The organism is Allobosea sp. (genome assembly GCF_051860145.1).
In the GTDB taxonomy this organism is placed as follows: Bacteria; Pseudomonadota; Alphaproteobacteria; order Rhizobiales; family Beijerinckiaceae; genus Allobosea.
Genome location: NZ_JBHYEM010000011.1, coordinates 1 through 53,747 on the forward strand (window position 1 = coordinate 1; position 53,747 = coordinate 53,747).

The 53,747-nt window shown below is 67.5% G+C and carries 58 protein-coding genes and 1 pseudogene (1 of these 59 running past the window's edge); 39 read left to right on the forward strand and 20 right to left on the reverse strand.

The window, feature by feature from the left end; translation table 11 throughout:
- The 4 genes from ACTIF2_RS17690 to urtE all read left to right on the forward strand — a co-directional run.
- Positions 1-362 (forward strand): ABC transporter permease subunit (locus tag ACTIF2_RS17690; RefSeq protein WP_439498419.1); only part of this gene is annotated, 362 nt, incomplete at its 5' end.
- Entirely contained in the window at positions 359-1,501 is a 1,143-nt protein-coding gene (gene urtC, locus ACTIF2_RS17695; protein ID WP_439498420.1) for an urea ABC transporter permease subunit UrtC, read from the forward strand. The genes ACTIF2_RS17690 and urtC, both read left to right, overlap by 4 nt.
- A gap of 5 nt (positions 1,502-1,506) precedes the next feature.
- Entirely contained in the window at positions 1,507-2,277 is a 771-nt protein-coding gene (gene urtD / locus ACTIF2_RS17700) for an urea ABC transporter ATP-binding protein UrtD (RefSeq protein WP_439498421.1), read from the forward strand.
- A 166-nt stretch (positions 2,278-2,443) separates the two neighbouring features.
- A complete protein-coding gene (urtE, locus tag ACTIF2_RS17705; RefSeq protein WP_439498422.1) occupies positions 2,444-3,139 on the forward strand; it encodes an urea ABC transporter ATP-binding subunit UrtE in 696 nt (231 codons plus the stop codon).
- A gap of 160 nt (positions 3,140-3,299) precedes the next feature.
- Here the strand turns inward: urtE and ACTIF2_RS17710 are convergent, their stop codons facing one another.
- Complete coding sequence (locus tag ACTIF2_RS17710) at positions 3,300-3,710, reverse strand: DUF2000 family protein (protein ID WP_439498423.1); 411 nt, start codon at positions 3,708-3,710, stop codon at positions 3,300-3,302.
- Between the two features lie 100 nt (positions 3,711-3,810).
- Between ACTIF2_RS17710 and ACTIF2_RS17715 the strand changes: the two genes are divergently transcribed.
- The 4 genes from ACTIF2_RS17715 to ACTIF2_RS17730 all read left to right on the forward strand — a co-directional run bounded on the left by ACTIF2_RS17715 (position 3,811) and on the right by ACTIF2_RS17730 (position 7,926).
- Positions 3,811-4,566, forward strand: a complete 756-nt coding sequence (locus ACTIF2_RS17715) for an AraC family transcriptional regulator (RefSeq protein ID WP_439498424.1) — start codon at positions 3,811-3,813, stop codon at positions 4,564-4,566.
- A 203-nt stretch (positions 4,567-4,769) separates the two neighbouring features.
- Positions 4,770-5,753, forward strand: coding sequence for a phosphogluconate dehydrogenase (NAD(+)-dependent, decarboxylating) (gene gnd, locus ACTIF2_RS17720; RefSeq protein ID WP_439498425.1), 984 nt, complete (start codon positions 4,770-4,772; stop codon positions 5,751-5,753).
- Positions 5,754-5,757: 4 nt separating this feature from the next.
- Positions 5,758-6,285, forward strand: a complete 528-nt coding sequence (locus ACTIF2_RS17725) for a gluconokinase (RefSeq protein WP_439498426.1) — start codon at positions 5,758-5,760, stop codon at positions 6,283-6,285.
- A gap of 111 nt (positions 6,286-6,396) precedes the next feature.
- Positions 6,397-7,926 carry a UxaA family hydrolase gene (locus ACTIF2_RS17730; RefSeq protein ID WP_439498427.1) on the forward strand — a complete coding sequence of 510 codons (1,530 nt, stop codon included), beginning with the start codon at positions 6,397-6,399 and terminating at the stop codon, positions 7,924-7,926.
- A 262-nt stretch (positions 7,927-8,188) separates the two neighbouring features.
- On the opposite strand, the pseudogene ACTIF2_RS17735 reads toward ACTIF2_RS17730, so the two are convergent.
- Positions 8,189-8,296 (reverse strand): annotated as a pseudogene (locus ACTIF2_RS17735) (ClpX C4-type zinc finger protein); the annotation flags it as partial.
- 291 nt (positions 8,297-8,587) lie between these two features.
- Between ACTIF2_RS17735 and ACTIF2_RS17740 the strand changes: the two are divergent.
- A complete protein-coding gene (locus tag ACTIF2_RS17740) occupies positions 8,588-8,980 on the forward strand; it encodes a hypothetical protein (protein WP_439498428.1) in 393 nt (130 codons plus the stop codon).
- Positions 8,981-8,992: 12 nt separating this feature from the next.
- On the opposite strand, the gene ACTIF2_RS17745 is transcribed toward ACTIF2_RS17740, so the two are convergent.
- Entirely contained in the window at positions 8,993-9,499 is a 507-nt protein-coding gene (locus ACTIF2_RS17745) for a MarR family winged helix-turn-helix transcriptional regulator (protein ID WP_439498429.1), read from the reverse strand.
- A 91-nt stretch (positions 9,500-9,590) separates the two neighbouring features.
- Between ACTIF2_RS17745 and ACTIF2_RS17750 the strand changes: the two genes are divergently transcribed.
- Entirely contained in the window at positions 9,591-10,523 is a 933-nt protein-coding gene (locus ACTIF2_RS17750) for an alpha/beta fold hydrolase (RefSeq protein ID WP_439498430.1), read from the forward strand.
- 50 nt (positions 10,524-10,573) lie between these two features.
- Positions 10,574-11,776 (forward strand): ABC transporter substrate-binding protein, encoded by a 1,203-nt coding sequence (locus tag ACTIF2_RS17755; protein ID WP_439498431.1) that lies wholly within the window; start codon positions 10,574-10,576, stop codon positions 11,774-11,776.
- An 18-nt stretch (positions 11,777-11,794) separates the two neighbouring features.
- On the opposite strand, the gene ACTIF2_RS17760 is transcribed toward ACTIF2_RS17755, so the two are convergent.
- Positions 11,795-12,229: a lysozyme inhibitor LprI family protein gene (locus ACTIF2_RS17760; protein ID WP_439498432.1), complete on the reverse strand. Its 435-nt coding sequence runs from the start codon at positions 12,227-12,229 to the stop codon at positions 11,795-11,797.
- A 13-nt stretch (positions 12,230-12,242) separates the two neighbouring features.
- Complete coding sequence (locus tag ACTIF2_RS17765; RefSeq protein WP_439498433.1) at positions 12,243-13,430, reverse strand: aminotransferase; 1,188 nt, start codon at positions 13,428-13,430, stop codon at positions 12,243-12,245.
- Positions 13,431-13,581: 151 nt separating this feature from the next.
- Between ACTIF2_RS17765 and ACTIF2_RS17770 the strand changes: the two genes are divergently transcribed.
- On the forward strand, positions 13,582-14,295 hold the full coding sequence (locus tag ACTIF2_RS17770; RefSeq protein ID WP_439498434.1) for an SIR2 family NAD-dependent protein deacylase: 714 nt from the start codon (positions 13,582-13,584) through the stop codon (positions 14,293-14,295).
- Positions 14,296-14,446: 151 nt separating this feature from the next.
- Complete coding sequence (locus ACTIF2_RS17775; protein ID WP_439498435.1) at positions 14,447-15,061, forward strand: cold-shock protein; 615 nt, start codon at positions 14,447-14,449, stop codon at positions 15,059-15,061.
- 133 nt (positions 15,062-15,194) lie between these two features.
- Here the strand turns inward: ACTIF2_RS17775 and ACTIF2_RS17780 are convergent, their stop codons facing one another.
- Both ACTIF2_RS17780 and ACTIF2_RS17785 read right to left on the reverse strand, forming a co-directional pair.
- The gene (locus ACTIF2_RS17780) at positions 15,195-15,785 is read right to left on the reverse strand and encodes a hypothetical protein (RefSeq protein WP_439498436.1); all 591 of its coding nucleotides are present in this window, start codon (positions 15,783-15,785) and stop codon (positions 15,195-15,197) included.
- Between the two features lie 152 nt (positions 15,786-15,937).
- Positions 15,938-16,288: a HesB/IscA family protein gene (locus ACTIF2_RS17785; protein WP_439498437.1), complete on the reverse strand. Its 351-nt coding sequence runs from the start codon at positions 16,286-16,288 to the stop codon at positions 15,938-15,940.
- 85 nt (positions 16,289-16,373) lie between these two features.
- On the opposite strand from ACTIF2_RS17785, the gene ACTIF2_RS17790 reads away from it, so the two are divergent.
- The 5 genes from ACTIF2_RS17790 to ACTIF2_RS17810 all read left to right on the forward strand — a co-directional run bounded on the left by ACTIF2_RS17790 (position 16,374) and on the right by ACTIF2_RS17810 (position 22,796).
- Positions 16,374-17,615, forward strand: coding sequence for a deoxyguanosinetriphosphate triphosphohydrolase (locus ACTIF2_RS17790; RefSeq protein WP_439498438.1), 1,242 nt, complete (start codon positions 16,374-16,376; stop codon positions 17,613-17,615).
- A 46-nt stretch (positions 17,616-17,661) separates the two neighbouring features.
- Positions 17,662-19,428: an arginine--tRNA ligase gene (gene argS / locus ACTIF2_RS17795; protein WP_439498439.1), complete on the forward strand. Its 1,767-nt coding sequence runs from the start codon at positions 17,662-17,664 to the stop codon at positions 19,426-19,428.
- 99 nt (positions 19,429-19,527) lie between these two features.
- A complete protein-coding gene (locus ACTIF2_RS17800; RefSeq protein ID WP_439498440.1) occupies positions 19,528-21,114 on the forward strand; it encodes an SPOR domain-containing protein in 1,587 nt (528 codons plus the stop codon).
- Positions 21,115-21,313: 199 nt separating this feature from the next.
- Positions 21,314-22,408 (forward strand): TRAP transporter substrate-binding protein, encoded by a 1,095-nt coding sequence (locus ACTIF2_RS17805; RefSeq protein WP_439498441.1) that lies wholly within the window; start codon positions 21,314-21,316, stop codon positions 22,406-22,408.
- An 85-nt stretch (positions 22,409-22,493) separates the two neighbouring features.
- A complete protein-coding gene (locus ACTIF2_RS17810) occupies positions 22,494-22,796 on the forward strand; it encodes a DUF6958 family protein (protein WP_439498442.1) in 303 nt (100 codons plus the stop codon).
- A gap of 30 nt (positions 22,797-22,826) precedes the next feature.
- Here ACTIF2_RS17810 and ACTIF2_RS17815 read toward each other — a convergent pair whose 3' ends face one another.
- Positions 22,827-23,516: an RraA family protein gene (locus ACTIF2_RS17815; protein WP_439498443.1), complete on the reverse strand. Its 690-nt coding sequence runs from the start codon at positions 23,514-23,516 to the stop codon at positions 22,827-22,829.
- 137 nt (positions 23,517-23,653) lie between these two features.
- On the opposite strand from ACTIF2_RS17815, the gene nagZ reads away from it, so the two are divergent.
- The 10 genes from nagZ to ACTIF2_RS17865 all read left to right on the forward strand — a co-directional run bounded on the left by nagZ (position 23,654) and on the right by ACTIF2_RS17865 (position 32,233).
- On the forward strand, positions 23,654-24,667 hold the full coding sequence (gene nagZ, locus ACTIF2_RS17820; protein ID WP_439498444.1) for a beta-N-acetylhexosaminidase: 1,014 nt from the start codon (positions 23,654-23,656) through the stop codon (positions 24,665-24,667).
- A gap of 48 nt (positions 24,668-24,715) precedes the next feature.
- Entirely contained in the window at positions 24,716-25,534 is an 819-nt protein-coding gene (locus ACTIF2_RS17825; protein ID WP_439498445.1) for a segregation and condensation protein A, read from the forward strand.
- Between the two features lie 12 nt (positions 25,535-25,546).
- On the forward strand, positions 25,547-26,248 hold the full coding sequence (gene scpB, locus ACTIF2_RS17830) for an SMC-Scp complex subunit ScpB (protein ID WP_439498446.1): 702 nt from the start codon (positions 25,547-25,549) through the stop codon (positions 26,246-26,248).
- Positions 26,249-26,471: 223 nt separating this feature from the next.
- Positions 26,472-27,512 (forward strand): ABC transporter ATP-binding protein, encoded by a 1,041-nt coding sequence (locus tag ACTIF2_RS17835; RefSeq protein ID WP_439498559.1) that lies wholly within the window; start codon positions 26,472-26,474, stop codon positions 27,510-27,512.
- A 65-nt stretch (positions 27,513-27,577) separates the two neighbouring features.
- A complete protein-coding gene (locus ACTIF2_RS17840) occupies positions 27,578-27,820 on the forward strand; it encodes a twin-arginine translocase TatA/TatE family subunit (protein WP_439498447.1) in 243 nt (80 codons plus the stop codon).
- A 50-nt stretch (positions 27,821-27,870) separates the two neighbouring features.
- The gene (gene tatB / locus ACTIF2_RS17845) at positions 27,871-28,533 is read left to right on the forward strand and encodes a Sec-independent protein translocase protein TatB (RefSeq protein ID WP_439498448.1); all 663 of its coding nucleotides are present in this window, start codon (positions 27,871-27,873) and stop codon (positions 28,531-28,533) included.
- On the forward strand, positions 28,530-29,345 hold the full coding sequence (gene tatC, locus ACTIF2_RS17850) for a twin-arginine translocase subunit TatC (RefSeq protein ID WP_439498449.1): 816 nt from the start codon (positions 28,530-28,532) through the stop codon (positions 29,343-29,345). The genes tatB and tatC overlap by 4 nt, the downstream gene beginning before the upstream one ends.
- Positions 29,346-29,397: 52 nt before the next feature.
- Positions 29,398-30,705: a serine--tRNA ligase gene (gene serS / locus ACTIF2_RS17855; RefSeq protein WP_439498450.1), complete on the forward strand. Its 1,308-nt coding sequence runs from the start codon at positions 29,398-29,400 to the stop codon at positions 30,703-30,705.
- Positions 30,706-30,709: 4 nt separating this feature from the next.
- Positions 30,710-31,471 carry a 5'/3'-nucleotidase SurE gene (gene surE / locus ACTIF2_RS17860; protein ID WP_439498451.1) on the forward strand — a complete coding sequence of 254 codons (762 nt, stop codon included), beginning with the start codon at positions 30,710-30,712 and terminating at the stop codon, positions 31,469-31,471.
- Positions 31,472-31,570: 99 nt separating this feature from the next.
- The gene (locus ACTIF2_RS17865; protein ID WP_439498452.1) at positions 31,571-32,233 is read left to right on the forward strand and encodes a protein-L-isoaspartate O-methyltransferase family protein; all 663 of its coding nucleotides are present in this window, start codon (positions 31,571-31,573) and stop codon (positions 32,231-32,233) included.
- A gap of 120 nt (positions 32,234-32,353) precedes the next feature.
- Here ACTIF2_RS17865 and ACTIF2_RS17870 read toward each other — a convergent pair whose 3' ends face one another.
- Positions 32,354-32,650, reverse strand: a complete 297-nt coding sequence (locus ACTIF2_RS17870) for a hypothetical protein (protein WP_439498453.1) — start codon at positions 32,648-32,650, stop codon at positions 32,354-32,356.
- On the opposite strand from ACTIF2_RS17870, the gene ACTIF2_RS17875 reads away from it, so the two are divergent.
- The gene (locus ACTIF2_RS17875) at positions 32,634-33,683 is read left to right on the forward strand and encodes a peptidoglycan DD-metalloendopeptidase family protein (RefSeq protein WP_439498454.1); all 1,050 of its coding nucleotides are present in this window, start codon (positions 32,634-32,636) and stop codon (positions 33,681-33,683) included. The two genes, ACTIF2_RS17870 and ACTIF2_RS17875, sit on opposite strands and share 17 nt — an antisense overlap.
- A gap of 258 nt (positions 33,684-33,941) precedes the next feature.
- On the opposite strand, the gene ACTIF2_RS17880 is transcribed toward ACTIF2_RS17875, so the two are convergent.
- A complete protein-coding gene (locus ACTIF2_RS17880) occupies positions 33,942-34,820 on the reverse strand; it encodes an ATP-binding protein (RefSeq protein ID WP_439498455.1) in 879 nt (292 codons plus the stop codon).
- 287 nt (positions 34,821-35,107) lie between these two features.
- On the opposite strand from ACTIF2_RS17880, the gene yajC reads away from it, so the two are divergent.
- The 5 genes from yajC to ACTIF2_RS17905 all read left to right on the forward strand — a co-directional run bounded on the left by yajC (position 35,108) and on the right by ACTIF2_RS17905 (position 39,426).
- Entirely contained in the window at positions 35,108-35,377 is a 270-nt protein-coding gene (gene yajC / locus ACTIF2_RS17885) for a preprotein translocase subunit YajC (protein WP_439498560.1), read from the forward strand.
- A gap of 53 nt (positions 35,378-35,430) precedes the next feature.
- A complete protein-coding gene (gene secD / locus ACTIF2_RS17890; RefSeq protein WP_439498456.1) occupies positions 35,431-37,041 on the forward strand; it encodes a protein translocase subunit SecD in 1,611 nt (536 codons plus the stop codon).
- A gap of 29 nt (positions 37,042-37,070) precedes the next feature.
- Entirely contained in the window at positions 37,071-38,024 is a 954-nt protein-coding gene (gene secF, locus ACTIF2_RS17895) for a protein translocase subunit SecF (protein ID WP_439498457.1), read from the forward strand.
- A 22-nt stretch (positions 38,025-38,046) separates the two neighbouring features.
- On the forward strand, positions 38,047-38,424 hold the full coding sequence (locus ACTIF2_RS17900) for an Mth938-like domain-containing protein (protein WP_439498458.1): 378 nt from the start codon (positions 38,047-38,049) through the stop codon (positions 38,422-38,424).
- 108 nt (positions 38,425-38,532) lie between these two features.
- Positions 38,533-39,426: a phytoene/squalene synthase family protein gene (locus ACTIF2_RS17905; RefSeq protein WP_439498459.1), complete on the forward strand. Its 894-nt coding sequence runs from the start codon at positions 38,533-38,535 to the stop codon at positions 39,424-39,426.
- 296 nt (positions 39,427-39,722) lie between these two features.
- On the opposite strand, the gene ACTIF2_RS17910 is transcribed toward ACTIF2_RS17905, so the two are convergent.
- The 5 genes from ACTIF2_RS17910 to ACTIF2_RS17930 all read right to left on the reverse strand — a co-directional run bounded on the left by ACTIF2_RS17910 (position 39,723) and on the right by ACTIF2_RS17930 (position 43,988).
- The gene (locus ACTIF2_RS17910) at positions 39,723-40,928 is read right to left on the reverse strand and encodes a glycosyltransferase (RefSeq protein ID WP_439498460.1); all 1,206 of its coding nucleotides are present in this window, start codon (positions 40,926-40,928) and stop codon (positions 39,723-39,725) included.
- An 86-nt stretch (positions 40,929-41,014) separates the two neighbouring features.
- Positions 41,015-41,794, reverse strand: a complete 780-nt coding sequence (locus tag ACTIF2_RS17915; protein WP_439498461.1) for a polysaccharide deacetylase family protein — start codon at positions 41,792-41,794, stop codon at positions 41,015-41,017.
- Positions 41,795-41,909: 115 nt separating this feature from the next.
- Positions 41,910-42,146 (reverse strand): hypothetical protein, encoded by a 237-nt coding sequence (locus tag ACTIF2_RS17920; protein WP_439498462.1) that lies wholly within the window; start codon positions 42,144-42,146, stop codon positions 41,910-41,912.
- Positions 42,147-42,263: 117 nt separating this feature from the next.
- On the reverse strand, positions 42,264-43,676 hold the full coding sequence (gene trmFO / locus ACTIF2_RS17925; RefSeq protein ID WP_439498463.1) for a methylenetetrahydrofolate--tRNA-(uracil(54)-C(5))-methyltransferase (FADH(2)-oxidizing) TrmFO: 1,413 nt from the start codon (positions 43,674-43,676) through the stop codon (positions 42,264-42,266).
- A 159-nt stretch (positions 43,677-43,835) separates the two neighbouring features.
- Positions 43,836-43,988, reverse strand: coding sequence for a DUF1127 domain-containing protein (locus tag ACTIF2_RS17930; protein ID WP_113515780.1), 153 nt, complete (start codon positions 43,986-43,988; stop codon positions 43,836-43,838).
- Positions 43,989-44,444: 456 nt separating this feature from the next.
- Between ACTIF2_RS17930 and ACTIF2_RS17935 the strand changes: the two genes are divergently transcribed.
- The 3 genes from ACTIF2_RS17935 (at position 44,445) to ACTIF2_RS17945 (ending at position 47,448) form a co-directional block, all read left to right on the forward strand.
- Positions 44,445-45,110 carry a ceramidase domain-containing protein gene (locus tag ACTIF2_RS17935; RefSeq protein WP_439498464.1) on the forward strand — a complete coding sequence of 222 codons (666 nt, stop codon included), beginning with the start codon at positions 44,445-44,447 and terminating at the stop codon, positions 45,108-45,110.
- 124 nt (positions 45,111-45,234) lie between these two features.
- The gene (locus tag ACTIF2_RS17940; protein ID WP_439498561.1) at positions 45,235-46,113 is read left to right on the forward strand and encodes a dienelactone hydrolase family protein; all 879 of its coding nucleotides are present in this window, start codon (positions 45,235-45,237) and stop codon (positions 46,111-46,113) included.
- 120 nt (positions 46,114-46,233) lie between these two features.
- Entirely contained in the window at positions 46,234-47,448 is a 1,215-nt protein-coding gene (locus tag ACTIF2_RS17945) for an amidohydrolase (RefSeq protein ID WP_439498465.1), read from the forward strand.
- 61 nt (positions 47,449-47,509) lie between these two features.
- On the opposite strand, the gene ACTIF2_RS17950 is transcribed toward ACTIF2_RS17945, so the two are convergent.
- Positions 47,510-48,415: an endonuclease/exonuclease/phosphatase family protein gene (locus ACTIF2_RS17950; protein WP_439498466.1), complete on the reverse strand. Its 906-nt coding sequence runs from the start codon at positions 48,413-48,415 to the stop codon at positions 47,510-47,512.
- A gap of 222 nt (positions 48,416-48,637) precedes the next feature.
- Here ACTIF2_RS17950 and ACTIF2_RS17955 point away from each other — a divergent pair, with 222 nt between their 5' ends.
- Positions 48,638-50,191 (forward strand): phospholipase D family protein, encoded by a 1,554-nt coding sequence (locus ACTIF2_RS17955; protein WP_439498562.1) that lies wholly within the window; start codon positions 48,638-48,640, stop codon positions 50,189-50,191.
- Between the two features lie 15 nt (positions 50,192-50,206).
- On the opposite strand, the gene ACTIF2_RS17960 is transcribed toward ACTIF2_RS17955, so the two are convergent.
- Positions 50,207-50,839: a pyridoxamine 5'-phosphate oxidase family protein gene (locus tag ACTIF2_RS17960; protein ID WP_439498467.1), complete on the reverse strand. Its 633-nt coding sequence runs from the start codon at positions 50,837-50,839 to the stop codon at positions 50,207-50,209.
- Positions 50,840-51,024: 185 nt separating this feature from the next.
- On the opposite strand from ACTIF2_RS17960, the gene ACTIF2_RS17965 reads away from it, so the two are divergent.
- The gene (locus ACTIF2_RS17965; RefSeq protein WP_439498468.1) at positions 51,025-51,510 is read left to right on the forward strand and encodes an anthrone oxygenase family protein; all 486 of its coding nucleotides are present in this window, start codon (positions 51,025-51,027) and stop codon (positions 51,508-51,510) included.
- Between the two features lie 10 nt (positions 51,511-51,520).
- Here the strand turns inward: ACTIF2_RS17965 and ACTIF2_RS17970 are convergent, their stop codons facing one another.
- The 3 genes from ACTIF2_RS17970 to ACTIF2_RS17980 form a co-directional block, all read right to left on the reverse strand.
- Entirely contained in the window at positions 51,521-52,441 is a 921-nt protein-coding gene (locus tag ACTIF2_RS17970) for a glycine/sarcosine/betaine reductase selenoprotein B family protein (protein ID WP_439498469.1), read from the reverse strand.
- Complete coding sequence (locus ACTIF2_RS17975) at positions 52,441-53,274, reverse strand: arylamine N-acetyltransferase family protein (protein ID WP_439498470.1); 834 nt, start codon at positions 53,272-53,274, stop codon at positions 52,441-52,443. Before ACTIF2_RS17975 ends, ACTIF2_RS17970 begins: the two co-directional genes overlap by 1 nt.
- A 292-nt stretch (positions 53,275-53,566) precedes the next feature.
- Positions 53,567-53,747, reverse strand: partial view of an invasion associated locus B family protein gene (locus ACTIF2_RS17980; RefSeq protein ID WP_439498471.1) — the final stretch only. Its footprint extends 320 nt past the window's final position; only the last 181 of its 501 coding nucleotides appear in the window; the start codon falls outside the window, past its right edge — the gene reads right to left on this strand; its stop codon occupies positions 53,567-53,569.

Here is a 53,747-nt window from a genome sequence, read left to right on the forward strand (position 1 = left end):
AGAACCGGCGCATGGCCTCGGCGATGGGCATCCGCACCGGGCGGATCGACGCGCTGACCTTCGGGCTGGGCTCCGGCGTTGCGGGGCTGGCCGGTGTCGCGCTCTCGCAGATCGACAATGTCAGCCCCAATCTCGGCCAGAGTTACATCATCGACTCGTTCATGGTCGTGGTCTTCGGCGGCGTCGGCAATCTCTGGGGGACGCTGATCAGCGCCATGACGCTCGGCGTCGCCAACAAGCTGCTCGAGCCCTATGCCGGTGCGGTGCTGGGCAAGATCGCGCTGCTCGTCTTCATCATCCTGTTCATCCAGAAGCGCCCGCGTGGCCTGTTCGCGCTCAAGGGCAGGGCGGTGGAGGCATGATCACCCGCTTCCTGATCTCCGGAATGGACAGGCGCGGCTTCGCCTTCCTGGCCATCGTCGCGGCCATCGCCGTGCTGGTGCCGCTCTCCAACCTGCTGCTGCCGGAGGCCTCGCCCTTCCATGTCCCGACCGCGACCATGTCGCTCTGGGGCAAATATCTCTGCTACGCGCTGCTGGCGATCTCGCTCGACCTGGTCTGGGGTTATTGCGGCATCCTTTCGCTCGGCCACGGCGCCTTCTTCGCGCTCGGCGGCTATGCGATGGGCATGTACCTGATGCGCCAGATCGGCTCGCGCGGCGTCTACGGCAATCCGGTGCTGCCCGATTTCATGGTCTTCCTGAACTGGAGCGAACTGCCCTGGTACTGGTACGGCTTTTCCTCCTTCCCCTTCGCCATGCTGATGGTACTGCTGGTCCCCGGCCTGCTCGCCTTCGTCTTCGGCTGGTTCGCCTTCCGCTCGCGCGTTACCGGCGTCTATCTCTCGATTATTACCCAGGCGCTGACCTATGCGCTGCTGCTCGCCTTCTTCCGCAACGACATGGGCTTTGGCGGCAATAACGGGCTGACCGATTTCAAGGACATCCTGGGCTTCAACGTGCAGGCGCAGGGCACACGGGCGGCGCTGTTCGCGATGACCTGCGTCATGCTGGTCGCCGGCTTCCTGATCGCGCGCGGCATCGTCTCGTCGAAGCTCGGCAAGGTGGTGGTCGCGATCCGGGACGCTGAATCGCGCACGCGCTTCCTCGGCTACCGGGTCGACCGCTTCAAGCTCTTCGTCTTCACCGTCTCGGCCTGCATGGCCGGCGTCGCCGGTGCGCTCTATGTGCCGCAGGTCGGCATCATCAATCCCAGCGAATTCGCCCCGGCCAACTCGATCGAGACGGTGATCTGGGTCGCGGTCGGCGGGCGCGGCACCCTTGTCGGCGCGGCGCTGGGCGCGGTCGTCGTCAACTGGGCCAAGACGGTCTTCACCTCCGGCTTCATGGCGCCGTACTGGCTCTTCGCGCTCGGCGCGCTCTTCGTCCTCGTCACGCTGTTCCTGCCGAAGGGGATTGTCGGCACGGCGCAGGACCTCTGGGCAAAGCGGAAGAAGTCCGAGCCGGCGATGCCGGTGGCCGAGCCGGCCGCGGCGGAGTGAGCGCGATGAGCCAGCCCGTGACCCAGAGCCCGGCCTTGACCTCCTCGCTGCTTTATCTCGACGGCGTCAGCGTCTCCTTCGACGGCTTCAAGGCCATTCGTGGCCTGTCGCTGACGATCGAGCCCGGCGAGATGCGCGCCATCATCGGCCCCAACGGCGCCGGCAAAACGACGATGATGGACATCATCACCGGCAAGACCCGCCCCGACGAGGGCACGGTGATGTTCGGCGGCTCCATCGACCTGACGAAACTCGACGAGGCGGCGATCGCCAATCTCGGCATCGGCCGAAAGTTCCAGAAGCCGACGGTTTTCGACTTCCACACGATCGAGGACAACATCCTGCTGGCGCTGAAAGCGCAGCGCACGGTCGCCAAGACGCTGTTCTGGAAGACGGCCGCCGCCAACCAGAAGCGCATCGACGAGATTTTGGGCATCATCAAGCTCGGCGATGCGCGCCACCGGCTCGCCGGCTCGCTCTCGCATGGCCAGAAGCAATGGCTCGAGATCGGCATGCTGCTGGCGCAGGATCCCAAGCTGCTCCTGGTCGACGAGCCCGCCGCCGGCATGACCGATGGCGAGACCGCCGAGACGGCGGTCCTGCTCAAGCAGATCGCCCGGGACCATTCCGTGATCGTCGTCGAGCACGACATGGGTTTCATCCGCGAGCTCGGGGTCAAGGTCACGGTGCTGCACGAGGGCTCGGTGCTGGCGGAAGGGCCGCTCGACCAGGTCAGCGCCAACGAGCGCGTCGTCGAAGTGTATCTGGGGCGGTGATGGTGATGATGACTTTCGACCGCTCCCCCGTCATTGCGAGCGCAGCGAAGCAATCCAGGGGGATTGGCTCGACCGCTTTCGCCTTGCGGCCCCTGGATTGCTTCGTCGCTTTCGCTCCTCGCAATGACGGGGCGGGTGGCGCGCCGATCGCTCGAAGGGTCTTCGCATGCTGAACGTCGACGCCATCGACCTGCATTACGGCGCCGCGCAGGCGCTGCGGCGCGTCTCGGTCACCGCCGAGATCGGCAAGGTGACCTGCGTCATGGGCCGCAATGGCGTCGGCAAGACCACGCTGATGCGCGCCATCGTCGGCCAGCAGCCGATCAGCGGCGGCCGGATCAGCTTCGAAGGGCAGGACATTTCGAGCCTGCGCACCGAGGACCGGGCGCGGGCCGGCATCGGCTTCGTGCCGCAGGGCCGCGAGGTGTTTCCGCTGCTCACCGTCAAGGAGAACCTGGAGACCGGCTTCGCACCGCTGCCGCGCAAGGAGCGCTACATCCAGGACGAGCTCTTCAACCTGTTCCCCGTGCTCAAGTCCATGCTGGGCCGGCGCGGCGGAGACCTCTCGGGGGGCCAGCAGCAGCAACTCGCGATCGCGCGGGCGCTGGTCACCCGACCCAGATTGCTGGTTCTCGACGAGCCGACCGAGGGCATCCAGCCCTCGATCATCAAGGATATCGGCCGCGCCATCGACTATCTGCGCCAGCGCGGTGACATGGCGATCGTCCTGGTCGAGCAATATTTCGACTTCGCCCGCGACCTCGCCGACACGATGTTCGTGATGGACCGCGGCGAGGTGGTGCTGGCCGGGCCGATGGCGGAGCTGGACGGGGCGGAGGTTCAGAGATTGATTCAGGTTTAGTCAGCAAGTCATTGCGCCAGAATCGATTCCGGCCCGGCTAGCCTTGCCGTCATGCTCGGGCTCGACCCGAGCATCTCAGAAGCCAGCGCCCGCAGGTCCTGAGATTCTCGGGTCTGCGCTGCGCTCCGCCCGAGAATGACGGCAGGTGCAAAGCGACGCCTCAGCCGTGAAGGGCCAGGCCCTTGACGATCTTGTCGATCTCCTTGCGCTCGGCATGGAGGCCGAGGCCGACGAGATCGAGCTCCGCGGTCGGCACAGCCGCCACTGCGGCGCGGTTGTCGATGTCGTTTCCGGTCGAAAACAGCTCGCTGGTATAGAGATGCGGGCGCACGCCGCGATCCTGCGCGCGCTTGAGCACCTGCCTGAGCTGCTCGCCGGTCGCCGCGAAGATCAGGACCGGCTGGCGGATCAGCGGGCCATAGAAGCGCCCCGAGCCGTCGCGATAGGGTTCGCCGGCGAGCTCGGGCGAGACGCCGACCAGGCCCCCCGCCAAAAAGCTCGCGACATTGAGTTTCTGCCAGGGAGCGAGATTCTCGCGCACCACGATGGCGATCTTGGTATCGTAACGCATGGCCATATCGCTAACCGAAGCCGGAAAGGCCCGTCTTGAACGATCGTGCGCGGGCACCGACTGGATTCGCCTGGGCACGGGTGCGGACGGGATCGAGCGCATGGAAGCGTTCTTCCGTGCCCACGCCTATGATCCGCACCGGCACGATACCTATGCCTTCGGCCTGACGCTTTCGGGCGTGCAGTGCTTCGACTACCGCGGCTCGCAGCGCGACAGCCTGAGCGGGCATGCGATCGTGCTGCATCCGGACGAGGTCCATGACGGCCGCTCCGGCATTCCCGAAGGCTTCAGCTACCGCATGCTCTATGTCGAGCCGCGGCTGATCCGCGCGGCGATGGGCGAGCGTGGCCGAGCCTTGCCTTTCGTCTCGGCCGCGGTGTCGCGGGATGCGCGGCTGGTCGGTGCAGTGGCGCATGCGCTGCGCGATCTCGACGCGCCGCTCGACGATCTCGCCGCCGAGGACATTCTGCTGCCGCTGGCCGATGCGCTGCTGGCGCTCGATCCGACTGCCGCGGGCCGGCAGAGTTCGCTGCTCGACCGCTCCGGCGCCGAACGGGCGCGGCAATATCTCGATGCGCATCGCGGCGAGGTCGTGTCCTCCGGCGAGCTCGAAGCCGTGGCCGGGCTCGACCGTTTCGCGCTCGCCCGGCATTTTCGCGGCTGTTTCGGCACCAGCCCCTATAACTATCTCGTCATGCGGCGGCTGCAGCGGGCGCGGCAGCTATTGCTGCTGGGCGAATCGCTGGCGGAGGCCGCCTTCGCCTGCGGCTTTGCCGACCAGAGCCACCTGACGCGGCAGTTCCGCCGCGCTTATGGTTTGACGCCCGGCCGCTGGCGGGCGCTGCAGCGGGAATAGTCGCCCGCTTCCAGGCAATGGTTCCTCCCTTCACCTTTGTGGGGAAGGGTATGGGGATGGGCGGCGGGCCGCTTGGTGAACGCTCACCCGATCGTTCGCCCCCCACCTCTAACCCCTCCCCACAAAGGGGAGGGGAATCGCGTCGAACTTGCCCCTTCCGGTTCCGCCATGCTTGAAGCATCTCCACAGCAGGAGCCTATGCCATGCAGCTTGGAGTGATCGGCCTCGGCCGGATGGGCGGCAATATCGTTCGGCGGCTGATGAAGGCCGGACATGATTGCGTGGTCTATGACCGCGACCCCAAGCCGGGCGCCGCGCTGGCGGGCGAAGGGGCGGTCGCCGCCTCCGACCTCGCCGATCTGGTCTCGAAGCTGAAGGCGCCGCGCGCGATCTGGGTGATGCTGCCGGCCGGCGAGATCACCGAAAAGACGCTGAAGGACCTAGCCGACCTCGTCCTGCCCGGCGACACCCTGATCGATGGCGGCAACGCCTTCTGGAAGGACGATGTCCGGCGCGGGCAGGAGCTCAAGGCCAAGGGCCTGCACTATCTCGATATCGGCACCTCGGGCGGCGTGCACGGGCTGGAGCGCGGCTATTGCCTGATGATCGGCGGCGAGACCGAGACGGTCGAGCGGCTCGATCCGATCTTCAGGGCGCTGGCGCCGGGCAAGGGCGAGATCGAGCCGACGAAGCACCGCGACGGTCGCAATCCGCGCTCGGAGGAGGGCTATCTGCATTGCGGCCCGGTGGGCGCCGGCCATTTCGTCAAGATGGTCCATAACGGCATCGAATACGGCATGATGCAGGCTTTCGCGGAAGGTTTCGACCTGCTGCGCAACGCTTCGGCCAAGGATGGGCTGCCGGCCGAATACGGCTTCGATTTCGACGTCGCCGAGATCGCCGAGGTCTGGCGGCGCGGTTCGGTTGTGACCTCCTGGCTGCTCGACCTGACGGCGGAGGCGCTGGCCGCCGACGAGGAGCTCTCGGCCTATACCGGCAATGTCTCCGATTCCGGCGAGGGCCGCTGGACCGTCGATGCGGCGGTCGAGACGGCGACGCCGGCGGAGGTGCTGACCTCGGCCTTGTTCGCCCGCTTCCGCTCGCGCACCGACCACACCTTCGGCGAGAAGGTGCTTTCGGCGATGCGGGCCGGCTTCGGCGGCCATGTCGAGCCGAAGAAGCCCTGATCGCATGAGCACTGCCTTCAAGCGTGGCGCGCCCGCCGTCATCGTCGTCATGGGTGTCGCGAGTTCCGGCAAGACCTCGCTCGGCGAGCGCCTGGCCGAGCGGCTGGGCTGGCCGTTCCGCGATGCCGATTCCTTTCATCCGCCCGAGAACGTCGCCAAGATGTCGAGCGGCATTCCGCTCACCGACGAGGACCGCAAGCCCTGGCTCGTGGCGATCGCGGCCTGGATCGACGAATTGCGCGCCGCCGGGCGACACGGCATCGTCACCTGCTCGGCGCTGAAGAAGGCCTATCGCCGCGTGATCATCGGCGACCGGCCGGATGTGGTGCTGGTCTATCTGAAAGGCTCGCGCGAGCTGATCGGGCAGCGCATGGCGGCGCGCCAGCATCATTTCATGCCGCCGGCCCTGCTCGACAGCCAGTTCGCGGCGCTGGAAGAACCGGGCGCGGAGGAGCGGCCACTAGTCGTGCAGGTCGAGGCCAGCAAGGACGCGATCGTCGAGCAGGTTCTGGACGAGCTGCAGCTCGGGTAGCGCGCCGCCCGCAAGGCCGCTCTACTTTTCAACCGATTGAAAAAAGGGCCCGGGAGGCGCATTGCTTGAGGCGAAGGCGGTCGCCGCCACCCTGAAGCCAATGGTTCCCCGATGCTCGACAAGGTCTCGCCGCCGCGTACCCTGAAGCTCAACGCCAGCGACAATGTCGCGGTCGCCGTCGATCCGATCGACGCGGGCGTCACGGCCGCTGGCGTCGTCGCCCTGAAGCGCATTCCCCGTGGCCACAAGGTCGCGCTCAGCGCCATCGCCAAGGACGAGCCGATCCGCAAGTTCGGCCAGATCATCGGCTTCGCCACGCTCGACATCCCGCCCGGCGAATGGGTGCACGAGCACAACACCGGCTTCCACGCCTTCGAGCGCGACTATGCCTTTTGCGCCGAGGCGAAACCTGAATTCGTGCTGCCGGTGGAGCAGCAGGCGACTTTCGAGGGCTTTCGGCGCAAGGGTGGCGGGGCCGGCACGCGCAACTATGTCGGCATCCTGACCTCGGTGAACTGCTCGGCCTCGGCGGCTCGCTTCATGGCCGAGGAGGTCAAGCGCTCGGGCATCCTCGCCGACTATCCCAATGTCGACGGCGTGATCGCGCTGACCCACGGCACCGGCTGCGGCATCGACTATAACGGCGAGAGCTTCGAGGTGCTGAAGCGCACGACCTGGGGCTATGCCTGCAACCCGAACATGGCTGCCGTGCTGGTCGTCGGGCTCGGCTGCGAGGGTTTCCAGATCAAGCGCATGAAGGAAGCCTATGGCGTCGAGGAGAGCGACGTCTTCCGCACGCTGACCATCCAGGAGACCGGCGGCACCAGGAAGGCGGTCGCCGCCGGGATCGAGGCGCTGAAGGTGATGCTGCCGATCGCCAACCAGGCGGTACGCGAGACCGTGCCGGCCTCGGAGCTGATGCTGGCGCTACAATGCGGCGGCTCCGACGGCTATTCCGGCATCACCGCCAACCCGGCGCTCGGCAAGGCCGTCGACCTGCTGGTCGAGCATGGCGGCACCGCCATCCTCTCCGAAACGCCGGAGATCTACGGCGCCGAGCACCTGCTGACGCGCCGCGCCGCGACCCGCGAGGTCGGCGAGAAGCTCGTCGGCATCATCAAGTGGTGGGAGGACTATACCGAGCGCGCCCGGATGAGCATGAACAACAACCCGTCGCCGGGCAACAAGGCGGGCGGGCTCACCACCATCCTGGAGAAGTCGCTGGGCGCGGCGGCGAAGGGCGGCACCAAGACGCTGGCCGCCGTCTATCATTATGCCGAGCCGGTCCGGACCAAGGGCTTCGTCTATATGGACACGCCCGGTTACGACCCGGTCTCGGCGACGGGGCAGGTCGCCGGCGGCGCCAATATCCTCGCCTTCACCACGGGCAGGGGCTCGGCCTATGGCTGCAAGCCGACGCCGTCGGTGAAGCTCGCGACAAACACGCCGATGTATCTCAAGCAGACCGACGACATGGACATCAATTGCGGCGATGTCCTCGACGGCGTGACGTTGGAGGAAAAGGGCAAGGAAATCTTCGAGCACCTGCTGCGGATCGCCTCCGGCGAGCGCTCCAAATCCGAAGAGATGGGCTATGGCGACGCCGAATTCGTGCCCTGGCAGATCGGCGCGACGATGTGAGAGGCCGCGCCTGCTAGGAGAACCGGTCCCAGGCCGCCTGGCGGGAAATGCCGAGCGCTTCGCCGATCACGGCCCAGGAAACCTCGCGCTTCCGCAGGACGTCGACCGTCCTGATCAACCCGCTTCCGGTGTGCTCATAGAGAGCAGCCTCGACCTTGAGCCAGTGGATGAGCCGCTCCGTCGGAAGCGCCTCGAGATCCTGGATGCTCCTGATCTGCGAGTCCGGCCGCGGCGCATCGACCGGCATGGCGATGAACGTGTTACATTTGGCGACGCATTCATTGCAGATGAAGACGGCCGGGCCGGCGACGAGCTTCTCGATCTCGTGCTGGTTCTTGCCGCAGAACGAGCAATGCAGAATCGGGTTCAGGCTTTTGCGGTTTCCCCGCTTGCCTGAGCGGGACGCAACCGGCGCCGCCTGCTTCGCAGCCGTCATGCTGGCCTCCTGTCAATGTAAGCTTGACAGCGAGCCTCTGACTCCGCGTTAATTTTGTCAAGCCTGACTTGACGCCCATAAGACTGACACTGTCTGGAAGCGCTGCACCGGGCTTGGTTTGGCGCATCGATCATGACAGAAGGTCGCGCGGCAAAAGCGCTCCTATTGCGGCCAAGGGGCGCCGGATATCCAGCAGGCCCGCCCTGTCGAACGAGTAGCTGCCCCATGCGCAATTTTCTGATGGTCGTCCTGCCGCGCATCGTGCTCGGCCTGCTTTTCCTGGTCAGCGCCGTCGACGGCTTCTGGTGGATGGCGACCGGCAATCACCTGATCCACCCGCCGGTGACGCCGAAGGGGCTGGAATTCGAGACCGCGCTGCAGAATGCCGGCTTCTTCTGGCCGTTCCTCAAGCTGGTGAATCTCGTCGGAGGCTTGAGCCTGCTGCTCAACGTCGTGCCGGCTTTCGGACTGGCGCTGATCGCGCCCGTGATGGCGGTGATCGTGCTGTTCCATTTCGCCATCAACCCGGTCGGCATCCCGGTCGCGATCATCCTGATCGTGACCGGCGGATTGCTGGTCTTCGCCTATCGCGAGCGTTACGCCGCGCTGCTGCGCTGAGCCTACGGGCGGTCAGAGCTCGGAGGCGAAGCCCCATCCGGGAACATGCGCGGCGAGCTTGTCCAGCAGGCGGGCGAACTGCGCGCGCTCCTCGGTGGAGAGGCAGGCGAGCATCGCCGCTTCGCGCGCCTTCAGCATGGGGATATAGCGCTCGTAGAGGGCGCGCCCCTCAGGCGTGAGATAAAGGAGCTGACGGCGGCTATCGGTCTTGTCCGGCTCGCGGCGAATCAGGTTCTTCTTGTCGAGCAGGATCACGGCGCGGCTGACGCTGGCCTTGAGATGGCCGGAGAACTCGCAGAACTCGCTCGCGCTCGCGCCGTCGCGGACCGTCAGGAAGATCAGGATGACGATCTCCGGCCGCGTCAGCCCGAACTCCGTCTCGATCATGCGGAAGGACGGCTCGCGGTAGAAGTTCAGGATATAGCCGATCTTGTACGCGGTCGGGATCGCCGTGCCATCGAGGATGGCGCGCCGCCGTTCGACGTCGCCCAGATCGTCGCTTTCGTGAATTGGTCTCATATTAGACTTTTTTCTTGCGCCTCGCATGAGCCGGTCCTAGCATCCCCGGCAATGGATGGCACGGCGTCAAACGCCGCCACGGGAGGATGCAATGGACGAGGGCGTCGCCGCGCCGCATGCGCTGCATGCGGGGGCGCGGCAGTGCTTCTATTCCGGAACGGAGGCGCATCCGGTCTATGTGGACCGGCTGCCGCCATCGCGGCCGGGCCGCCTGCCGATCGTGCTCGTGCATGGCGGCGGCCATACCGGCGCCTGCTACCTCACCACGCCCGACGGCCGGCCGGGCTGGGCGCCATTCTTCGCCGCGTCGGGCCGCGAGGTCTTCGTGCCGGACTGGCCGGGCCATGGCCGCTCGCCGATGCGGCCGGATTTCGCGACGCTGTCGACCGTCGAGATCGCGACCAGCCTGCAGCGCCTGCTCGAGGAGATCGGACCGGCGATCCTGCTCGTGCATTCGGCCAGCGGGCCGATGGCGTGGTGGATCGCCGAGCGCAGTCCCGCTTCGGTGGCGGCGATCATCGGCATCGCGCCGGGCGCGCCGGCCAATCTGCTGCCCGAATTGCCGGACGATGCGGACGCGGTCGCGAAGCTCAAGGACGACGAGAGCCTCGGCTGCCCGGTGCGCGTCGAGGAGGACGAGCCACTCCACATTCCGCCGGACTTCATGCGTGCCTATTGGGCTAATGCCGAGCGCTTCCCGAAAGACGCGTTCGAGGCCTATCGGCGCTCGATCGTGCCCGAGAGCGCGCGGCTGATGAACGAGCGCTTCAATATCGGCGGCAAGGGCCTGCGGATCGAGGATCCGGGATCGCTCGCGCGTCTGCCCATCCTGATCGTCACTGGCGACCAGGATCCACGCCACCCCCGCGCGGTGGATGAGGCCACGGCGCGTTATCTCGGCGCCGAATTCGCCTGGCTGCCGGAGCGCGGCATCGCCGGCAACGGCCACATGCTGATGAGCGAAACCAACAGCGACGAGATCGCGGCCCTGATCGTCGCCTGGCTCGAGGCCAAGGGGCTGTAGCGAAAGGGCCGCCTCGCGCGAGGCAGAGTCCGGGCAGAGGGAGAAACCGCATGAAATCGCTTGTGCTCGGAGGCGCCATGCTGGCGCTCGCCGGTTCGGCGGCGCTGGCCCAGGTCAGCGACGATGTCGTGAAGATCGGCGTCCTGACCGACATGGCCGGCGTCACCGCCGACATCACCGGCAAGGGCTCGGTGATCGCGGCCGAGCTGGCGGTGAAGGAATTCGGCGGCAGCGTGCTCGGCAAGAAGATCGAGGTGATCTTCGCCGATCACCAGCACAAGGCGGATGTCGGTACCACGATCGCGCGGCAATGGATGGATGTCGACAAGGTCGATGCGATCGTCGACGTCCCGAACTCGGCGGTCGCCCTGGCGATCCAGTCGCTGGCGCGCGAGAAGAAGCGGATCGTCATGTATTCGGGCGCCGGCACGACCGCGCTCACCAACGAGCAATGCTCGCCCTACGGCTTTCACTGGACCTACGACACCTACGGGGTTGCGCGCGGCACCGCCTCGGCCGTGGTCAAGGCCGGCGGCACGACCTGGTTCATGCTGGCGGCCGACTACGCCTTCGGCCACCAGCTCCAGAAGGACGCGACCGACGTGGTCGAGGCCAATGGCGGCAAGGTGGTCGGCTCGGTCCGCCACCCGCTCAACAATGCGGATTTCTCGTCATTCCTGCTGCGAGCGCAGTCCTCCGGCGCGAAGGTGGTCGGCATCGCCAATGCCGGCAACGATACGGTCAACGCGATCAAGCAGGCGGGCGAGTTCGGGCTGACCGAGCAGGGGCAGAGCCTGGCCGCGCTGATCTTCTTCCTGCAGGACGTCCACAGCCTCGGGCTCAAGGCGACGCAGGGCACCTATCTGACGACGGCCTCGTACTGGGACCTCGACGAGCCTTCGCGCGCCTGGTCGAAGCAGTTCATGGAGCGCGCCGGGATGATGCCCTCGATGCTGCATGCCGGCGTCTACGGCTCGGTGCTGCATTATCTCAAGGCGATCAAGCAGGCCGGAACCGACGATCCCGACAAGGTGGCAGCCGCGATGCGGGCGATGCCGATCAACGACGCCTTCACCAAGGATGCCAGGATCCGGGCCGACGGGCGCGTGCTGCGCGAGATGTATCTGGCTCGGGTCAAGAAGCCGGCCGACTCGAAGGGTCCGTGGGATTATTTCGAGATCGTCCGCAAGATCGCGCCGGAGGAATCGGTCTGGCCGCTGTCGGAGAGCCGCTGCGCCGCGGCCAAGGGCTGAGGAGGCTGTCGCTGCCGATCAGAGCGGCGCGAGGTCCTTGAGCCAGCGCGTGCGCTCGGCTGTGACGCGCAGGAGGCAGCTCTGGTCGGAGAGGGAGGCCATCGTGCCACGATCGCCGAGCCGGGACATGAAGGAGCAGCTCGAATCGCGATAGGCGAGCCAGGCGCGCTGCGTGTCGCGCAGCAGGTTGCGCTGCTCCGGTTCGAGCCCGTTCGCCGCCTCGCGATATGCCGCGTTCAGGGCGGCGTCGAGCTTCGCATATTCGGCGCTGCCGCAGTCCAGCATGGCGACGGTGACGCCGCCCGACTTGTCCATGCAGGCCTTGTACTCGCGCGAATAGCTGTCCTCGAGCGTCCGCTCCTGCGCGCTGGCCAAGGCCGGTGCGCAGAGCATCGCGATGGCAAGTGCGGTTCGGCGGAATGCGCGCGCCCTTCGGTGGTTCTCGTGCGACATCGGCAATCCCCGATCAGGTGAGCGCAAATCCCCGCAGCCTGTCGCCGAGCTCGCCAAGCCGCTCGGCGCCGACATTGGCGATGGCGATGCGCAAATGTCGGTCTTGTCCGGGGCCGAAATAAGGACCGGGCAGGGCGAGCACGCCGCGCTCCCGGACTAGCGCCTGCGCCACCTCCGCGGCCGGGACGTCGGCGAATGGATGCGCGACATAGGCGAAATAGGCGCCGGCGGCGAGAACCTGCCAACCATTCAGCGGCGCCATCGCGGCGCGGAAGGCGTCGGCGCGGGCATTGATCTCGGCGCGGTTGGCCTCGCGCCAGGCGCGGATGCCCTCGATGCCCCAGGCGATGGCCTGCTGGCCGGCGCGAACCGGGCTTATCTGGACGCAGTCGAGCACCTTGCCGATCTGGGCGATGACGGGCTCGCCGGCCGTGATCGCGCCCAGGCGCCAGCCGGGTACGGCATAGGCCTTGGAGAAGCTGTAAAGCCCGATCACCGAATCATGCCAGCCGCTTGCGGCGAAAACCTCATGCGGTGTCGCCACTCCGGCGGGCAGGAAATCGCGATAGGTCTCGTCGAGCACCAGCCAGATGCCGCGCCGGGCGCAGAGCGCGGCAAAGGCCGCAATGGTCTGCGGCGGATAGACCGCGCCTGTCGGGTTGTTGGGCGTCACCAGCACGATGGCGCGGGTCTTCGCATTGATCAGGCTCTCGGCCAAAGCGGCGTCAGGGACGAAACCGGCGGCCGGGTCGCATGGCAGCGGGCGGGCCTCGACGCCGAGCATGGTCAGCGTCATCTCGTGGTTGAAGTACCAGGGCGTCGGCAGCAGCACGTTGTCGCCGGCCTGCGCCAGCGCCATCATGGTGACGACATAGGCCTGGTTGCAGCCGGAGGTGATCGCGATCTCGCCCGGCGAGAAACCCGCGCCATAGGCCTGGCCGATCTCGGCCGCATAGGCCTCGCGCAAGGCGAGGTCGCCGGTGATCGCGCCATAGCGCGTCAGCTCGGGCAGGGCGGCGGCCTCACCGAGGCGCTGCAGCAGGGCGGCGGGCGGCGGCGTGCCGGGCACCGCCTGCGACAGGTCGATCAGCGGACCAGAGCGGCCGTCATAGGCGCGGGCCCAGCCCTGCGCCTGCGGGATCGGCGGCGTGCCGGTGTCGAGGAGGTCGGGATTGAGGACGGGGCGGGCGGTCTGGAGCATGGCCGGAAGCTTTGGGATGCAACCGCGACCGCGTCAATCGCGTTGCAGCCAGGGCGATGCTGCGCCCATATTCGCGTGAACCTCGCCGGCGAGCGGAGCGGACGGTCCGATGCAGGACGAGACAGGCGACGCGATCCAAGAACTTCACGCCATGCTCGATCGTTCCGCCGCGATCGTCGGTTTCACCGGGGCCGGAATCTCGACCGAATCGGGGGTGCCGGATTTCCGCTCGCCGGGTTCGCCCTGGATGGTCAACAAGCCGATCCCGTTCGAGGCCTTCGTCGCCAGCCGCGAGGCGCGGATCGAGGCCTGGCGGCGGAAATTCGCGATGGACGATCATTTCGCCGGCGCCGGACCCAATCGCGCGCATCACGCGCTGGCGAGGCTGGTCGCGCAGGGGCGCTCGCCCGGCATCATCACCCAGAACATCGACGGGCTGCATCAGGCCTCGGGTGTCCCCGACGACAGGATCGTCGAGCTGCACGGCAACGGCACCTACGCCACCTGCCTGACCTGCGGCTGGCGGCATGAACTGGCGGCGATCCGGCCGGGCTTCGAGGCGAGCGGCGAACCGCCGGACTGCATGATGTGCGGTGGGCTGGTGAAATCGGCGACGATCTCCTTCGGCCAGGCGATGCCGCAGGACGAGATGCGGCGGGCGCATGCGCTGACGCTCGCGGCCGATCTCTTCCTGGTCGCCGGCTCCTCGCTCGTGGTGTTTCCGGCCGCGAGCTTTCCCGTCGTCGCCAAGCGCAACGGCGCCCGTCTGGTGATCGTCAATCGCGAACCGACCGAGCTCGACGCGATCGCCGACCTGGTGGTGCGCGCCGAGATCGGGCCGGCGCTGGAGCGTCTCGCACGCTGAGAAATCAGCCGGCCAGTCAGGCGGGTGACGAGAAGCGATGCCATTTTGCCACGCGATGATGTGGATGACGCCAAGCCGGCTGTATCGCGAGTCGCAACCAATGGTATCCTGACGCCACGAATCAAGCAGTTCGCGCGGAGATGAGCGGGACATGTCCGACGAGTACGGTGAGAGTGGGCGGCCACCGGTCGGTCCGATCCAGTCACTCAACCGGGTCATGCGGCTCGATGGGGATGAAGGCCTGGGTCATGAGCCCGTGGTCGAGGTCACCGGCTTCGTCAAATGGTTCGACGTCAGCAAGGGCTATGGCTTCGTCGTGCCGGAGGATGGCGGCGCCGATATTCTGGTGCACGTCACGATCCTGAAGCGCGATGGCTTCAATGCCATCGCCGAAGGCGCGCGCATCGTGCTCGAGGCGATCGAGAAGCCGCGCGGGCGCCAGGCGGTCAGGGTGATGTCGATCGACACCTCGGCCGGACGTCATCCCGCCGAGATGCCGCTGGCACGGACCAATGTCTCGGTGACGCCGACCAGCGGGCTCGAGCGCATGGTGGTGAAGTGGTTCAACCGCCTGCGCGGCTTCGGCTTCGTCTCGAAAGGCGAGGGCGCGCCGGACATCTTCGTCCATATGGAGACGCTGCGCCGCTACGGCATCGTCGAGCTCATCCCCGGCCAGGCGGTGCTGGTGCGCTACGGGCCCGGACCAAAGGGCTTGATGGCGGCCGAGGTCAGGCTGGAACAGGGCGGCGCGCCGAGTTCGCACTGACAGGCTGACGGCAGCCGCTGCGTCACTACGAGTGTAGCAAAAGCAATCCAGCACTGGTTCGACGGCCCCTGGATTGCTTCGTCGCTTCGCTCCTCGCAATGACGGGGACGATCCCCGACCAGTTGCCCGCGCCTCACGCCATGAACTGGAATTGCCGCAGGATCCACCAGACCTGCGCGATCAGGGCGCCGATGACGAAGACCGCGTGATAGCGCCGTGACTCGATGAACATTGCCGCGATGGCGAGCGCGAACAGGATCGCCTGGCGAATCGGATATTCCGGCCCGAAGGAGCGGAAATGCTCCGCGCCCTTCAACGCGGTGTCGAGCGGGTCGAAGGCGAAGAGCGCCGCGAGCAGGCCGTAGAACCAGCGCTGACGCGAATGGAAATACTCTGCGAAGCCGGCATATTCGTCCATGCGGTCCGGAAACAGCACCGCGCCGGTCAGGAAGAACAGCACCGCGTAGCAGATCACGAAGACATAGAGCTCGAAGCTCCAGCGCGGCACATGCGACAGGCCGAACTCGAACCACCAGAAATGGATGATCGCCAGGAGCAGGAACAGGGCCCAGCCGAGATGGATCGGGTAGATCTGCTCGCGGCTGGGGTGCTGGACGAAGCGCGCCAGGCCGTTCAGCAGGCGCGCCATGCTCAGGCCCGTGACGATGCCGATGATGACCCGGATATGAAAGAACAGGTCCGGGTTGGCCGGTGCGCCATCCATTCCGCATCCCTACGCTCGTAATGCCACGCGGCATGGGGCTGCCGGCCGGACGCGCTCAGGCGACCACGGCATGAGCCAGCCGTCAACCCGCGCGGCTCATGCACTCAGGTCATGCGATGGGGCGGAAGCGACGGTGCGGCGCCAATGGCGGCTCAGAGCGCGAAGGAGGTGCCGCAGCCGCAGGACGATGTGGCGTTCGGGTTGGTGATCCGGAAGGATTGGCCAACGAGGTCGTCGACAAAGTCGATCGTGCAGCCTTCGAGCAGGTCGAGCGAGGTCTCGTCGATCAATACGGTGGCGCCGTCGCGCTCGATCACGAGGTCGCTCGGCGCCTTTTCCTGCTCGACATCGAAGATGTACTGGAAGCCCGAGCAGCCGCCGCCGGCGACGCTGACGCGCAGCATCGAGCCGGGCGGCTCCTTCGCCATCACGGAAAGGATGCGGCTGGCGGCCTTGTCGGTCACGGCGATGCCGCGCGGATTGACCTGAATATCGGTCGACATGGGGCAGATGCTCCTTGCACCCTGGTTGCCCACAAAGGTAATTGCGCACAGACGCCTCTACAAGCCATGGGGCGACGAGGCCGTCATGCCGCAATCACAGATGCCGAGACCGACGCCCGAGAGCGAGCCCGGCGATCGCTGGCGGGCAGCCTATGCCTGCCGTTCGAGCCGCAGCCGTGGCCGGTTGCTCTCCGAGCCGGGCTCGGCCACGCGCAACCATTTCCAGCGCGACCGCGACCGGATCATCCATTCAACGGCCTTCCGCCGCTTGAAGCACAAGACGCAAGTCTTTGTTTCGCATGAGGGAGATCATTACCGCACCCGCCTGACCCATACGATCGAGGTGGCGCAGATCGCGCGCTCGGTCGCACGCGCGCTCGGGCTCGACGAGGACCTGGCCGAGGCGCTGGCGCTGGCTCATGACCTCGGCCATACGCCCTTCGGCCATACCGGCGAGGACGCGCTCGACGCCTGCATGCGCAGCTTCGGCGGCTTCGACCACAACGCCCAGACCTTGCGAATCGTGACCCGGCTGGAGCGCCGCTATGCCGGTTTCGATGGGCTCAATCTGAGCTGGGAGACGCTGGAAGGGCTGGTCAAGCATAACGGCCCGCTCATCGGTCCCGACGGCGCGCCCACCGCGCGCTATGCCGAGCGCGGCATCCCGGCGGCGATCGTCGAATACCAGCAGCGCCAGGACCTGTGGCTCGCCAGCCATGCCTCGGCGGAGGCGCAGGTCGCGGCGCTGGCCGACGACATCGCCTATAATGCGCATGACATCGATGACGGCCTGCGCGCCGGCCTGTTCGGGCATGCCGCGCTGCGCGTCGTGCCCTTCCTGGCGGACCTACTCGACGAGATCGAGCGGCTGCATCCCGGCCTCGAGACGGCGCGCGCCACCAACGAACTGGTGCGCCGCGTGATCACCCATTTCGTCGAGGACGTGATCCGCAGCTCCGAGGCGCTGCTGGCGGCGCTGGCCCCGGCCGATGCCGATGCGATCAGGCATGCCGGGGCGCCCGTGATTGCATTCTCGGATGCGATCGCCACCGCCGATCGCGAGATCAAGGCCTTCCTCTATCCCAACATGTACCGGCACCCGCGGGTCGGGGTCATCCGCCAGAAGGCCGCCGATGTGGTGCGCGACCTGTTCACCCGCTTTTCCGCGGCGCCGCAGGCGATGTCGGAGGACTGGGCCGCCGGCGTCGCGGCGTTCGATGAAGCCCGCAAGGCGCGCCGGATCGCCGACTATATCGCCGGCATGACCGACTGGTACGCGCTCGACGAGCACCGACGCCTGTTTGACGCGACCCCGGCGCTGCGATAGGGCCGGGCGCTCCAGTTTCCCGTTTTTTGGCAGTCCTGCGGTCGCAATGAACCTGTTCGAGACCTTTTCCGCGCGCATCACCGGCGCCCTGACGCAGCTCGCCGAGCGCGGCGCAATCCCGTCCGGGCTCTCCTTCGCCCGCGTCGTGGTCGAGCCGACGCGCGATCCGGCGCATGGCGATCTCGCCACCAATGCCGCGATGGTGCTCGCCAAGGAAGCCGGCACCAATCCGCGCGCGCTGGCCGGCCTGCTTGTCGAGGAGCTCACCCGCGATCCTGAGGTCGTGAAGGCCGAGATCGCCGGGCCGGGCTTCATTAACCTGACGCTGCAACCTGCTGTTTTCACAGCGATTCTCAAGGCGGCGGTCGAGGCTGGGCCGGATTACGGCCGCGGCGCGGCGCGGCCGGCGCCGAAGGTCAATGTCGAATATGTCTCGGCCAACCCGACCGGACCGATGCATGTCGGCCATGGCCGCGGCGCGGTCTTTGGCGATGCGCTGGCGAGCCTGCTCGCCTTTGCCGGCCATGCCGTGACGCGGGAATACTACATCAACGATGCCGGCGCGCAGGTCGACGTGCTCGCGCGCTCCGCTTTCCTGCGCTACCGCGAGGCGCTGGGCGAGGCGATCGGCGAGATTCCCGAGGGGCTCTATCCCGGCGACTATCTGAAATCCGTCGGGGAGACGCTCGCTAAGGCGCATGGCGCGGCGCTGCTCGACAAGCCGGAGGCGGAGTGGCTGCCGCTGGTGCGGGCCGTGGCGATCGACGGCATGATGGCGATGATCCGCGACGATCTGGCGGCGCTCGGCGTCGTCCATGAGGTGTTCTTCTCGGAACGCTCGCTGCAGAAGGTCGACGGCAATCTCGACGCCGTCCGCGAGACGATCGAGGAGCTGCGCTCGCGCGACCTCGTCTATGAGGGCCGCCTGCCGCCGCCGAAGGGGCAGAAGGACGAGGACTGGGAAGACCGCGAGCAGACCCTGTTCCGCGCCACCCTGTTCGGCGACGATGTCGACCGGCCTTTGCTGAAGTCTGACGGCAGCTACACTTATTTCGCCAACGACATCGCCTATCACCGCTCGAAATTCAGGCGCGGCTTCACCGAGATGATCGATGTCTGGGGCGCCGACCATGGCGGCTATGTCAAGCGCATGCAGGCGGCGGTGAAGGCGGTGACGGCGGGCGAGGGGGCGCTCGACGTCAAGCTCTGCCAGCTCGTGCGGCTGCTGCGCAATGGCGAGCAGGTGCGCATGTCAAAGCGCTCGGGCGATTTCGTCACGCTGCGCGAGGTCATCGACGAGGTCGGCCGCGACGCGGTCCGCTTCATGATGATCTTCCGCAAGAACGACGCGACCCTCGACTTCGACCTTGCCAAGGTGGTCGAGCAGTCGAAGGACAACCCGGTCTTCTACGTGCAATATGCCCATGCCCGCTGCGCCTCGATCTTCCGCCAGGCGCGCGAGACTTTCCCGGGGATCGATCTTTCGCCGGAAATGCTGGCGCAGGCCGACCTGGCGCGCCTGAGCGACGAGGCCGAGATCGGCATCATCAAGATGATCGCGGCCTATCCAAGGATGATCGATGCGGCCGCGAGTGCGCATGAGCCGCACCGGGTGGCATTCTTCGTGCACGACTTGGCCAGCGCTTTTCATTCTTTGTGGAACAAGGGCAAAGACTCGCCGCAATTACGATTCGTTAATCAAACTGATCGAGACTCCACCGTAGCAAGACTGGCGTTCGTGCATGCGGTGCGCAGCGTGCTTGCCTCGGGTCTGGCCGTCGTCGGTGTTGCGGCGCCGGAAGAAATGCGCTGACGGCCAGGATCGCCGGCGGCGCGCAAATTCGGTCACATTGACCTTGCGTAGAGTTCGGCGCTCCATTGCGGCGTCGACAGCGCTGGAATGGATCATGCCATGAGTGAGCCAGCTAGAAACCGTTTCGCCCTCGACCTCGACGATCTCGAGCGCCAGCTGCGCGGCGCCGCTCAGCCGCCCAAGGCGGGTGCTTCGGTCGATCCGCTCGTCGAGCTGACGCGTATCGTCGGCCAGGACGACCCACTGAAAGAGCTCTTCGCGCCCCGTGATGCGGCAGCGCCGGCTCAGCCGAGCCCGGCGCAGCACTGGCCCCAGGGACAGCAGCGCCAGGAGCCCGCCTTCGATCCGGCGCCTGCGCCGCGCCCGGCGATGGCCAATGATTCGGCCCCTCCGGCCGAGATCCGCGGTGCGCTCGACGAGTTCGAGGCGCTGCTGCGCCGGACGGATGGCGCGCGGCCGGCGGCTGCAGCCGAGCAGCCCCAGTCCAATGCGGTCTATGTTCCGTCCCGGGAGCCGGAAGACGACCATCCGGCGGCCTATCGCTACCAGCAGCCCGAGCCGGCTCAGCCGAGCCCAAACGCGGCACGTGATCTCGATTACGGGCAGGGCAACGAACAATACGAGCGCGAGGCGCAGGCGGACTATGCCGAGCCGCCGATGATGGTCGAGGACGACCTGCGCGATCTGGAGCCGTCACGCTCCCGCAAGGGACTCTGGACCGCGGCCGCGTTGATCGCGGTCGCCGTCATCGGCGTGGCGGGCGCGATGACCTTCCGCGGTTCTTCGGTGAGCAAGGATGGGCAGCCGCCGGTGATCGCCGCCGATGGCGGGCCGACCAAGGTCGAGCCGGTCAATCCCGGCGGCACCGAGGTCCCGAATCAGAACAAGCAGATCTACGAGCGCGCCGGCGAGAGTTCGGCCGGCGCCACCAAGGTCGTCAGCCGCGAAGAGCAGCCGGTCGACGTGCAGCAGGCGGCCCGCATGATGGCGCCGCGCGCCGTCACGCCCGGTTCCGCGGCGGCGACGGACGGCAACCCGCTGGCCCAGGCGCCGGCAGCCGCAGAGCGCAGCGCCAATGCGGCAGAGCCTGCCCTGACGCCCGTTCCCGCCGTGCCTGGCCTCGGCGAGCCGCGCAAGGTGCGCACGGTCTCGATCCGGCCCGACGGCACGCCGGCCCCGCCCGCGGGCGCCAGCACGGCTTATGCCAACGGGTCGGCTCCGCTCGCGACGGGCTCGGCGCCGAGGATCACGGCCAATGCTCCGCTCAATCCGGCCTCGACCGCGAGCACGAACCCGCCGCGGCGGCCCGCTGCGGTGGCCGAGCCGCCGAAGGCGCAGGAGCGTGTCGCGACGCCGGCTCCCGAGACGACCCCGGCGGCGCCAGTGCGGACCGCCAGTGCCGATCCTGCGCCCGCCGCGAACGCGCCGCGCGCCGGCCGTGGCGACTATGCGGTCCAGCTCGCAGCCCCCGGCAGCGAATCCGAAGCGCGGGCGACCTTCTCGGCGCTCCAGCGCAAATATGGGAGCCTGCTCGGCGGGCAGTCGCCGATCGTGCGCAAGACCGATCTCGCCGGCGGCAAGACCGTCTACCGGCTGCGCGTCGGGCCCTATTCGCGCGAGGATGCGACCTCGATGTGCTCGCAGCTCCAAGCTGCCGGCGGCCAGTGCTTCATCGCCAAGAACTGACCCGCAACACCTGACCAATCCCGACCGCCGGTGGCTCGCGCCACCGGCGGTCTTCGTTTGTCGCGCCCTGCACGCATGGGCTCGTGCCGAGGCCGGGCTTTTTCGATAGCCTGCACGCGTCTAGCGTCCGGGCTCAACGACCGCCCGCGCCGCGACGAGGCAGGGCGTCGTCAGAACGACAAGCAAGAGGAAACCCCCCATGGATCGCCGTACATTCGTCAAGGCCACTGGCGCGGGAGCCGCCGGCGCCGCGGCCACCGCCTCGCCCGCGATCGCGCAGTCGATGCCCAAGATCAACTGGCGCCTGACCTCGAGCTATCCGAAGAGCCTCGACACGCTGTTCGGCCTGAGCACCCAGGTGGCCAAGCGCGTCGCCGAAGCGACCGACAACCAGTTCCAGATCCAGACCTTCGCTGCCGGCGAGATCGTGCCGGCCCTGCAGGCGCTCGATTCGGTGCAGAACGGCACGGTCGAATGCAGCCACACGCTGGCGAGCTTCTATATCGGCAAGGACACCGCCTTCGCCTTCGAGACCTCGCTGCCCTTCGGCCTGAACACGCGCCAGCACAATGCCTGGCTCTATGCCGGCGGCGGCCTCGAGCTCTGCCGCGACTTCATGAAGAAATTCAACGTCCACACCATCCCCTCGGGCAATACCGGGGCGCAGATGGGCGGCTGGTTCCGCAAGGAGATCAAGAGCACGGCCGATCTCCAGGGGCTGAAGTTCCGCATCGCCGGGCTCGGCGGGCAGATCATGGCGAAGCTCGGCGTCGTGCCGCAGACGCTGGGCGGCGGCGACATCTACCCGGCGCTGGAGCGCGGCACGCTCGACGCGGCGGAGTTCTCGGGGCCGCTCGACGATGAGAAGCTCGGCTTCCAGCGCGTCGCCAAATATTATTACTACCCCGGCTTCTGGGAAGGCTGCGCCAATGTCAGCTTCATCGTGAACCTGGAGAAATGGAACGCCCTGCCGGCCCATTACCGGGCGATCGTCGAGGCGGCCTGCGCGGAGGCGAACGCGCTCTGCGTCGCCAAATACGACCATGGCAATCCCGACGCGCTGATCAGGCTCGTCGCCAGCGGCGCGGAGCTGCGCGGCTTCCCGCAGGACGTGATGCAGGCGGCCTTCAAGGAGGCGCAGGCGCTCTACGCCCAGCTCGCTGCCAGCAACCCTGCCTTCAAGACCTTCTACGATTCCTGGCAGCCCTATTGGCGCAAGGAGCAGCTCTGGTTCCGTGTCGCCGAACTGCCCTTCGACGCCTTCAACGCCCAGATGGCCCAGCAGACGCGCTGACGCATGGCCGAGATGGTCCCGGTCAGGACAGGCCTATTCTGACCGGGGCCGGCTTTCGCCGAACTCCGAAGGAGCGGGGAGATCGATGCCTGACGACAAGATCGAGATCGAGAACGTCAACACTCCCGGCCGGACCGAACGGGTCGACCGCGCGAAATACCTGGCGATGCGCGAGGCGCTTCTGGCCATCCTGCCGGGCGAGGCGCCGGGATTGACGGTCACGGACGCGAAAGAGGCGCTGCTGCCCCGGCTTCCGGACGCTCTCTTTCCGCAAGGCAAGACGGCCGGCTGGTGGTTGAAAGCCGTTCAGCTCGACCTCGAGGCGAAAGGTATCGTCAAGCGCGCGCCCCGAAAGCCGGTGCATCTCTACAGGCAAGGACCAGCCTAGGGCCGAAGAGACGCCTTCCGCAGGCCTGCCTCAATCGACGAAGCGCACGCGTCCGCCGGCCAGGAGTTCCACCGCGGCGGGCGGGGCGTCGAGCCCGGCCTTCACCTTGGCGAGGACGCCGGCCTCCTGCTCGCGCACCAGCTTCAGCCGCGCCAGCACCTCGGCGGCGCGCGCCTGCGGCACTACGACGACGCCGTCGGCATCGCCCATGATGATGTCGCCGGACGTGATCGCGATCCCGCCGCAAACGATCGGCAGGCCGACCGTGCCGGGCCCGGAGCGGTGCACGGAATTGGGCGTGACGCCCCTGGCGAAGACCGGCAGGCCGATCTTGCGCAGATCGGCGAGGTCGCGCACGACGCCGTCGGTGACGAAGGCGGCGACGCCGCGATTCTTCATCATCCCCGCCATCAGGTCGCCGATGATGCCGGTGCCGGTGAAGCCGTTGGCGGCCGTGACGATCACGTCTCCGGGCTGCGCCAACGCCGCGGCGGCGCCCGCAGCCAGGTTGTCGCCCGGGCCGCAATCGCAGGTCAGCGCGACGCCCACGAAGGTCTCCGGCAGGCCGGGCAGGGCATTGATCCGGTAGTCGAGGGCGCCCGAGCCGTCCATCGCGTCGCAGACGAATGCGAGCGGTATGCCCTTGAAGCCGGCGACCAGATCCGTCGCCGGGCGGGGGAAGGTCTTCCTGACGGTGAGCAGCGGCGCTTCTTCGATCATGGGGCAGGCCTGGGCGTGAGGACGGGGCCAGCAGTCTAGGCGCGCCGCGCGCCGCCGCAATCGGGATGGGGAGACGCACGGGCATGCGTCCCGGCCGCCTTGACGGTGGCCGCGCGGCTTCTTAACCCGGTAGGATCATGCGATCGCGCGCCTTCATCGCCGGCTGTCTCGGCACCAGCCTCACACCCGACGAACGCGCCTTCTTCCGGAATGCGCGCCCCTGGGGCTTCATCGTCTTCAAGCGCAATACGCAGACGCCCGAGCAGACCGCGGCGCTGACCGCCGAGATGCGCGAGGCCGTCGGCTGGCACGCGCCGATCCTGATCGACCAGGAAGGCGGGCGGGTGCAGCGCATGGGGCCGCCGCACTGGCCGGCCTATCCGCCGGCGAACGCCTTCCTCACGATCAACGATCCCGTGCAGCAGCGCGAGATCGTGCGTCTTTCGGCCCGGCTGATGGCGCATGACCTGAAGGCGGTCGGCATCGATGTCGATTGCCTGCCGGTGCTCGATGTGCCGGTCGCCGGCAGCCATGACGTGATCGGCAACCGCGCCTATGCGCATGACCCGGACATGGTGGCCAGGCTCGGGCGCGCCGCGGCGGAGGGGCTGCTGGCCGGCGGGGTCCTGCCGGTGGTCAAGCACATGCCCGGGCATGGCCGGGCGCGAGCCGACAGCCATCACGACCTGCCCGTGGTCGAGGCGGCGCTGGAGGCGTTGCGCGGGCATGATTTCCGGCCGTTCCGGCACCTCGCCGACATGCCGATGGCGATGACGGCGCATGTCGTGTTCACAGCGCTCGATCAAAAGCATCCGGCCACCGTTTCACGGCGCATCGTCAAGGAGATCATGCGCGGTGAGCTCGGCTATGACGGGCTGATCATGACCGACGACATCTCGATGAAGGCGCTCTCGGGCTCTTTCGAGGCGAAGGCGCGCGCCGCGATTCGCGCCGGGGTCGACGTGGTGCTGCATTGCCACGGCATCATGGACGAGATGGTGGCGGTCGCAGGCGCCGTGCCGGAGATGACCGGGGCGCGGGCGCGCCGCGCCGCCATGGCGCTGGCGCGGATTCGGCATGAGCCGGAGCCGCTTGATGTGGACAGCGCCCGTGCGCACCTGGCCAGCGCCCTTGCCATGGGCGGCCGATAGTCGGAACCTGTTGCCGGGGTTGTTGGATTGATCGGGGGCGGGCCATCCATGGCCGCTGAACTGCCGTTCGAGGAAGAGACGAGGCCGGAGCGTGGCGATAGCGAGCCGGCGTTGCTGGTCGATGTCGACGGCTATGAGGGGCCGCTCGACCTGCTGCTCGACTTGGCGCGCAAGCAGAAGGTCGATCTCGCCCGCATCTCGATCCTGGCGCTGGCCGAGCAATATCTCGCCTTCGTCGAGCAGGCGCGGGCGTTGAGGCTGGAGCTCGCCGCCGATTATCTCGTGATGGCGGCCTGGCTCGCCTATCTCAAATCGCGACTGCTGCTGCCGGAGCCACCCAAGGGCGAGGAGCCGAGCGCGGCCGATCTCGCGACCGCGCTGGCGCTCAGGCTGCGCCGGCTCGAGGCGATCCGCGCCGCGGCGCGCCGGCTCGCCTCGCGTGAGCGGCTGGGCCAGGACGTCTTCGCCCGCGGCGAGCCGGAGGCGATCGTCGCCGGGGCGCGGCCGGTCTGGGAAGCCGAGCTCTACGATCTGCTCGCGGCCTATGCGCAGCAGCGCCAGAAGCGGGTGCAGAGCCATATCTCGGTCGGCCATCGCATCGTCTGGTCGCTGGTCGAGGCGCGCGAGGCCCTGCAGCGGCTGGTCGGCGAGGCGGGGGACTGGACCGCGATCGACCCCTATCTGACGCGCTACATGACCAGCCATGGCGTGCCGCGCGAGGCGATGCAGGCGACGGTGCGGGCGTCGGCGCTCTCGGCCATGCTGGAGATGGTGCGCGAGGGCGTGCTCGACCTGCGCCAGGACGGCGCCTTCGCGCCGGTCTATATCCGCCGCCGCTCGGCGCGCCCGCCGGCTCTGCCCTTGTGATATGGAAGCCAGATGGCGGCGGTGACGGAACGGGTCGAGGACGAGGATGGCGGCGAGGCGGAGGTCTTCGCCCAGTCGCTGCGCATCGTCGAGGCGCTGCTTTTCGCCTCGGCCGCGCCGCTCTCGGAGGAGGAGCTCGCCCGCGCCGTGCCTTCCGGCGTCGCGGTCGGGCCGGTTCTGGCGCGGCTGGTCGAGGCCTATGCCTCGCGCGGCGTCAACCTGCGCCAGGTCGCCGGCAAATGGGCCTTCCGCACCGCGCCGGACCTCGGCTATCTGCTCGCCGCCGAGGCCGAGCCGCCGCGCAAATTGTCGCGGGCGGCGCTCGAGGTGCTGGCGATCATCGCCTATCATCAGCCGGTTACGCGCGCCGAGATCGAGGAGATCCGCGGCGTCGCCACCGCCAAGGGCACGCTCGACATCCTGCTGGAGGCTGGCTGGGTCAGGCTGCGCGGACGCCGGCGCACGCCGGGCCGGCCGGTGACCTATGGCACGACGCCGGGTTTCCTCGACCATTTCGGGCTCGACCGGATCGACGACCTGCCGGGCCTCGACGAACTGAAGGGCTCCGGCTTCATCGAGGGGCGGCTGTCCAAGGACCTGACCGTGCCGATTCCCGACGACGATCCCGGTCTGCGCGACGACGAGGACCCGCTCGGCGACTTGTTCAGCCCGCTTGACGACGGCGAAGGTGGGCCCCACACGGCGGAGGAGTGAGGGCGTCGACCCTCCTGTGTCATCCCGGCCGCAGCGAAGCGGAGCGCCGGGATCCATCATAGAGCGCAGCGTCTTACGATGGATCCCGGAACTGCGCCGCGCCGCGGCTTGTCCGGGATGACGGCGATCTGCGTAGGGATTGGAGCATCTTTTGGCTCGTAGCGAGAGCGTGGCGCGGTGGTTGAGCTGGGGCAGGCGCGGGACGGCGGGGGCCGCCATCCCGATGTCGCTGGCCTTCGATGGCGTGACGCAGCGCTTCGGCGAGGTGACGGCCCTGCAGGATGTGACGCTCTCGGTCGAGCCGGGCGAGATCGTCGCGCTGCTCGGCCAATCGGGCTGCGGCAAGACGACGCTGCTCAGGCTTGCGGCCGGGGTCGAGCGGCCGAGTGCCGGCCGGATCCTGCTCGAAGGCCAGGACGTTTCGGCGCCCCAGGCCTTCGTCGAGCCGGAGCATCGCGGCGTCGGCCTCGTCTTCCAGGATTACGCGCTGTTTCCGCATCTCAACGTGCGTGAGAACGTGCGTTTCGGCCTGCGCGGCTATGACGACGCCTCGGCGGAGGCGACCGCGATGCGCGCCATCGCCCGCGTCGGGCTCGCCGACCTCGCCGAGGCCTATCCGCATATGCTGTCGGGCGGCGAGCAGCAGCGCGTCGCTTTGGCGCGCGCCGTTGCGCCGCGCCCCGGCGTGCTGCTGATGGACGAGCCCTTCTCCAATCTCGACCGGCGGCTGCGCGACGTCGTTCGCGACGAAACTGCGGCCCTGCTGCAGGAAACCGGCGCGACCTCGATCATCGTGACGCATGATCCCGAGGATGCGATGCGCATCGCCGACCGCATCGTGCTGATGCGTTCCGGCCGGATCGTCCAGGTCGGGACGGGCGAGGAGCTCTATCGCAAGCCGGTCAGCCTCTTTGCCGCCCGATTCTTCTGCGATTTTAGCGAGATAGAAGCCATTGTCGAAGGTGGCAGCATCGATACGCCGGTCGGGCGTTTCCCGGCGCCGGGGCTGAGCGAGGGCTCGCAGGCCGTGGTCTGCGTCCGGCCGCATGCGATCAGGCTGGTGCCGAAAGGCTTCTGCCTTCCCGCCCGCGTGGTGATGCGGCGTTTCCTCGGCGAGGTCGACCACCTCCTGCTCGCGGTCGGCGGGCTCGACAAGCCGCTCGTCGCGCGCGTGTCGCTGCCCGGTTCGATCCGCGAGGGAGAGGATGTCGGCATCGACATTGCGACAGATGAAGTTCTTGTGTTCCCCTCGGGGGACACATAGGTTCCGGCACAAGCACTTGGCACGGGCGGGGAGCCCGGCCGCACTGTCATTCGGAGGAGTTCGCCATGGGTGGCGTCAGTATCTGGCACTGGATCGTCGTCGGCGTCATCGTGATGCTGCTGTTCGGGCGCGGCAAGGTTTCCGAGCTGATGGGCGACGTTGCCAAGGGCATCAAGTCGTTCAAGAAGGGCATGGCCGAGGACGAGCCGACCACGCCGCCGCCTTCCGCCACGACGGCTGACCCGAAGATCATCGATCACGCGCAGCCCGCCAATTCCACGACGGCGAAGGCCGAACACAAGGCCTGATGGCGCGCCGCTCCCCGAGAGCGGCGAGGGGTTGAGAGGACCGGCCGTCGATGTTCGACATCGCCTGGAGCGAATTGATGCTGATCGGGGCGGTTGCGCTCGTCGTGATCGGCCCCAAGGACTTGCCGAAAGCCATGCGGACCGCCGGACAGGCGATCGGCAAGATTCGCCGCATGGCCGGCGAGTTCCAGAGCCAGTTCAACGATGCGATGCGCGAGGCCGAGCTGCACGACCTGAAGAAGCAGGTCGAGGATGTCGGCGGCTCTGTGTCGAGCGCGATGAACAGCGATTTCAAGCCGATCGACCAGATCAAGGACGATTTCGCCCCGGCCAAGCCCGATGACGCGGCGCTCAAGGAGGCGGAAGCCAAGCTCGCGGCGCTGCCCGGCCCCGAACCCTTGCCCGAGATCGTGATCAAGCCGGAACCTGCGGCAGCCAAGCCCGCGGCCCCAGCATCAGCAGCGCCAGCCGCTGCCACGGCGGCCAAACCGGCACGTAAGCCGGCCGCTGCGCCTCTGCCTGCATCCGGCAAGGCTGCTCCGGCCAAGGTTGCTGCTCCGGTCAAGGCTGTCGCTCCCGCCAAGGCCGTCTCCGCCAAGGCTGCCCCCACGAAGTCTGCTCCCACCAAGGCCGCTCCCACGAAGAGCGCTGCCGCGCCGAAGGCGCGGGCCAAGGCGAAAGCCAGCGAACCCGGTGAAGGGAACCCGGCATGAGCGTCGCCAACCCGAGGGAAGGCGAGGACGAGATCGAGGCCTCGCGTGCGCCGCTGCTCGACCATCTGATCGAGCTCCGGTCGCGGCTGATCAGGTCGCTGATCGCCTTCCTGATCATGTTCTTCATCTGCTTCGCCTTCGCCAAGCAGATCTACAACCTCCTGGTGCAGCCCTATCTCTGGGCGGCGGGCGATGGCGCCAATGTCCAGCTGATCTATACCGCGCCGCTCGAATATCTCTTCACCCAGATCAAGATCGCGGCCTTCGGCGCCGGTTTCTTCGCCTTTCCGGTGATCGCGACGCAGATCTACAAGTTCGTCGCGCCCGGGCTCTACAAGAACGAGCGGCAGGCTTTTGCGCCCTATCTGGCGGCGACGCCGATCTTTTTCGTCGCCGGCGCGGCGATGGTGTTCTTCTTCGCTATGCCGGTGCTGATGAAGTTCTCGATCGGCATGCAGCAGGCGGCGACGGACGGGCAGGCGGGCATCGCGCTCCTGCCCAAGGTCAGCGAATACCTGTCGCTGATCATGACGCTGATCTTCGCCTTCGGCATCTCGTTCCAGCTGCCGGTGATCCTGACCCTGCTCGGGCAGGCGGGAATCATCGATTCGACCTTCCTGAAGGAAAAGCGGCGCTACGCCATCGTCTTCGTCTTCGTCATCGCTGCGGTTCTGACCCCGCCGGACGTGATCTCCCAGCTGATGCTTGCCGTGCCGATGCTGCTCCTCTACGAGCTTTCGGTGTTCTCGGTGCGCCATGTCGAGAAGAAGCGGGAGGCTGCGAAAGCGGCCGAGGAGCAGGCCGACACCTGATCCGATCGCGGCTCGCGCGCATCGTCATGGATGCGCGATAGGCTGAGCTGCAATGTACGACATCAAATGGATTCGCGAGAACGCCGAGGCGTTCGACCAGGGGCTGAAGCGGCGCGGATTCACCGATACGTCGTCCGCCTCGCTGCTCGCGCTCGACGATGTCCGCCGCTCCGCCATCGCAAAGGCGCAAAGCACCCAGGAACGCCGCAACGCGCTCTCCAAGGAGATCGGCAAGGCGATGGGCGCGAAGGATGTCGCGCTCGCCGACACGCTCAAGGCCGAGGTCGCGGCGCTGAAGGAACAGCAGCCGGCGCTGGAGGCCGAGGAGAAGGCCGCGGTCGAGACGCTGAACGAGCAGCTCGCGGCGATCCCGAACATTCCCAACAGCGACGTGCCGGATGGTGCCGACGAACATGACAACGTGCTGCTGCACGCCGTCGGCGCGAAGCCGGAGGAAGGCGGAAAGCGCCTCGTCGGCGTCAACAAGCCGAAGGAGCATTTCGAACTGGGCGAGACGCTCGGCCAGATGGATTTCGAGACGGCGGCCAAACTCTCGGGCTCACGCTTCGTCGTCCTGAACACGCGGCTGGCCAGGCTCAACCGAGCGATCGGCCAGTTCATGCTCGATATGCACACCGAGGAGCACGGCTATAGCGAGGTCAACCCGCCGCTGATGGTGCGGGACGATGCCATGTTCGGTACGGCGCAACTGCCGAAGTTTCGGGATGATCAGTTCCGCGCCGGCGAGGATCATTGGCTCATTCCCACCGCCGAGGTCCCGCTGACCAATCTCGTCCGCGAATCGATCCTCTCCGAGGAGGAGCTGCCGCGCCGCTACAGCGCGCTCACCCCGTGCTTTCGCGCGGAGGCCGGCTCGGCGGGCAGGGACACGCGCGGCATGTTGCGCCAGCACCAGTTCGAGAAGGTCGAGCTGGTCTCGATCACGTTGCCGGAGAAATCGAAGGAAGAGCATGAGCGCATGCTCGCCTGCGCCGAGGCCGTGCTGAAGAAGCTCGACCTGCATTATCGCGTGATGACCCTGTGCACCGGCGACATGGGCTTCGCCTCGCAGAAGACCTGGGACATCGAGGTCTGGCTGCCGGGGCAGAAGACCTATCGCGAGATCTCGTCCTGCTCGGTCTGCGGCGATTTCCAGGCGCGGCGGATGAACGCGCGCTACAGGACAAAAGATGGCAAGGGGCCGTTCTTCGTCCATACCCTCAACGGCTCGGGCACGGCGGTCGGCCGGGCGTTGATCGCGGTGATGGAGAACTACCAGAACGCCGACGGCTCGATCTCCGTGCCGGACGCGCTGGTTCCTTATATGCGCGGGATCACCCGCATCGAGAAGGCGGCCTGAGACCATGCGCATCCTGGTGACTAATGACGACGGCATCCATGCCGAGGGCCTGGCCGTGCTGGAGCGCATCGCCGCTCAGCTTTCGGACGATGTCTGGGTGGTCGCGCCCGAGACCGACCAGTCCGGCGTGGCGCATTCGCTCTCGCTGAGCAATCCGCTCAGGCTGCGCCAGATCGCGGAAAGGCGCTACGCCGTCGCCGGCACGCCGACCGATTGCGTGATCATGGCGGCGCGCTCGATCCTGCTCGACGCCAGGCCCGATCTCGTCCTGTCCGGCGTCAATCGCGGCCAGAACGTCGCCGAGGACGTGACCTATTCCGGCACCATCGCGGCCGCCATGGAAGGCACCTTGCTCGGCATCCCCTCAATCGCCGTCAGCCAGGCCTATGGGCCGCAGGGCCGGGATCATATCCGCTGGGACTGCGCCGAGCACCATGCGCCGGGCATCATCCGCCGGCTGCTGGAGGAGGGGATTCCCGAGGGCGTGCTGTTCAACCTCAACTTCCCGAATGTCGCGCCCGGCGAGGTCGAGGGCGTCGCGGTGACGGTGCAGGGCCGGCGCGACCAGGAACTGATGCGGCTGGAGCCGCGCCATGACGGGCGCGGCAATCCCTATTTCTGGATCGCCTTCCAGCGCAGCAAGAGCGAGCCGGCCAACGGCACCGACCTCAGGGCGCTTTTCGAGAACCGGATCTCGGTGACGCCGCTCGAGCTCGACCTCACCCATGAGCCGACGCTGACGCGCTTCGCGCAAATCTTCGCTTGATCGCCTCTTCGCTTGATCGTCGCGCTCTGCCACCCGGCCAAAGCGTTTTCCTAACCTCCTGATGTTTTCCTTACGCCGTTGCGAAAACTGGAGAGCATCATGAACGAGGAGGCGCCGGGCAACGAGGGCGAGCGCACCGTCGCCTTCCTGCTCTCGCTCAGGGCGCAGGGCGTGCGCGACCTGACCGTCCTGCGTGCCATGGAGCGCGTGCCGCGCGAGCGCTTCGCACCGACGCGCTTCGCCGATCTCGCCCGGCAGGACGTCTCGGTGCCGCTCGCCTGCGGCCAGACCATGACGGCGCCGCATACGGTGGCAAATCTCGTCAGCGCGCTGGAGCTGCAACCGTCGGCCCGCGTGCTCGAGGTCGGAACCGGTTCGGGCTATGTCTCGGCCCTGCTCGCGGCCATGGGCGGGGAGGTGGTCTCGTTCGAGCGCTACCGCACGCTGGCGCTGGCGGCGCATGAGCGGATCGGCGGCAGCGGCTACGAGAAGGCCATCGACCTGCGCCATGCCGACGGCTTCCAGCCCGACCGCACGCTCGGCCGCTTCGACCGCATCCTGGTGAACGGCGTCACCCAGACGGTGCCCGAGGCCTTGCTGGCGCGGTTGTCGCCAGGCGGCCGGCTGGTCGGGGCGCTCAGAGTGGAAGGCGCCTCGCGCCGGGTCGTGGTGACGCGCACGGCTGAGGGCGCCTTCGACCATGCGCTCGGGCCCGTGCTGCGGCTGCCGCCGCTGATCCCCGGCCTGGCGCGGGCGCTTTGAGCTGCAGCTGACCTTGCCGTCCCCGGCTAAAAAAATGAAGAGGGGCGGAGTGCGCGAAACGTTTTCGTAACCTGAACGGGGCTTTAATCCCCTTCATCGAGTTGCGTTGTTCGCGAGTACTCAGTCAATGCGTAGCCAAACCGGATCCTTCAAATCCAGCGTTGCCTTTCGCCTGTCGACGGCCTGCGCGCTCGCCTTGAGTGTCAGCGCCTGTTCGTCCGACACGATGCGCTTCAGCGAAGCCCCTTTCAGCAATCCGTTCCAGACCGCGCAGGCGCCGACGCCGCGCGATCCGGCGACGACCGGTTCGATCGGCCGAAGCGCCAGCGTGCCGCTGTCCTCTCCGGCTCCGACAGTCGGCGCCGTGCGGGCCCAGCCGCTGCCGCCGCCGCAATCGGCCGTGGCGCTGCGCAGCACGCCGCCGACGCCCGTCGCCGGCAGCGCGACCGGTTGGACCGCGCAGGGCGGGACGCCGATCGTCATCGCCCAGGGCGAGAGCCTCGACACCATCTCCTCGCGCTACGGCGTGCCGCGTGCGGCCCTGATCTCGGCGAACGGGCTTTCGGGTCCGAATGTCTCGCCCGGCTCGCGTCTCGTGATCCCCGTCTATAATGGCGGCGGCTCGCCCCAGGTCGCGCAGGCTCGCAGCGAGCCGCGCGCCGAGACGTTGCGGCCGATCGCGACGCCGGCCTCGCGGCCGGCGCCGGCGCCGGTCCGCACGGCTGCTGCTCCCGTTGATGCCGTCGGCAAGGCAAGGGCGGCAGCCGAGGCCAAGGCCGAGGCGAAAGCCAAGGCTGCAGCCGATGCCGAGGCCATGCGCGAATCACGCGCGAAATTCGCCGCCGAAGCCAAGACCAAGGCGGAAGCCAAGAAGGCGCAGACCCAGATTCAGGCTCAAGCCAAGGCCAAGTCGCCTGTCGCGGAAGTCAGGCCGGCCCCGGCTCCCGAAAAGGCCAAGCCCACGGTCGTGGCCAGCGCGCCGGCCGAGCAGCCGGTCAGCGCTGTGCCGAAATCCGCGCCCGAGGCAGCCGCCGATCCCAAGACCACCGCCAGCCTGCCGAAGGTGGAGGAGGCCGTCGCCAAGGCCGATTTCCGCTGGCCGGCCCGCGGCCGCGTCATCGCCGGTTATAGCGGCAAGGGCGCCAATGAAGGCATCAACATCGCCGTGCCGGAAGGCACGCCCGTCAAGGCGGCCGAAGGCGGCGTCGTCGCCTATGCCGGCAGCGAGCTGAAGGGCTATGGCAATCTCGTCCTGATCCGCCACCCGAACGGCTATGTCTCGGCCTATGCCCACAATGGCGAGCTGAACGTGAAGCGCGGCGAGAGCGTGAAGCGCGGCCAGGTCGTCGCGAAATCGGGCCAGACCGGCAATGTCTCCTCGCCGCAGCTGCATTTCGAGCTGCGCAAGGGCGCATCCCCGGTCGATCCGGTGCCCTACCTCACCAACTGATCCAGAATCCGGGCGGCGCGGCGCAGCCGATTCGCCCGGGATCCTCCGAGTTCACCTTCGATCAGCCCCCGCGAGACCCCGCTGATCGGAACAAGGCGGGACGGTCCCAGGACAGGCCGTCCCGCCATTTTTGTTTCTGGATCAGCGTCATGGTCGGGCTTGACCCGACCATCTCGGGCAGGATGAGGCGCTGGCCAGAGCCTTCTCGTCAGGAGATTCTCGGGTCTGCGCTGCGCTCCGCCCGAGAATGACGCACTTTCACCCCTCCAGCCGCTGACCCAACCGGCCAGCCAGATCCTGGATATATTGCCAGGCCGTGCGACCCGAGCGCGAGCCGCGCGTGGTCGCCCATTCCAGGGCCTCGCGACGCAATGCATCGGGCGTGATCTTCAGGCCGAAATGGCCGACATAGCCGTCGATCATCTCAAGATATTCGTCCTGGCTGCATTTGTGGAAGCCGAGCCAGAGCCCGAACCGGTCGGACAGGGAGACCTTCTCCTCGACGGCCTCGCCCGGATTGATCGCGGTCGAGCGCTCGTTCTCCATCATGTCGCGCGGCAGCAGGTGGCGGCGGTTCGAGGTGGCGTAGAACACGACATTGTCGGGCCGGCCCTCGACGCCGCCGTCGAGCGCGGCCTTGAGCGACTTGTAGGAGGTGTCCTGCCCGTCGAAGGACAGGTCGTCGCAGAAGACGATGGCGCGGTGCTTGTCCTGCCGCAGCAGGCCCATCAGCGTCGGAAGGCTCTCGATGTCCTCGCGATGGATCTCGATCAGCTTCAGCGGCAGGGCCTGGCCGGCGAGTCGCTTGTTGGTGTCGGCATGCACCGATTTCACCAGCGACGATTTGCCCATGCCGCGTGCGCCCCAGAGCAGGACGTTGTTGGCGGGCAGGGCGCGGGCGAAGCGCTCGGTATTTTCGGCGAGCGTGTCGCGGACGCGGTCGACGCCGCGCAGCAGCGAGAGCTCGACGCGGTTGACCTTAGCGACGGGCGAGAGCTCGCGGGCGGCGGCGTGCCAGACGAAGGCGTCGGCCGCCGTCAGGTCCGGGGCGTGCCTTGCCGGTGGGGCGATGCGCTCGAGGGCGTCGGCGATGCGCAGCAGGACGGAAAGCGTCGGGTCGGGAACGGTGTCGGTCATCGCAGCATGTCCGCATCAATCGTCGTACCGAACGGTACGGTACGCCTCTTAGAGCCTCTGCTTCGATGAATGCAAGGCCATTGCGCGAATGGCGGCGAACCCATAGGTGAGGGGACGCGTCCGATAGCAGCCACTTTCGATTGATTTCAGGGCACTGCTGGCTATAGTCCGCCCGATTTTGCAACCCCGCGCCAGCCGGCCGTCAATCGGCGGCGACGTGAAGGAGCCTTCCCGTGATTACCCCCGCTTTCGCCCAAGGTCTCGGTGGCGGCTCGTCCGACGTCCTGATGTCGCTCGTCCCCTTCGTGCTGATCTTCGTGATCATGTGGTTCCTGATCATCCGTCCGCAGCAGAAGCGGGTGAAGTCGCATCAGGAGATGATCAAGAACGTGCGGCGCGGCGACACCGTCGTCACGTCCGGCGGCATCGTCGCCAAGGTCTCCAAGGTCATCGATGACGGCGAGATCGAAGCCGAGATCGCCGATGGCGTCCGCGTCAGGCTCGTCAAGGGCATGATCCAGGACGTCCGCTCGAAGAGCGAGCCGGTCAAGGGCTGAAGACCGCGCCGGCCGAGCTCCGAGCCGGCGCGACAACAAGGCTGTTCACACAGATGCTTCGTCTCCAGGCCCGCAAGGTCATTCTCGTCCTGCTCGTGCTGTTCCTCGGTTGCGGGCTCGCCCTGCCGAATCTGCTTTCGCCGGAAACACGCAAGGCGATCGAGCAGGGCGCGCCGTCCTGGATCCCGCGCGTGCTGCTGCCGATCCATGCGGTCACGCTCGGCCTCGACCTCCAGGGCGGCTCGCATGTGCTGCTCGAGATCGACAGGGCGGACCTGGTCCGCAGCCAGGTGACGCAGCTGCGCGACGACCTGCGCCGCATCCTGCGCGAGGAGCGCGTCTCCTTCCAGGGCGGCATCGGCTCGACCGCGCGCGGCGTGCAGGTGCGTGTGCCGGAAGCGAGCGATCGCGCCCGCCTGCTGCCGAAGCTGCGGGAGCTCGCCCAGCCGATCGGCACGCTCGGCGCCTTCGGCCCTTCCGGCAACCAGACGATCGAGGTTGGCGAGCAGCCTGACGGGCTCGTGTCGCTCTCGGTGACCGAGGCCGGCGCCAATGAACGCGTGCGCCGCGCCGTCGAGCAGGCCATGGAAGTCCTGCGCCGCCGCGTCGACGCGCTCGGCACCACGGAGCCGAACATCCAGCGCCAGGGGCTCGACCGCATCCTCGTCCAGGTGCCCGGCCTGCAGGATCCGCAGCGGCTGAAGGAAATCCTGGGCCAGACCGCCAAGCTGCAATTCCGCATGGTGGCCGAGCAAAACAGCGGCGATGTCGACATGCTGCCGTCGCAGGATGCCGGCGGCCAGCTCGTCCCGGTCAGCCGCCAGGTCATCGTCGAAGGCGAGGACCTGATCGACGCGCAGCCGGCCTTCGATTCGCGGACCAGCCAGCCGATCGTGAATTTCCGCTTCAACATCCGCGGCGCCCAGCGCTTCGGCCAGGCGACGACGGAGAATCTCGGCCGCGCGCTCGCCATCGTCCTCGACAACAAGGTGATCTCGGCGCCGGTCATCCAGTCGCCGATCACCGGCGGTTCCGGCCAGATCTCGGGCAATTTCACCGTCGAATCCGTCAACAACCTGGCGATCCTGCTGCGCGCCGGCGCTTTGCCGGCCAAGATGACGATCGTCGAGGAGCGCACCGTCGGCCCCGGCCTCGGCCAGGACTCGATCGAGGCCGGCAAGATGGCGACGCTGATCGCCACCGGGCTGGTCATCCTCTACATGATCGGCACCTACGGCATCTTCGGCCTGATCGCGAGCGTGGCGCTGCTCGTCCATGTCTGCCTGATCTTCGGGCTGATGTCGCTGCTGGGCGCGACCATGACCTTGCCCGGCATCGCCGGCATCGTGCTGACCATCGGCACGGCGGTCGATTCGAACGTGCTGATCTACGAACGCATGCGGGAGGAATCGCATCTCGGGCGCTCGCTGGTCTCGGCGCTGGAGGCCGGCTTCCAGCGCGCCTTCGCCACGATCATCGACTCCAACGTCACCATGCTGATCGCGGCCGTCGCGCTGTTCTCGCTGGGCTCCGGCCCGGTGCGCGGCTTCGCCGTGGTCTTCATCCTCGGCATCCTGACCACGGTCATCACGGCCGTGACGCTGACCCGGATGCTGATCGCTCTCTGGTATCGCTGGGCCCGGCCCAAGGCGCTGCCCTTCTAGACGCTGCCAACCCGACAGGAGATTTGAGCATGCGTCTGCTTCGCATCGTTCCCGACAATACCCGCTTCAAGTTCGTCTGGTTCCGCCGCTACAGCTACCCGCTGTCGGCTGCCTATTCGATCCTCGTGCTTGTGCTCTTCCTCACCGTCGGCCTGAATTTCGGCATCGATTTCAAGGGCGGCACGCTGATCGAGATGCAGGCCAAGGGCGGTTCTCCCGAGATCGCCTCGATCCGCCAGACGGCCAACAGTTTCGGCTTCGGCGAGGTCGAGGTCCAGGAATTCGGCAATGCCGGCGACGTCTCGATGCGCTTTGCCCTGCAGCCCGGCGGCGAGACCGCGCAGCAGGGCGTGGTGACCCGGGCGCGCGAGGCGTTCGCGTCGAACTACGATTTCCGCCGGGTCGAGACGGTCGGTCCGCGCGTCTCCGGGGAGCTGGTCCAGGCCGGCACGCTCGGCGTCGTGCTCGCGATCGTCGGCGTGCTGATCTATCTCTGGTTCCGTTTCGAGATGCAGCTCGCGATCGGCGCCATCATCGGCACGTTGCACGACATCGTGCTGACAGTCGGCTTCTTCCTGATCACGCAGCTCGAATTCAACCTGACCTCGATCGCCGCGATCCTGACGATCGTGGGCTATTCGCTGAACGAGACGGTCGTGGTGTTCGACCGCACGCGCGAATTGCTGCGGCGCTACAAGACGATGCCGATCGACGAATTGCTCGACCTGTCGGTGAATTCGACCCTGTCGCGCACGGCGATCACCTCGACCACCACCGTACTCGCGCTGATCGCGCTGGTCTTCTTCGGCGGCACGGCGATCGAGGGCTTTGCGCTCGTCATGCTCTTCGGCGTGGTCGTCTGCACCTATTCGGCCATGTTCGTCTCGACGCCCGTGCTGCTCTATCTCGACGTGCGCGCCGGACGGCTCGACCAGAATTTCGAGGAGAAGGCGCCGGCTCCGGTCAAGGCCAAGGCGACCTGATCGGCGGCGGGTCCAAGCGAGCATGCCCCGTTTCGACGGTTTCGTTCCCGGCCGGCACCTGATCGACGCCTTCGGCGCAGGGGGCTTCCGCTTCGCCGAGATGAGCCATCGCGGCTCCATCCTTGCATTGCCGGGCGGCATCCATATCTGGCCGGTCAAGTCCTTCGCCGAGGTCACGCCTGAAAGCCTGCAACCGGTGCTCGATGCTGCCGAGGCCGTCGATTTCCTGCTGATCGGCACCGGAGGCGACATCGCTTTCGTGCCGGCCGCCTTGCGCGAGCGCTTTCGCGAGGCGGGAATCGTGGTCGAAGGCATGGCGACAGGGGCCGCGGCACGGACCTATAATGTGCTGGTCGCGGAAGACCGACGGGTCGCGGCGGCATTGATCGCGGTGGAATAGCGCAGGCCGCCATGCCCGCTTTGGCATAGCCAGCCCGGTGTCGTGTGACCTAGACTGACGATGATCCATGGCCGCGCCCGAGAGACGGGGCGGCGCGGGAACAGCCGCATGACGACCGAAACCGACGATCGCCGCCAGACTGCGCCGCAGGCCCTGCCGGAGGCCTATGCCCATTGCGCCGCGGTGGTGCGCGAGGCGGATCACGATCGCTATATCGCCTGCCTCTACGCGCCCGAGGCGTTGCGGCCGGGCCTGTTCGCGCTCTACGCCTTCAGCCACGAGATCGCGCGCGTGCGCGAGGCGGTCAGCGAGCCACTGCCCGGCGAGGTCAGGCTGCAATGGTGGCGCGACCTGCTGGAAGGCGATGCGCAGGGCTCGGTGCAGGCCCACCCGGTCGCGGCGGCGCTGCTCGACACGATCCTGCATTTTCGGCTGCCGATCGCGCCTCTGACCGGGCTGATCGAGGCGCGGGTCTTCGATCTCTATGACGATCCGATGCCCTCGCTCGGCGATCTCGAAGGCTATGCCGGCGAGACCGCGAGCGCGCTGTTCCGGCTGGCCTCGATCATCCTGGCCGAGGGGCGCGATCCCGGCGGCGCGGCGGCTTGCGGCCATGCCGGCGTCGCCTATGCGCTGACCGGGCTGATGCGGGCCTTTCCCTGGCACGCGGCGGCGGGGCAGGTCTATCTGCCGGCCGATATCCTGGCGCGCAACGGCGTGATCCGCGACGATATCGTGCGCGGGCGTGGCGGGCCGGGCGTGCTCTATGCCCTCAAGGAATTGCGGGCGATCGCGCGCGGCCATCTCGCCCGGCTGCGCGACCTCGCAGACACGATCCCACCTCAGATCGCGACAGCCTTCCTGCCGGTGGCGCTGGTCGAGCCCTATCTGAAGAAGATGGAGCGACCGGGCTACGATCCGTTCCGGACGATCATCACGCTGCCGACCTGGCAGCGGCAATGGATCATCTGGCGCGCAGCGCGGAAGGCGGGGCGGGGTTGATCTCGAGGGCAGGGTGAGGTGTAGCTCGCTGGGTCAGTGAGCTGATGGAGCCGCTCCCACACCGTCATTGCGAGGAGCGCAGCGACGAAGCAATCCAGGGGACTGCGCGAGACCTTCTGGATTGCTTCGCTGACGCTCGCAATGACGATCCCGCGCCTTACTCCGCCGCCTGAGCCGCGGTCGCCCCCGTCAAGCCGTCGAGATGCTCCTTCGACCACGCCGTCATCGTCGATGTCGAGGCCAACTCCATCTCGCCGGTCGGTAGCAGCACCGGAGGCGGCGCGGCAGCGCGGCGCTCATGCCGGCTGCCCGATGGCCGACAGCAGCTTGCCCGCCTCGACCGATACATCGAACTCGCGCTCGACGGTGCGACGAGCCATGCCCGCCATCTCGCGTGCCGAGACCGGGTCGGCGATCAGACGCTCGATGCACTGGGCCAGTTCCTTGGCATCGCCCGGTTCGGCCAGCAGACCGGAGGAGCCGTGTTCGACCAGCTCGGGGATGCCCGACACCCGGGTGGACACCACCGGCAGGCCGACGGCCATCGCTTCCATCAGGGCCACCGGAATGCCGTCGCGGTCGCCGCGCGCGGTGACGACCGACGGCAGCGCGAACACTCCCGCGCGGGCGAGGTAAGCCCTGACCTCCTCCTGCTTGAGGGCGCCGAGTAGGGTCACCTGGTCCGACAGGCCGGCCGCATCGATGCGCGACTGCAGCGCGAGCCGCAGCGGCCCTTCGCCGATCACATGGCATTGGAAGGGGACCTTGTCGCGCGCGAGCAGTTCGCAGGCGTCGATGAGGTGGCGGAAGCCCTTGATCTCGGCGAGCCGGCCCACCGCCAGGATCAGCCCCGGCTGGCGCCCGCCGGGCGCGAACTCGAAATCGGCCGGTCGCAGGCCGCAATGGACGATGCGCATGCATTGCAACGCGAGGGGCGACACCTTGTCGGCGAGGTAACGGCGGTTGAACTCGGAGATGGTCACGCCGAATGCGGCCGTGCGCATCTTGTCGGCCAGCAGGTGGTCTTCAAGGAAGATGTCGTGGGCGTGCGCCGTAAAGCTGTACGGCTTGCCGAGCCGGCGCGACGCGAGCATGGCCGAGGTGGAGGGGTACGTGGCCCAGTGCGCGTGCAGGTGATCGGGCGCGAGGCCGCGCAGCGTGGGCAGCAGCGCCAACGTACGCCACCACACCACCAGCGTCTTGGCCAGCGCCGTGGGGTGCCGCCACAGGCCGCGCACCATGCCGGCCAGCGCGGAGAGCTCGCGCCACGGGTGCCGCAGGCAGGCGCCGAGTACCGGCGCCACGGCGCGCAGGTCGCGCAACGGGTACACGACCCGGTCGAGCAGCGCCGCCGCGTCGGACTGCACCATCTTTTCCACGGGGTGTTTCAGCGACACGATGTGGACATCCACGCCTAGCCGGATCAGTTCGTCGATCTCGCGGACGATGAAAGTTTCCGACCAGCAGGGAAACAGCGACGTGAAGTAGAGGACCTTCGTCATGGCCGGGCCAGGCTCACGCGTCGGCGGACGCGAGCTTGGTGGCGGGCGGCGATGGTGTCGTTCAGTCGGTCTGCCATGGCGCGGCCTCAGGCGCAGATGCGCAGCAGCCGGCCGCGCAGGCGCTCGTAGCAATGGTTGCCGAGCAGCCGCTTGGCCGATGCAAGGGCGAGGTAGCGGGCGCGGCGGTTGGTTATCTCCCACCAGTCATGGCCGAGCCAGCCGGCCAGCTGCGCGTCCGACGTGGACTGCAGCACCGCGAGCCGGGGCACCTCCCAGCCGCCCTCGCGGGTGTGCCAGAGACCGACGCGCGACGCGCACACGGCGGCGTAGCCCGCGCGCGCGGCGACCGCGCGCAGGTTGGGGATCATGCGGCCGCCGGGCGGAGCGAACAAGGTGACCGGCCGGCTGAGGTGGTCCTCTATGGCCTTCTTGGAATCGACGAGCTGAGCCACGACCTCCGCCGGGCTCAGGTCGTCGAGGTAGCGGTGTTCCTGTCCATGCGACTGGATGGACATGCCGGCGTCGGCCATTGAACGCAGGTCGCTCCAGCCGAGGTTGTGCGGCTTGCCCACCCGGGAGGGGTTGACGAAAAAGTCGGCGCTGCCGCCGGCGCGGGCGATGCGTTCGGCCGCAGGGCCGTTGCTGCAGTGGCCGTCGTCGAACGTGAACGCCACGCTCCGCGCGCGGTCGGCCGGCACGGCCAACAGGTGTGCCACGCTGCGCACGCGCAGGCCCGCCTGGGCGGACAGCGCGAGGTGGCTGTCGAACTGGCGCGACGTGATGGTGTAGTGCGCGTCGGCACCCGCGCACTCACCGCGCTCGTTGCCCACCGCGTGGTACATCAGAACCGTAATGGCGCTGTTCATGTCGGCGGGCACTTCACGCCTGTATGTGAGGGATGCCGGGCGGCCCATTCCTTGGCGGTGAAGAAGTCGTTTCGGGCGGCAGCGAAAACCGAAGCCGTGCTGAGACCGTCCTTTCTCAGACTTGCCAGCGCAGCATGCCTCGCCCCTTCAAGATCGGAGCCGGATAATGCTTGTTCTTCCACAATCCGAATAGTGGCCATTTGGTGCGGTTTCTGCCGTTACGTAAGTATTTCAGCAGAGAGACGACATCCTTGTCCAGTGAGCAATTCTGGGACAATTGAGCCAGAGCATCGGCACAAAGGGGGTACTCCCGTTGCGCAGACTCGACCTCAGCGTTGGGCAGGATCGGCACGCGTCGGTTCCCTTCCCTTTTGTGGGGAAGGGTCAGGATGAGGGGCCGCCTGGTGAGCGGCGGTCGGTCGTTCGCCCCCGCCCTCATTCCCTCCCCACAAGGAGGAAGGACGCCGCCTTACTCCGCCGCTTCGGCCGTGGCCGCTCCCGTCCAGCCGTCGAGATGTTCCTTCGCCCGCGCCGTCAGCGCCTGCTTGCGGGCGAGGCTCTTGGCCGGCCCCTTCAGGCGCTTGCCGTCGGGCCCGATCTTCGGTGTGCCCTCGATATGCGGGAACAGGCCGAAATTGATGTTCATCGGCTGGAACGAGCGCGGACCCTCGTCGATCGTGACGATATGGCCGCCGGTGATGTGGTTGACGAGCGCGCCGAGCGCCGTCGTCGCTGGCGGCAGCTCCAGGGATCGGCCAAGCCGCTCGGCGGCGGCGAGGCGGCCGGTCAAGAGGCCAATGGCGGCGCTCTCGACATAGCCCTCGCAGCCGGTGATCTGGCCGGCGAAGCGCAGGCGCGGATCGGCCTTCAGGCGCAATGACGGGTCGAGCAGCTTTGGCGAGTTGAGATAGGTGTTGCGGTGGATGCCGCCGAGCCTGGCGAACTCGGCGTTCTGCAGGCCGGGGATCATCCGGAAGATCGCGGCCTGCTCGCCATATTTCAGCTTGGTCTGGAAGCCGGTCATGTTGAACAGGGTGCCGAGCGCGTTGTCCTGGCGCAGCTGCACGACCGCGTAGGCCTTGACCGTCGGGTTGTGCCTGTTGGTCAGGCCGACCGGCTTCATCGGCCCCCAGCGCAAGGTTTCGCGGCCGCGTTCGGCCATGACCTCGATCGGCAGGCAGCCGTCGAAATAGGGCGTGCCCTCCCATTCCTTGAACTCGGTCTTCTCGGCCGCGAGCAACGCGTCGATGAAGGCCTCGTACTGGTCGCGGTCGAGCGGGCAATTGATGTAGTCGGCGCCGGTGCCGCCGGGCCCGACCTTGTCGTAGCGCGACTGGAACCAGGCCTGGTCCATGTCGACCGAATCGAAATGCACGATGGGGGCGATGGCGTCGAAGAAGGCGAGCTCGCCCTCGCCGGTCAGCGACCGGATGCCCTCCGCCAAAGCCGGCGAGGTGAGGGGGCCCGTCGCGACGATGACATTGTCCCACTCGGCCGGTGGCAGGCCGGCGATCTCGCCACGCGCGATGGTGACGAGCGGATGGGCCTCGAGCGCGGCGGTGACCGCCTGCGAGAAGCCGTCGCGGTCGACCGCGAGCGCGCCGCCGGCCGGAACCTGGTGCGCATCGCCCTTGGCCATGATCAGCGAGCCGAGCCGGCGCATCTCCCAATGGAGCTGGCCGACGGCGTTCGTGGAGGAATCGTCGGAGCGGAAGGAGTTCGAGCAGACCAGCTCCGCCAGCCCCTCGGTCTTGTGCGCGTCGGTGCCGCGGACCGGGCGCATCTCGTGCAGCGTGACCGGCACGCCGGCCCCGGCGATCTGCCAGGCGGCTTCCGAACCGGCGAGACCGCCGCCGACGACATGGACAGGTTTGATGCTCATGCCTGCGATGTGTCCGCAGGCGGGCCGAAGGTCAAGAGAGACGGGCTCCCGGGTGGCCCTGAAACGCAAAATGCCCGCCTGGGAGGAGGCGGGCATTCGCTCTTCGACCGGATCGAGGGGAGGACACGATCCAGGAGAAAGGGTAGGCGCGGACGGTAATCAGGCAGCGTGCGAACGGGCGACGTACTGGATTTCCGAACGCGACAGGCCGAGATCGTCCAGCTCGCGGTCGGTCAGACGCGACAGCTCACGGACGGTTTCACGGTAGCGCAGATAGGCGCGGATCTTGGCGGCGATCATGGTGACGAACATTGATTTAGCTCCTGGGTGCCGGGGTCATTTCTGGCCCGACAACGATGAATTCGTTGTGCACTGCATATAAGGGAAGCAGGCTGCCGATTGCAGGGGCAGTTCATCAATTCCGTTATGCGATTGGCGCATGACGATTTAACCGGGTCTTTACATTTCTGCCACGCCCCGCGCTGCACGCTTAAGATTTCATAAACCTTGATGGCGGTTATGGTGAATTTTTAATCAGAATGGATTGCGTCTTACGCCGATCGTTTGGGTGTGGCGCTCAATTAGGCGAAATGGCCTGCTCCGCCATGCGCGCCTGACTCGAATCGACGGAAGGCGTCATTCGCCCGTTTTCCAAGCTGATTGCGCAACTGCGTCAAGGATTATGTTGCGCTGCCGCATTCCTGCCACCGCATCGCCTTTCACCTTACCGTCGTGGCAGGCTGGTAGCCTCGACCGGAGGAGTTTCGCATGCCGCAATCGACGACCGCCTTCGGCTATTGCGAGCGTGGAAGCGACGCCTTCTGGGCCGAGCCGCTCAACGCCGTCAGCAATGGCGCCTTCCTGCTCGCGGCGCTGCTCGGGCTCGCGCTCTATCGGCGCACCGGCCGCCGCGACCTGCCTGCCGCGCTGCTGATCGGCCTGGTCTTCACCATCGGCATCGGCTCCTTCCTGTTCCACACCATGCCGCAGCGCTGGACGCTGCTCGCCGACGTGATCCCGATCCAGCTCTTCGCCTTCTCCTATTTCGGGCTGGCGCTGTGGCGGTTCCTCGGCTTGCGGCCGGTCGTGGCGATCGCCGGCACGCTCGCCTTCCTGGCCGCCTCGCTGGCGCTCTCGGCTGGACTCGCGCCGCTGCTGCCGGCGACGATGCGGGGCTCGGCGGGTTATGCCTCCTTCGTCCTGGCGCTGGTCGGCGTCGCCCTCGCGTTGCGGCGACACGAGGGGAGCAGCGCCAGGGCCGGGCTGATCGGCGCGGCCGGGCTCGTCTTCGCGTTGTCGCTGACGTTCCGCTCGCTCGATCAGGGCCTGTGCCAGGCCCTGCCATCCGGCGTGCATTGGCTCTGGCACCTGCTCAACGCCACGGTGCTCTATCTCCTGCTGCGCGCAGCGATCACGCGTCCGCCGCGGGCCTGAGGCAGGGGATCACGCAGCTGTGACCCTTGCCGGGCGCTCGCGGCTTGGCAGGCCGCCCGGCTTGTCCCACTCTCGCGGCCCCTCTCGCATGTGAGTGTCAGCCATGGTCGCGTCCTCTCCTGCCATCTCCGCCACCAAGCCCGATCTCGAAGGTCTCGACGGCCTTGCACGCGAACCGTTCTCGCGACGCGGTTTCGTCATGACGGGGCTGATGACCGGTTTCACCCTGGCGACCACGGTGGTGCAGGGCCAGACCATCACCACCGACAGCGCCGGGATCGAGGCGGGCGAGGTGCAGATCCCGACCGCCGACGGGATGATGCCGGGCTATCGCGCCATGCCGAGCGGGGCAGGGCCGTTCCCGATCGTTCTCGTCATCGAAGAGATCTTTGGTGTCCACGAATATATCAAGGACATCTGCCGGCGGCTCGCCAAGGCCGGCTATTGCGCGGTCGCACCCGAGCTCTATGCCCGGCTCGGCGACCTCTCGAAGATGACCGACGTGCAGGTGATCATCCGGGACGTGATCTCCAAGGCGCCCGACGCGCAAATGCTGTCCGATCTCGACGACGCGGCGAAATGGGCCGCCGCGAGCTCGAAGGGCGATGCCGCCAAGCTCGGCGTCACCGGGTTCTGCCGTGGCGGCCGCAACACCTGGCTCTATGCGGCGCATAACCCGGCGGTGAAGGCCGCCGTTGCCTGGTACGGCCCGCTCGGCGGCAATCGCAGCGACATCCAGCCGAAGACGGCGGCCGACCTGGTCGGCGAGCTGAAGGCCCCGGTGCTCGGCCTCTATGGCGCGGCCGATACGGGCATCCCGGTCGCCGATGTCGAGAAGCAGCGCGACGCGGCCAAGGCGGCGGGCAAAACCGTCGAGGTCATGATCTATCCCGACACGCCGCATGGCTTTCACGCCGATTACCGGCCGAGCTACCGCAAGCAGCAGGCCGAGGATGGCTGGGCCAGGATGCTGGCCTGGTTCAAGAGCCACGGCGTCGCCTGACGGACGTCAGCCTTCGGGAACGCATGGCAAGCCCGTCACCGGGAATGTGGCGGCGCGGGGCGTTGTCATGGCAGAGTTCCTGCCGGCCACGACGATGTGGCAGGCAAGGGGGCGACCATCATGACGACCACGGGGCTCGATCGCTGGCTCGAGCAGAATCATGCCGAATTGACGGCGATCCGGCAGGATATCCACGCTCATCCCGAACTCGGCCTCGAGGAGCATCGCACCGCCGCGCTGGTCGCAGCCAAGCTGCGTGAATGGGGCGTCGAGGTCACCGAAGGCGTGGGCGGCACGGGCGTCGTCGGCGTGGTGCGCGGCCGCCGGCCCGGCCAGGGCGCGATCGGCCTGCGCGCCGACATGGACGCGCTCGCGCTCAACGAGGAGACCGGGCTGCCCTACGCCTCGCAGAATCCCGGCCGCATGCATGCCTGCGGCCATGACGGCCACACCACCATGCTGCTCGGCGCTGCGAAGTACCTCGCGGCGAACCCGGATTTCGCCGGCAGCGTCGTCCTGATCTTCCAGCCGGCGGAGGAGGGCCGCGGCGGCGCCGTGGCGATGCTGCAGGACAAGCTGTTCGAGCGCTTTCCCTGCGACGCGATCTACGGCCTGCACAATTCACCCGGCATGGCGGCCTCGTCCTTCGGGACCTGCAACGGGCCGATGCTGGCGGCGGCCGACAGTTGGCAGGTGATCTTCCGCGGCGTCGGCGGGCATGGCGGCTCGCAGCCGCATCTCTCGACCGACATCACCTATGCCCAGGCCCATTTCGTCCTCGGCCTGCAGGGCATCGTCGGGCGCAATGTCGCGCCGCTGGACACCTGCGTCATCAGCGTCGGCTATGTCCATGCCGGCTCGCAGGAGGCCTCGAACGTCGTCCCGTCGGAACTGGTGATCGGCGGCACGGCCCGGACCTATTCCAGCGAGGTGCGCGAGCTGGTCGAGCGGCGTATCGCCGAACTGGCGCGGGCGACGGCGCAGGCCTGGGGCTGCTCGGCCGAGCCGTCCTACCGGCGCGGGCCGAGCGCCTTGCTCAATCGCCCGGAGCAGGTCTCGGTCGGGATCGCCGCCGCCACGGCCTCGGTCGGCGCCGCGCAGGTCAATGGCGCGATCCGCCCGGGGACCGGTGGCGAGGATTTTGCCGAGATGATGCAGATCAAGCCCGGCGCCTTCATGCGGATCGGCAATGGCGTCGAGGCCGACGGCTCCTTCAAGGGGCTGCACACCCCGCTCTTCAACTTCAACGACGCGATCATTCCCGACGGCGTGCGCTACTGGGTGAATGTCGTGAACGAGGAGCTCGGGGCGGATCTAAGGGCGGTCGCGGCCTGAGGGCGATCACGCTCGCCGGTTCCGCCGATCGAGGTGGCTCACGGGAACGCGTCCGGACATGTCAGCCGGACGCAGTTTTCCTTTGCGCGACATGCTTGAAGCGATGGTCGACGCGCTCGCTGGTCGACGAAGAGCGCGGCTCGGGCCGGCCGGCCTGCGCCAGCCTGATGGCCGCCTTGACCGGCAAGTGGTCTGAGGCGAACTGCGCTAGAGGCGTGTCGTGCACCTCGATATGGGAGACCAGATTCTGCGGGTTCGCCATGATGCGGTCGAGGGACCAGACCGGAAAGCGCGTCGGAAAGCTCGCGACCGCACCTTCGAGCGGCCCAAAACTCGGGTCGAGCGCCTGCAACGACGAGCGCCTGCCGAGCCGCCATTCGTTGAAGTCGCCCATCAGCACGGCCGGGCGCGCATCCCCGGCCTCGGCGGCCGTCAGGATGGCGCGGACCTGACGCATGCGCGAGCGATGCAGCAGGCCGAGATGCACGGCGATGACGCGCAGCGGGCCGGCGGCCAGGGTCAGGTCGACGATGACCGCGCCGCGTGGCTCCGCTCCGGGCAGCACGAGCTGCTGGACGCCATCGACCGTGCCATTGCGAAAGAGTACGAGGTTGCCGCGCCAGCCATGGCTGGCGCGCACGCCCTTCAGCGGCACGGCCTTGAGACCGCATTCCTTTTCAAGAGCATGCAGATCGAGCAGGCCCGTGCGTTCGCCGAAGCGCTGGTCGACCTCCTGCAGGGCGACGACATCCGCGTCGATCTCCTTGAGGACCGAAAGCGTCCGCCAGGGATTGAAGCGCCGGTCGCGCCCCACGCATTTGTGGATGTTGTAGGACGCGACGAGCGTGTCGCCGAGGTCCTCGCCGCCATCGCCGTTGGAATAGGCCTTGCGCTGCTGCCGCAATGTCGAGGCCACGAGCGGGCCCAGGGTCTTGAGCCCCGGCGGCACACGACGATTTCGAACCATCAAACGGGATTTCCTGCAGCGCGGAGCGAAGGGCCGCGTCGCGGCCGATTTGTACGAGACGGGTTTGTAATGCAGTCTGCCCGCCCTGTCCCGCTCTTCCCGACGGGTGCTTCGTGAGGCGTTGAACCGGCCTGCGGCCGGGTCCATCTAGCGGGCTGGATTGCGTTCCGCCGGAATCGCAGGCCTTTTCCAGGACGGCGATCGGGCTTCACGACCACCATGATGCGACTGCTTCTGATCATCATTGCGCTTGGCGGCCTGTTCACCCTGGCCTCGGTCATGGCCGCCTATTCCTACGGGCATTTCGCCAGGCGCGCGAAAGGCAAGCCGTCCAGTGCCTTGCCCATCGCCGATGGCGATATGCCCCTCGACCGTGCGGTGTCTCAGCTTGTCGCCGACAGGGGCGGGCAAACCGGGCTCGTCCTTCTGCCCAACAATCTCGACGCCTTTGCGGCAAGGGCGCTGGCCGCCCGCAGCGCCGGCCGCAGCCTCGATCTGATGTATTATTTCTGGAAGACCGATCTCACCGGCAAGCTCCTCGTCCGCGAGGTGATCGCGGCGGCCGACAGGGGCGTGCGGGTGCGGCTCCTGCTGGACGATATCAACACGCGCGGCAAGGACGCGACCTATCTCGCCCTCGACAGCCATCCCAACATCCAGGTGAGGCTGTTCAACCCGAGCCGCGCCCGGCAAGGCGGGCTGCGGCGCGGCATCGAGATGGCCCTGCGCGCGTTCTCGGTCACGCGCCGGATGCACAACAAGGCGTGGATCACCGACGGCCGCGTGGCGATCGTCGGCGGCCGCAATATCGGCAACGAGTATTTCGCCGCCGCCAGGACCGCCAATTTCCGCGATCTCGACGTGCTGCTGCTCGGGGCGGCGCTTGGCGAGACGGAGGCGATCTTCGACGCGTTCTGGAACAGCGACGTGGTGATCCCGATCGGCGCCCTGGTCACCTGGCGCAAACCGAACCTGCCGCGCTTGCGGCACACCCTGTCGGAGCTCGCGGACAGCGCCCTCGCTAAGCCCTATCTGGAGCGGGTGCGAAAGCGCATGTCCGTGTCGGACATCCTTGCTCTCGCCAGCAGGATCCACTGGGCCGATGAGACGAGGATCATCTCGGACCCGCCCGAGAAGGCCGCTGGCGGCAATCGCGAGAACTGGCTCCTGCGCCAATTGATGCCGGCCATCGCTGCGAGCGAGGCGGTGCTGGAGATCACCTCGCCCTATTTCATTCCAGGCGACGAGGGCGTCACCCGCCTTGCCGCCCTGGTCGAGAAGGGGGTCGACGTCGCGATCCTCACCAATTCGCTGGCGGCAACAGATGTGGCCGCCGTTCACGGTGCCTATGCCGGCTACCGCGAGCGCCTGCTGAAGGCGGGCGTGCGGCTTTACGAGCTGCAGCCTTATGCGAGGCGGCAGGAGATCTCGGTGTTCGGTTCGAGCGGCGCGAGCCTCCATACCAAGGCCTTCAGCGTCGACCGGAAGACCGGCTTCGTCGGCTCGTTCAATTTCGACCCGCGCTCGGCATCGCTCAATACCGAGATGGGCGTCCTGTTCGAGCAGGCGGAGCTGGTTTCGGCGATGCATCGCCTGTTCAGATCCGATACGGAACCGCAGGCCAGCTATGAATTGTCGCTCCAGGCCGGCGGGCTGCGCTGGACGGGAGTGCGCGACGGCAAGCTGCAGCAGGCCGCGCGCGAGCCGGATGCCAGCTTTCCGCGCCGGGCGCTTGCCTTCGTGGTCGGCCTGCTGCCGATCCACTCGCAGCTCTAGCCGGCGCCCGGCCGCTCAGTACAGCCGCAACCGGTAGGCCTCTTCGAGATTGGCCTCGGCTTCGGCCACGCCGATCGCCTTGGTCTGTTCGGCGACGATGCGGCCGAGCGAGGGGAAGCTGTGGCGCTCGACCTGCACGGCCGGGTCCCAGATCTTCGAGCGGATCAGCGCCTTGCCGCAATGGAAGAAGACCTCATCGATCGCGACGACGAGGCCGGTGACCGGCGTGCGCTCCTGCACGGTCGAGGGTTCGAGCAGGGCGGGATCGCGCGTGACCTGCGCCCTGCCGTTGACCCGCAAGGTCTCGGCGATGCCCGGCACCATGAAGAGCAGGCCGACGCCCGGCGAGGCCAGGAGATTGCCGAAGGTGTCGACCCGGTTATTGCCGCGCCGGTCGGGGATGAGCAGCGTGCTGTCGTCGAGGATGCGGACGAAACCCGGCGCATCGCCGCGCGGGCTGGCATCGGCCCGGCCGTCGGCATCGCTGCTGGCGACGACGACGAAGGGCGAGAGCGCGATGAAATCGCGGCAGAACTGGTCGAGGCGCGTCAGCAGCTTGCGCTCGGCAATCGGATTGACCGGGCCGATATGGCTGCGCAGCTCGGCCGCATCGTCGATGAGCACCGCGTCGTTCGTCGTCACCGTCATGAGGGACCTCTCTCCGGGTCGCATCGCCTCGCGCCATCGGCCTGACCAGCCCGAGCTGCAGGTGGCGCGGCCTCAAATTAGCGCCCGATTCTCGCCGGCGCCACCGCCGATCTGCCGCAATGGCAGGAACCCTCTCCCGGCAAGCAACGTTCGTTCCGAAAGCGGAGTCTCTCCAGGAGCTGACCATGGTCAAGGCCTTCCATGTCTTCACGCTTCTGCTGGTTGCGGTCGCGATGGCGCTGTCGCTCGCCCATGCGCTCGAACTGCCCGGCAAGCTGCGCCTCTCGCGCGAGGCCTATATCGGCGTGCAGGCGATCTATTATCCCGGCTTCACCTTCGGCGGCGCGGCCGAGCCCCTCGGCATCATCGCGCTCATCATCCTCGCCTGGCTGATGCGCTCCAGCGGCCCGGCCCTCTGGTGGATCGTCGCGGCGCTGGTGCTGCTCGCAGCGGCGCATCTGGTCTATTGGCTGTTCACCCATCCGGTGAACGGCTTCTGGCTCAAGGATACCGAGCTCGGCCAGTTCGGCAGCACCTTCTTCTCGCTGCCATCGGGCGACGATGCCCGCAGCTGGACCCGCCTGCGCGACATTTGGGAATATTCCCATGTCGCCCGGGCCGTGCTGGCGATGGGCAGTTTTTTGGCGGCTGCGATCGCGCTCGCGATCTGACATCCGTCGATCAATCGCCTTCGCGCAGCGTCCTGGCGACGGCCTTCTGCCGGTCGAACTCGGCCCGCCGGCGCGCGATCTCCTCAGCGGGGATGCGTTCGAGATTGTTGTAGTCGAGCTTCCAGTCGGGATTGGCGCTCCAGACCAGCGGCGACTGCACGGTGGTGCGTCCCGCCGGCGCCGTTTCCAGGACGGCCAAGGCCAGCTCCAGTGTCGCCGCTTGCGAGGTGGCGTCCTTCGGCCGGCCGGCGGCGTTGCCGAGCGGGAAGTCCGAGAAGAGCAGGCGCGGCACGCCGACATATTCGACGATGTCCCTGGCGCAGCCCATCACAACGGTCGCGATCCCGTTCGCCTCGAGGTGGCGTGCGGCGAGGCTGACGCTCTGGTGGCAGACCGGGCAATTGGGCACGAGGATCGCGGCGTCGATCTTGTCCTCTCGGCAGCGCGCCAGCAGCTCGGGACAATCGATCTCGAGCGTCGTGCGCTGGCTGCGATTGGTCGGCAGGCCGTGGAAGCGTGGCGCGAGCGAGCCGATCCGGCCGCGAGCCGCCGCGCGGCGCAATGCGGGCAGGGGGAAATAGCTGCCCGGATCCTCGGCCGTGGTGTGCTGGCGGTCGATCGCGACATGGGCGATGCGCAGGTCGTGGTCCTGCGCGGCATCGCCCGAATAGACCGCGTAGAACTTGGCCGCGGCGTTGTAGGGCGCGCCCGGACCCTGATCGCCCTTGTCCGGCTGATAGGGCGCGGCGGTGGTGACGAGCGCGACGCGGCACTGCGCCAGCGGCTTCAGCAAGGGCTGGAACGGCACCTCAGCATAATGCGCCCATTCATAGGGCGCGCCGTAGCCGAGCGCGGCATAGTACTCGCGGATGCGCTGCATGTACGGGATCGGCGCGTCGTGTGGCGGCGCGAAATCGAGCCCGTCCGGCATCAGCGCGGCTCCTCGCTGGCTGGTCCGATGCGCTCCAGCACCGCGCGCCATTGCGCGTCACCGACCATGATGCCGAAGCGCTCGGCCAGCACGGCGCGCAGCGCGTCGTCGCTTTCGATCTCCTCCTGCTGCGAGGGACCGTCGAGCGCATGCACCGACAGCCGCCGCTCGCGCAGGGTCGTCCGGCCCTGCGGCAACACGCGGGCGACGCCGAGCGCCTTGGTGAAATGCGAGGCCGGATGGGTCGCGACATAGTGGTTGGCGAGCGTGTCGTCGATCGGCCAGGTCGCGTCGAGCGTGAAGCGGTAGAGCAGGCGCCATTCGCCGGCGACGTTTGCGCGCAGCCACCAGGCCTCGTCGCGGTGGTCGAGCCGATAGGGCTCGTGCGGCGTCGGCTGCACGAGATCGGGCACGAGCCGCATCGGCCCGGTCAGGACCTGGCCGCCGAAGCCGACATCGACGATCAGGTCCTGCCCCTCGCAGGTCAGGCGCAGGATCTTGTGGGTGCGCGCGACTTGCGCATCCTCGGGCTGGTTGAAGAGGACGCGGCCGGAGAGCGGCGTCACCGCGAAGCCGAAGGCGGTCAGCGCCGCCTGGAACAGCGTGTTGTGCTCGAAGCAATAGCCGCCGCGCGGCGAGCGGACGAGTTTTTCCACCAGCGAGGCCAGGTCGAGCTTCGGCGTCAGCCCGGCGAGGGGATCGAGGTTCTCGAAGGGGATCGCCTGCGGATGCAGGAGCTGCAGCGCGTTCAGCGCCGCCCGCGTCGGCGCGACCGGGCCGTCATAGCCGATGCGGGCGAGATAGGCGGAGAGGTCGGAGGAGGAAAGGGGCACGCTGGCCTCGCGTGGTCGATGCTGCCGAGCGGTTTCCTCGCGCCTGCGGGCCGGATTGTAAAGGGGCGGGGCGCCGTCCAATGCGCGTCATGCTCGGGCTTGACCCGAGCATCTCAGGCAGGACGAGACTCTAGATCGCCGTGCGTCCTATCGGACGCAAGGTGGCGATCTACTCTTTGTTTCAGCATCGGATTTTTCCGAAAAGTGGATTCCACTTTTCGGTCCGATGCTCCAACCAGCGCCTCTCTCGTCCTGAGATTCCCGGGGCTCCGCCCGGGAATGACGGCAGGCGTCAGCTGCAGCTCTCCAGCAAGCGCGAGGCGGCTGTCACGCCGGCGAGCGAGAAGCTGTAGCTGGTCTCGTTGCCGCGGGCCGAGCGCGCCGCCAGCACCATCTCGTCGCCGGCCTTCATCGCCGCGAGCAGCTCGCCCTCGCGCTCCAGCCGCTGCAGCCAGGCATTATGGCCCGAGGTC

Excerpts from the sequence above, each read along its gene's own strand:
- urtC (WP_439498420.1), top strand. The coding sequence starts at position 359 with ATGATCACCCGCTTCCTGATCTCCGGAATGGACAGGCGCGGCTTCGCC.
- urtD (WP_439498421.1), top strand. The coding sequence starts at position 1,507 with ATGAGCCAGCCCGTGACCCAGAGCCCGGCCTTGACCTCCTCGCTGCTT.
- urtE (WP_439498422.1), top strand. The coding sequence starts at position 2,444 with ATGCTGAACGTCGACGCCATCGACCTGCATTACGGCGCCGCGCAGGCG.
- ACTIF2_RS17710 (WP_439498423.1), bottom strand. The coding sequence starts at position 3,710 with ATGCGTTACGATACCAAGATCGCCATCGTGGTGCGCGAGAATCTCGCT.
- ACTIF2_RS17715 (WP_439498424.1), top strand. The coding sequence starts at position 3,811 with ATGGAAGCGTTCTTCCGTGCCCACGCCTATGATCCGCACCGGCACGAT.
- gnd (WP_439498425.1), top strand. The coding sequence starts at position 4,770 with ATGCAGCTTGGAGTGATCGGCCTCGGCCGGATGGGCGGCAATATCGTT.
- ACTIF2_RS17725 (WP_439498426.1), top strand. The coding sequence starts at position 5,758 with ATGAGCACTGCCTTCAAGCGTGGCGCGCCCGCCGTCATCGTCGTCATG.
- ACTIF2_RS17730 (WP_439498427.1), top strand. The coding sequence starts at position 6,397 with ATGCTCGACAAGGTCTCGCCGCCGCGTACCCTGAAGCTCAACGCCAGC.
- ACTIF2_RS17740 (WP_439498428.1), top strand. The coding sequence starts at position 8,588 with ATGCGCAATTTTCTGATGGTCGTCCTGCCGCGCATCGTGCTCGGCCTG.
- ACTIF2_RS17745 (WP_439498429.1), bottom strand. The coding sequence starts at position 9,499 with ATGAGACCAATTCACGAAAGCGACGATCTGGGCGACGTCGAACGGCGG.
- ACTIF2_RS17750 (WP_439498430.1), top strand. The coding sequence starts at position 9,591 with ATGGACGAGGGCGTCGCCGCGCCGCATGCGCTGCATGCGGGGGCGCGG.
- ACTIF2_RS17755 (WP_439498431.1), top strand. The coding sequence starts at position 10,574 with ATGAAATCGCTTGTGCTCGGAGGCGCCATGCTGGCGCTCGCCGGTTCG.
- ACTIF2_RS17760 (WP_439498432.1), bottom strand. The coding sequence starts at position 12,229 with ATGTCGCACGAGAACCACCGAAGGGCGCGCGCATTCCGCCGAACCGCA.
- ACTIF2_RS17765 (WP_439498433.1), bottom strand. The coding sequence starts at position 13,430 with ATGCTCCAGACCGCCCGCCCCGTCCTCAATCCCGACCTCCTCGACACC.
- ACTIF2_RS17770 (WP_439498434.1), top strand. The coding sequence starts at position 13,582 with ATGCTCGATCGTTCCGCCGCGATCGTCGGTTTCACCGGGGCCGGAATC.
- ACTIF2_RS17775 (WP_439498435.1), top strand. The coding sequence starts at position 14,447 with ATGTCCGACGAGTACGGTGAGAGTGGGCGGCCACCGGTCGGTCCGATC.
- ACTIF2_RS17780 (WP_439498436.1), bottom strand. The coding sequence starts at position 15,785 with ATGGATGGCGCACCGGCCAACCCGGACCTGTTCTTTCATATCCGGGTC.
- ACTIF2_RS17785 (WP_439498437.1), bottom strand. The coding sequence starts at position 16,288 with ATGTCGACCGATATTCAGGTCAATCCGCGCGGCATCGCCGTGACCGAC.
- ACTIF2_RS17790 (WP_439498438.1), top strand. The coding sequence starts at position 16,374 with ATGCCGCAATCACAGATGCCGAGACCGACGCCCGAGAGCGAGCCCGGC.
- argS (WP_439498439.1), top strand. The coding sequence starts at position 17,662 with ATGAACCTGTTCGAGACCTTTTCCGCGCGCATCACCGGCGCCCTGACG.
- ACTIF2_RS17800 (WP_439498440.1), top strand. The coding sequence starts at position 19,528 with ATGAGTGAGCCAGCTAGAAACCGTTTCGCCCTCGACCTCGACGATCTC.
- ACTIF2_RS17805 (WP_439498441.1), top strand. The coding sequence starts at position 21,314 with ATGGATCGCCGTACATTCGTCAAGGCCACTGGCGCGGGAGCCGCCGGC.
- ACTIF2_RS17810 (WP_439498442.1), top strand. The coding sequence starts at position 22,494 with ATGCCTGACGACAAGATCGAGATCGAGAACGTCAACACTCCCGGCCGG.
- ACTIF2_RS17815 (WP_439498443.1), bottom strand. The coding sequence starts at position 23,516 with ATGATCGAAGAAGCGCCGCTGCTCACCGTCAGGAAGACCTTCCCCCGC.
- nagZ (WP_439498444.1), top strand. The coding sequence starts at position 23,654 with ATGCGATCGCGCGCCTTCATCGCCGGCTGTCTCGGCACCAGCCTCACA.
- ACTIF2_RS17825 (WP_439498445.1), top strand. The coding sequence starts at position 24,716 with ATGGCCGCTGAACTGCCGTTCGAGGAAGAGACGAGGCCGGAGCGTGGC.
- scpB (WP_439498446.1), top strand. The coding sequence starts at position 25,547 with ATGGCGGCGGTGACGGAACGGGTCGAGGACGAGGATGGCGGCGAGGCG.
- ACTIF2_RS17835 (WP_439498559.1), top strand. The coding sequence starts at position 26,472 with ATGTCGCTGGCCTTCGATGGCGTGACGCAGCGCTTCGGCGAGGTGACG.
- ACTIF2_RS17840 (WP_439498447.1), top strand. The coding sequence starts at position 27,578 with ATGGGTGGCGTCAGTATCTGGCACTGGATCGTCGTCGGCGTCATCGTG.
- tatB (WP_439498448.1), top strand. The coding sequence starts at position 27,871 with ATGTTCGACATCGCCTGGAGCGAATTGATGCTGATCGGGGCGGTTGCG.
- tatC (WP_439498449.1), top strand. The coding sequence starts at position 28,530 with ATGAGCGTCGCCAACCCGAGGGAAGGCGAGGACGAGATCGAGGCCTCG.
- serS (WP_439498450.1), top strand. The coding sequence starts at position 29,398 with ATGTACGACATCAAATGGATTCGCGAGAACGCCGAGGCGTTCGACCAG.
- surE (WP_439498451.1), top strand. The coding sequence starts at position 30,710 with ATGCGCATCCTGGTGACTAATGACGACGGCATCCATGCCGAGGGCCTG.
- ACTIF2_RS17865 (WP_439498452.1), top strand. The coding sequence starts at position 31,571 with ATGAACGAGGAGGCGCCGGGCAACGAGGGCGAGCGCACCGTCGCCTTC.
- ACTIF2_RS17880 (WP_439498455.1), bottom strand. The coding sequence starts at position 34,820 with ATGACCGACACCGTTCCCGACCCGACGCTTTCCGTCCTGCTGCGCATC.
- yajC (WP_439498560.1), top strand. The coding sequence starts at position 35,108 with ATGTCGCTCGTCCCCTTCGTGCTGATCTTCGTGATCATGTGGTTCCTG.
- secD (WP_439498456.1), top strand. The coding sequence starts at position 35,431 with ATGCTTCGTCTCCAGGCCCGCAAGGTCATTCTCGTCCTGCTCGTGCTG.
- secF (WP_439498457.1), top strand. The coding sequence starts at position 37,071 with ATGCGTCTGCTTCGCATCGTTCCCGACAATACCCGCTTCAAGTTCGTC.
- ACTIF2_RS17900 (WP_439498458.1), top strand. The coding sequence starts at position 38,047 with ATGCCCCGTTTCGACGGTTTCGTTCCCGGCCGGCACCTGATCGACGCC.
- ACTIF2_RS17905 (WP_439498459.1), top strand. The coding sequence starts at position 38,533 with ATGACGACCGAAACCGACGATCGCCGCCAGACTGCGCCGCAGGCCCTG.
- ACTIF2_RS17910 (WP_439498460.1), bottom strand. The coding sequence starts at position 40,928 with ATGACGAAGGTCCTCTACTTCACGTCGCTGTTTCCCTGCTGGTCGGAA.
- ACTIF2_RS17915 (WP_439498461.1), bottom strand. The coding sequence starts at position 41,794 with ATGAACAGCGCCATTACGGTTCTGATGTACCACGCGGTGGGCAACGAG.
- trmFO (WP_439498463.1), bottom strand. The coding sequence starts at position 43,676 with ATGAGCATCAAACCTGTCCATGTCGTCGGCGGCGGTCTCGCCGGTTCG.
- ACTIF2_RS17930 (WP_113515780.1), bottom strand. The coding sequence starts at position 43,988 with ATGTTCGTCACCATGATCGCCGCCAAGATCCGCGCCTATCTGCGCTAC.
- ACTIF2_RS17935 (WP_439498464.1), top strand. The coding sequence starts at position 44,445 with ATGCCGCAATCGACGACCGCCTTCGGCTATTGCGAGCGTGGAAGCGAC.
- ACTIF2_RS17945 (WP_439498465.1), top strand. The coding sequence starts at position 46,234 with ATGACGACCACGGGGCTCGATCGCTGGCTCGAGCAGAATCATGCCGAA.
- ACTIF2_RS17950 (WP_439498466.1), bottom strand. The coding sequence starts at position 48,415 with ATGGTTCGAAATCGTCGTGTGCCGCCGGGGCTCAAGACCCTGGGCCCG.
- ACTIF2_RS17955 (WP_439498562.1), top strand. The coding sequence starts at position 48,638 with ATGCGACTGCTTCTGATCATCATTGCGCTTGGCGGCCTGTTCACCCTG.
- ACTIF2_RS17960 (WP_439498467.1), bottom strand. The coding sequence starts at position 50,839 with ATGACGGTGACGACGAACGACGCGGTGCTCATCGACGATGCGGCCGAG.
- ACTIF2_RS17965 (WP_439498468.1), top strand. The coding sequence starts at position 51,025 with ATGGTCAAGGCCTTCCATGTCTTCACGCTTCTGCTGGTTGCGGTCGCG.
- ACTIF2_RS17970 (WP_439498469.1), bottom strand. The coding sequence starts at position 52,441 with ATGCCGGACGGGCTCGATTTCGCGCCGCCACACGACGCGCCGATCCCG.